The organism is Amycolatopsis sp. NPDC052450 (genome assembly GCF_044547565.1).
GTDB lineage: Bacteria > Actinomycetota > Actinomycetes > Mycobacteriales > Pseudonocardiaceae > Amycolatopsis.
Genome location: NZ_JBIUAQ010000049.1, coordinates 1 through 57,258 on the forward strand (window position 1 = coordinate 1; position 57,258 = coordinate 57,258).

General features: G+C 69.4%; 46 protein-coding genes. 23 read left to right on the forward strand and 23 right to left on the reverse strand.

Translation table 11 applies throughout. From position 1 onward, the window contains the following. Positions 1-228: 228 nt before the first annotated feature. Positions 229-627 carry a DUF4233 domain-containing protein gene (locus ACIHAO_RS40935; RefSeq protein ID WP_276368303.1) on the reverse strand — a complete coding sequence of 133 codons (399 nt, stop codon included), beginning with the start codon at positions 625-627 and terminating at the stop codon, positions 229-231. After that, entirely contained in the window at positions 624-2,300 is a 1,677-nt protein-coding gene (locus tag ACIHAO_RS40940; RefSeq protein ID WP_396567385.1) for a bifunctional folylpolyglutamate synthase/dihydrofolate synthase, read from the reverse strand. Before ACIHAO_RS40940 ends, ACIHAO_RS40935 begins: the two co-directional genes overlap by 4 nt. Positions 2,301-2,370: 70 nt before the next feature. On the opposite strand from ACIHAO_RS40940, the gene ACIHAO_RS40945 reads away from it, so the two are divergent. Then, positions 2,371-3,000: a class I SAM-dependent methyltransferase gene (locus tag ACIHAO_RS40945; protein WP_396567387.1), complete on the forward strand. Its 630-nt coding sequence runs from the start codon at positions 2,371-2,373 to the stop codon at positions 2,998-3,000. Positions 3,001-3,107: 107 nt separating this feature from the next. Further along, positions 3,108-3,983: an SGNH/GDSL hydrolase family protein gene (locus ACIHAO_RS40950; RefSeq protein ID WP_396567389.1), complete on the forward strand. Its 876-nt coding sequence runs from the start codon at positions 3,108-3,110 to the stop codon at positions 3,981-3,983. A 360-nt stretch (positions 3,984-4,343) separates the two neighbouring features. On the opposite strand, the gene ACIHAO_RS40955 is transcribed toward ACIHAO_RS40950, so the two are convergent. After that, positions 4,344-6,977 carry a valine--tRNA ligase gene (locus ACIHAO_RS40955; protein ID WP_396567391.1) on the reverse strand — a complete coding sequence of 878 codons (2,634 nt, stop codon included), beginning with the start codon at positions 6,975-6,977 and terminating at the stop codon, positions 4,344-4,346. A 107-nt stretch (positions 6,978-7,084) separates the two neighbouring features. Between ACIHAO_RS40955 and ACIHAO_RS40960 the strand changes: the two genes are divergently transcribed. Genes ACIHAO_RS40960 through ACIHAO_RS40975 form a run of 4 tightly spaced genes read left to right on the forward strand, consistent with a single transcriptional unit; the run spans position 7,085 to position 12,377 of the window. After that, the gene (locus ACIHAO_RS40960; RefSeq protein ID WP_396567393.1) at positions 7,085-8,059 is read left to right on the forward strand and encodes a hypothetical protein; all 975 of its coding nucleotides are present in this window, start codon (positions 7,085-7,087) and stop codon (positions 8,057-8,059) included. 29 nt (positions 8,060-8,088) lie between these two features. Beyond that, positions 8,089-8,421 carry a hypothetical protein gene (locus ACIHAO_RS40965; RefSeq protein ID WP_396567395.1) on the forward strand — a complete coding sequence of 111 codons (333 nt, stop codon included), beginning with the start codon at positions 8,089-8,091 and terminating at the stop codon, positions 8,419-8,421. Positions 8,422-8,465: 44 nt separating this feature from the next. Then, positions 8,466-10,772 (forward strand): FdhF/YdeP family oxidoreductase, encoded by a 2,307-nt coding sequence (locus ACIHAO_RS40970; protein WP_396567397.1) that lies wholly within the window; start codon positions 8,466-8,468, stop codon positions 10,770-10,772. A gap of 36 nt (positions 10,773-10,808) precedes the next feature. Next, a complete protein-coding gene (locus ACIHAO_RS40975; RefSeq protein WP_396567399.1) occupies positions 10,809-12,377 on the forward strand; it encodes an SMI1/KNR4 family protein in 1,569 nt (522 codons plus the stop codon). A gap of 3 nt (positions 12,378-12,380) precedes the next feature. Here the strand turns inward: ACIHAO_RS40975 and ACIHAO_RS40980 are convergent, their stop codons facing one another. The 4 genes from ACIHAO_RS40980 to ACIHAO_RS40995 are packed head-to-tail and all read right to left on the reverse strand — an operon-like array spanning position 12,381 to position 16,076. After that, a complete protein-coding gene (locus ACIHAO_RS40980) occupies positions 12,381-13,784 on the reverse strand; it encodes an LCP family protein (protein ID WP_396567401.1) in 1,404 nt (467 codons plus the stop codon). Between the two features lie 48 nt (positions 13,785-13,832). Then, positions 13,833-14,576: an SDR family NAD(P)-dependent oxidoreductase gene (locus tag ACIHAO_RS40985; RefSeq protein WP_396567403.1), complete on the reverse strand. Its 744-nt coding sequence runs from the start codon at positions 14,574-14,576 to the stop codon at positions 13,833-13,835. 13 nt (positions 14,577-14,589) lie between these two features. Beyond that, positions 14,590-14,718, reverse strand: a complete 129-nt coding sequence (locus ACIHAO_RS40990) for a hypothetical protein (RefSeq protein ID WP_255355414.1) — start codon at positions 14,716-14,718, stop codon at positions 14,590-14,592. Further along, entirely contained in the window at positions 14,715-16,076 is a 1,362-nt protein-coding gene (locus ACIHAO_RS40995) for an OFA family MFS transporter (protein ID WP_396567405.1), read from the reverse strand. Before ACIHAO_RS40995 ends, ACIHAO_RS40990 begins: the two co-directional genes overlap by 4 nt. A gap of 101 nt (positions 16,077-16,177) precedes the next feature. Between ACIHAO_RS40995 and fdhD the strand changes: the two genes are divergently transcribed. Then, the gene (gene fdhD / locus ACIHAO_RS41000; RefSeq protein ID WP_396567407.1) at positions 16,178-17,008 is read left to right on the forward strand and encodes a formate dehydrogenase accessory sulfurtransferase FdhD; all 831 of its coding nucleotides are present in this window, start codon (positions 16,178-16,180) and stop codon (positions 17,006-17,008) included. 41 nt (positions 17,009-17,049) lie between these two features. Here fdhD and ACIHAO_RS41005 read toward each other — a convergent pair whose 3' ends face one another. After that, positions 17,050-18,486, reverse strand: coding sequence for a carotenoid oxygenase family protein (locus tag ACIHAO_RS41005; RefSeq protein ID WP_396567409.1), 1,437 nt, complete (start codon positions 18,484-18,486; stop codon positions 17,050-17,052). A gap of 72 nt (positions 18,487-18,558) precedes the next feature. Between ACIHAO_RS41005 and ACIHAO_RS41010 the strand changes: the two genes are divergently transcribed. Together ACIHAO_RS41010 and ACIHAO_RS41015 are read left to right on the forward strand one after the other, a co-directional pair. Next, on the forward strand, positions 18,559-19,257 hold the full coding sequence (locus ACIHAO_RS41010; protein ID WP_396567411.1) for a TetR/AcrR family transcriptional regulator: 699 nt from the start codon (positions 18,559-18,561) through the stop codon (positions 19,255-19,257). A gap of 97 nt (positions 19,258-19,354) precedes the next feature. Next, a complete protein-coding gene (locus ACIHAO_RS41015; RefSeq protein ID WP_125785951.1) occupies positions 19,355-20,296 on the forward strand; it encodes an alpha/beta hydrolase-fold protein in 942 nt (313 codons plus the stop codon). A gap of 4 nt (positions 20,297-20,300) precedes the next feature. On the opposite strand, the gene ACIHAO_RS41020 is transcribed toward ACIHAO_RS41015, so the two are convergent. The 6 genes from ACIHAO_RS41020 to tig all read right to left on the reverse strand — a co-directional run bounded on the left by ACIHAO_RS41020 (position 20,301) and on the right by tig (position 26,142). Continuing rightward, a complete protein-coding gene (locus ACIHAO_RS41020) occupies positions 20,301-21,221 on the reverse strand; it encodes an anti-sigma factor RsbA family regulatory protein (protein ID WP_396567413.1) in 921 nt (306 codons plus the stop codon). 75 nt (positions 21,222-21,296) lie between these two features. Beyond that, positions 21,297-21,680, reverse strand: a complete 384-nt coding sequence (locus ACIHAO_RS41025) for a hypothetical protein (RefSeq protein WP_396567415.1) — start codon at positions 21,678-21,680, stop codon at positions 21,297-21,299. Between the two features lie 103 nt (positions 21,681-21,783). Next, complete coding sequence (clpX, locus tag ACIHAO_RS41030; protein WP_396567417.1) at positions 21,784-23,079, reverse strand: ATP-dependent Clp protease ATP-binding subunit ClpX; 1,296 nt, start codon at positions 23,077-23,079, stop codon at positions 21,784-21,786. Between the two features lie 217 nt (positions 23,080-23,296). Continuing rightward, entirely contained in the window at positions 23,297-23,968 is a 672-nt protein-coding gene (locus ACIHAO_RS41035) for an ATP-dependent Clp protease proteolytic subunit (protein WP_125793091.1), read from the reverse strand. A gap of 28 nt (positions 23,969-23,996) precedes the next feature. Further along, positions 23,997-24,599 carry a ClpP family protease gene (locus ACIHAO_RS41040; RefSeq protein WP_125676314.1) on the reverse strand — a complete coding sequence of 201 codons (603 nt, stop codon included), beginning with the start codon at positions 24,597-24,599 and terminating at the stop codon, positions 23,997-23,999. 172 nt (positions 24,600-24,771) lie between these two features. Beyond that, positions 24,772-26,142 (reverse strand): trigger factor, encoded by a 1,371-nt coding sequence (tig, locus tag ACIHAO_RS41045; protein ID WP_396567420.1) that lies wholly within the window; start codon positions 26,140-26,142, stop codon positions 24,772-24,774. A 452-nt stretch (positions 26,143-26,594) separates the two neighbouring features. On the opposite strand from tig, the gene ACIHAO_RS41050 reads away from it, so the two are divergent. The 7 genes from ACIHAO_RS41050 to ACIHAO_RS41080 all read left to right on the forward strand — a co-directional run bounded on the left by ACIHAO_RS41050 (position 26,595) and on the right by ACIHAO_RS41080 (position 37,355). Continuing rightward, a complete protein-coding gene (locus tag ACIHAO_RS41050; protein ID WP_396567461.1) occupies positions 26,595-28,607 on the forward strand; it encodes a fatty acid desaturase in 2,013 nt (670 codons plus the stop codon). A 429-nt stretch (positions 28,608-29,036) separates the two neighbouring features. After that, a complete protein-coding gene (locus tag ACIHAO_RS41055) occupies positions 29,037-30,569 on the forward strand; it encodes a sensor histidine kinase (protein WP_396567422.1) in 1,533 nt (510 codons plus the stop codon). A gap of 4 nt (positions 30,570-30,573) precedes the next feature. Further along, a complete protein-coding gene (locus tag ACIHAO_RS41060; protein ID WP_396567424.1) occupies positions 30,574-32,415 on the forward strand; it encodes an ArnT family glycosyltransferase in 1,842 nt (613 codons plus the stop codon). 74 nt (positions 32,416-32,489) lie between these two features. Beyond that, positions 32,490-33,743 carry a glycosyltransferase gene (locus tag ACIHAO_RS41065; RefSeq protein ID WP_396567426.1) on the forward strand — a complete coding sequence of 418 codons (1,254 nt, stop codon included), beginning with the start codon at positions 32,490-32,492 and terminating at the stop codon, positions 33,741-33,743. A 4-nt stretch (positions 33,744-33,747) separates the two neighbouring features. After that, a complete protein-coding gene (locus ACIHAO_RS41070; RefSeq protein ID WP_396567428.1) occupies positions 33,748-35,607 on the forward strand; it encodes a glycosyltransferase family 39 protein in 1,860 nt (619 codons plus the stop codon). A gap of 44 nt (positions 35,608-35,651) precedes the next feature. After that, the gene (locus ACIHAO_RS41075) at positions 35,652-36,473 is read left to right on the forward strand and encodes a hypothetical protein (RefSeq protein ID WP_396567430.1); all 822 of its coding nucleotides are present in this window, start codon (positions 35,652-35,654) and stop codon (positions 36,471-36,473) included. Positions 36,474-36,656: 183 nt separating this feature from the next. Then, positions 36,657-37,355, forward strand: a complete 699-nt coding sequence (locus ACIHAO_RS41080) for a PP2C family protein-serine/threonine phosphatase (RefSeq protein WP_396567432.1) — start codon at positions 36,657-36,659, stop codon at positions 37,353-37,355. Between the two features lie 9 nt (positions 37,356-37,364). Here the strand turns inward: ACIHAO_RS41080 and ACIHAO_RS41085 are convergent, their stop codons facing one another. The 4 genes from ACIHAO_RS41085 to ACIHAO_RS41100 all read right to left on the reverse strand — a co-directional run bounded on the left by ACIHAO_RS41085 (position 37,365) and on the right by ACIHAO_RS41100 (position 40,336). Continuing rightward, the gene (locus tag ACIHAO_RS41085; protein ID WP_396567434.1) at positions 37,365-37,829 is read right to left on the reverse strand and encodes a DUF2127 domain-containing protein; all 465 of its coding nucleotides are present in this window, start codon (positions 37,827-37,829) and stop codon (positions 37,365-37,367) included. A 59-nt stretch (positions 37,830-37,888) separates the two neighbouring features. Next, a complete protein-coding gene (locus ACIHAO_RS41090; RefSeq protein WP_396567436.1) occupies positions 37,889-38,293 on the reverse strand; it encodes a hypothetical protein in 405 nt (134 codons plus the stop codon). 39 nt (positions 38,294-38,332) lie between these two features. Then, on the reverse strand, positions 38,333-39,790 hold the full coding sequence (locus ACIHAO_RS41095; RefSeq protein ID WP_396567438.1) for an amidohydrolase: 1,458 nt from the start codon (positions 39,788-39,790) through the stop codon (positions 38,333-38,335). Between the two features lie 93 nt (positions 39,791-39,883). Further along, entirely contained in the window at positions 39,884-40,336 is a 453-nt protein-coding gene (locus ACIHAO_RS41100) for a MarR family winged helix-turn-helix transcriptional regulator (RefSeq protein ID WP_396567440.1), read from the reverse strand. A 143-nt stretch (positions 40,337-40,479) separates the two neighbouring features. Between ACIHAO_RS41100 and ACIHAO_RS41105 the strand changes: the two genes are divergently transcribed. From ACIHAO_RS41105 to ACIHAO_RS41115, 3 genes are all read left to right on the forward strand, one after another. Then, positions 40,480-41,661 carry an MFS transporter gene (locus ACIHAO_RS41105; protein WP_396567442.1) on the forward strand — a complete coding sequence of 394 codons (1,182 nt, stop codon included), beginning with the start codon at positions 40,480-40,482 and terminating at the stop codon, positions 41,659-41,661. A gap of 28 nt (positions 41,662-41,689) precedes the next feature. Next, on the forward strand, positions 41,690-42,523 hold the full coding sequence (locus tag ACIHAO_RS41110; RefSeq protein ID WP_396567444.1) for an aldo/keto reductase: 834 nt from the start codon (positions 41,690-41,692) through the stop codon (positions 42,521-42,523). 209 nt (positions 42,524-42,732) lie between these two features. Beyond that, on the forward strand, positions 42,733-44,574 hold the full coding sequence (locus tag ACIHAO_RS41115) for a M48 family metalloprotease (protein ID WP_396567446.1): 1,842 nt from the start codon (positions 42,733-42,735) through the stop codon (positions 44,572-44,574). A 353-nt stretch (positions 44,575-44,927) separates the two neighbouring features. On the opposite strand, the gene ACIHAO_RS41120 is transcribed toward ACIHAO_RS41115, so the two are convergent. Both ACIHAO_RS41120 and ACIHAO_RS41125 read right to left on the reverse strand, forming a co-directional pair. Further along, positions 44,928-45,758 carry an SAM-dependent methyltransferase gene (locus ACIHAO_RS41120; RefSeq protein WP_396567463.1) on the reverse strand — a complete coding sequence of 277 codons (831 nt, stop codon included), beginning with the start codon at positions 45,756-45,758 and terminating at the stop codon, positions 44,928-44,930. A gap of 139 nt (positions 45,759-45,897) precedes the next feature. Then, complete coding sequence (locus ACIHAO_RS41125; RefSeq protein ID WP_396567448.1) at positions 45,898-46,995, reverse strand: WD40/YVTN/BNR-like repeat-containing protein; 1,098 nt, start codon at positions 46,993-46,995, stop codon at positions 45,898-45,900. Between the two features lie 144 nt (positions 46,996-47,139). Here ACIHAO_RS41125 and ACIHAO_RS41130 point away from each other — a divergent pair, with 144 nt between their 5' ends. Together ACIHAO_RS41130 and ACIHAO_RS41135 are read left to right on the forward strand one after the other, a co-directional pair. Beyond that, positions 47,140-48,465 carry a protein kinase gene (locus ACIHAO_RS41130; RefSeq protein ID WP_396567449.1) on the forward strand — a complete coding sequence of 442 codons (1,326 nt, stop codon included), beginning with the start codon at positions 47,140-47,142 and terminating at the stop codon, positions 48,463-48,465. Positions 48,466-48,492: 27 nt separating this feature from the next. Then, positions 48,493-48,876, forward strand: coding sequence for a hypothetical protein (locus tag ACIHAO_RS41135; RefSeq protein WP_396567451.1), 384 nt, complete (start codon positions 48,493-48,495; stop codon positions 48,874-48,876). On the opposite strand, the gene ACIHAO_RS41140 is transcribed toward ACIHAO_RS41135, so the two are convergent. Beyond that, entirely contained in the window at positions 48,873-49,049 is a 177-nt protein-coding gene (locus tag ACIHAO_RS41140) for a hypothetical protein (RefSeq protein WP_199754019.1), read from the reverse strand. The two genes, ACIHAO_RS41135 and ACIHAO_RS41140, sit on opposite strands and share 4 nt — an antisense overlap. A 59-nt stretch (positions 49,050-49,108) precedes the next feature. Beyond that, entirely contained in the window at positions 49,109-49,651 is a 543-nt protein-coding gene (locus tag ACIHAO_RS41145; protein ID WP_396567453.1) for a type 1 glutamine amidotransferase domain-containing protein, read from the reverse strand. Positions 49,652-49,749: 98 nt separating this feature from the next. On the opposite strand from ACIHAO_RS41145, the gene ACIHAO_RS41150 reads away from it, so the two are divergent. Further along, complete coding sequence (locus tag ACIHAO_RS41150) at positions 49,750-50,757, forward strand: DNA topoisomerase IB (RefSeq protein ID WP_396567455.1); 1,008 nt, start codon at positions 49,750-49,752, stop codon at positions 50,755-50,757. Here ACIHAO_RS41150 and ACIHAO_RS41155 read toward each other — a convergent pair. Further along, entirely contained in the window at positions 50,740-52,317 is a 1,578-nt protein-coding gene (locus ACIHAO_RS41155) for a SpoIIE family protein phosphatase (protein ID WP_396567457.1), read from the reverse strand. The genes ACIHAO_RS41150 and ACIHAO_RS41155 overlap by 18 nt on opposite strands. Positions 52,318-52,447: 130 nt before the next feature. Here ACIHAO_RS41155 and ACIHAO_RS41160 point away from each other — a divergent pair, with 130 nt between their 5' ends. Beyond that, positions 52,448-57,139 carry a HAMP domain-containing protein gene (locus ACIHAO_RS41160; protein WP_396567459.1) on the forward strand — a complete coding sequence of 1,564 codons (4,692 nt, stop codon included), beginning with the start codon at positions 52,448-52,450 and terminating at the stop codon, positions 57,137-57,139. Positions 57,140-57,258: the final 119 nt, after the last annotated feature.

The window sequence follows — 57,258 nt, forward strand, 5'->3', positions numbered from 1 at the left end:
ACGGACAATCCGGCTGGAAAGTCCACATAGCACCAGATGGGCGACCCGAGTTCATCCCACCGCAATACCTCGACCCGCTACAAACCCCACGCCGCAACACAACCCACCGCTGAACCCGAGGAGCCCGCCGACCACCACCGGCGACGGGCCCCTCGGCATGCCCAAGTGCCAAACCCGACGGCACCGCTACAGCGCTCTCGCCGCGCCTCCGGCCCCCAGAGCGAAACGCTACTGCGGTTGCTGCTGCTGACTCGGGAGCGTCCCGGCCGCCATCCGCCGCGCCACGTCCTTCCGCAGCCACAACAGCCACAGCCAGATTCCGAGGAAGACCACCCCGAGGATCGCCACGGCGGGCAGCGCGACGAAGAACGCGATGAGCGCGACCTGCAGCACCAGCACCGCGGGCACCGCCCACGGCTTCTTCAGGAAGCCGCACAGCGCGATCAGCGCGACCGCGATCACGATCACCGACCAGCCGGTCAGCGAGCCGACACCGCCGCCGAGTTTCGCCACCACCGGCAGCGCCAGCGCGACGGTGATGCCCTCCATGATCAGGGAACCGGCCATCACCCCGCGGAAGGACTTCATCGGGTCCTTGGCGGGCGGTTTCGGGGTCTCGTCGGTCACGCCGGCTCCTTACCGAACAGGGTCCTGGCCTCGCCCGCGGTGACGACCGAGCCGGTGACCAGCACGCCGCCGCCCGCCAGGGGCTCTTCGGGGTCGTCGCTCTGCTCGACGAGGCCGATGGCGGTCTCGATCGCGGCGTCCAGGCTCGACTCGGCGACGACGCGGTCTTCGCCGAAGATCGAGATGGCGATGTCGTTGAGTTCGTCGAGCGGCATCGCGCGCGGGGACGAGTTCTTGGTGACGACGATCTCGGAGACGACCGGTTCGAGGGCGTCCAGGATGCCGCGGGCGTCCTTCTCGGCCATCACGCCGACCACGGCGACGAGGCGGCGGAAGGCGAACTCCTCGGCGACGGTGGTGGCGAGTGCCTTGGCGCCGTGCGGGTTGTGGGCGGCGTCGAGCAGCACGGTCGGCGCGGCGCGGACGCGCTCCAGCCTGCCGGGGGTCTCGACCTCGGCGAAGGCCTCGCGGACGGCTTCGACGACCAGCTGCCTGTCCTTGCCCGCGCCGAAGAACGCTTCGACGGCGGCCAGCGCGAGCGCGGCGTTGGCCGCCTGGTGCGCGCCGTGCAGGGGCAGGAAGATCTCGTCGTAGACCCCGCCGAGCCCCTGCAGCTTCAGCATCTGACCGCCGACGGCGATCTCACGCTCCATCACGCCGAACTCGCTGCCCGCGCGGGCGACGCTCGCGTCGACCTCGATGGCGCGTTCCAGCAGGATCTTCTGCACTTCGGGGTCTTGATCGGCGATGACCGCGACGCTGCCGGGCTTGATGATCCCGGCCTTCTCCACCGCGGCCTTGGCCGGAGTGCCGCCGAAGTACTCGACGTGGTCGACGCCGATCGGTGTGATGACGGCGACGTCACCGTCGGCCACGTTCGTGGCGTCCCAGGAGCCACCGAGGCCGGTTTCGACGACCGCGGCTTCGACGGGCGCGTCGGCGAAGGCCGCGAACGCCATCCCGGTGAGCACCTCGAACTTGCTCATCGGCACCGCGTCGGGTCCGCCCGCGTTGTCCACCATGGTCACGTACGGCGCGACGTCGCGGTACAGGTCGACGTACGCGGCGGCGGAGATGGGGGCGCCGTCGAGCGCGATCCGCTCGGTGACCAGCTGCAGGTGGGGGCTCGTGTACCGGCCGACGCGCAGGCCCATGCGGGTCAGCAGCGCGTCGATCATCCGGGTGGTCGAGCCCTTGCCGTTGGTCCCGGCGACGTGTACCACCGGGTAGCCGCGGTGCGGTTCACCCATGAGGTTGACCAGGGCCGCGATCCGGGCGAGGGACGGCTCGATCTTGGTCTCGGGCCACCGCTGGTTCAGTTCGGCTTCGACGGCGAGCAGTTCGCGGCGCGCCTGCTGTCCGTTGGGGTCGGCCGGGGCGAACTCGTCGCCCTGGTCGTCCAGTTCGTGCAGTTCCACGTCCTCCGGGGCGACGAGGTCCGGCACGGGGCCGAGCGCGAGGTTGTCCCCCAGCTGCCCGATCCCGCCGATGCCGCCCCGCGAACCGCCGCCCGCCTGGTACGCGGCGTCGGGTGCGTCCAGATCCGGGTCGGTGTCGTCGGACGGATCGTGGGCGCGGGCCCCCAATTCGTCGACACCGGCGAAACTGTCCAGATCTGCCAGGTCCGGGGATTCCTTGAAGTCTTCGGAATCCCGGCCGTCACCTCGCGGCACGAACTCTCCTCTTACCCTTGCTGCCTGTCGGACCGAGTCTACGTGCGGCTTTTCCTGGCACTCTCGACGCATGGGGTTCAACCACAACGACCACTACCATCCGCTGCTGCTCGACCAGCTGCCTCCCGGTCCCGGCGTGGCGCTGGACGTGGGCTGCGGCGGCGGACGGTTCGCGCGGCGGCTCGCGGCGACCGGGATGCACGTCGAGGCGATCGACCGGTCCGCTTCGATGATCGACCTGGCCCGCGCCGCCGGCTCGCCGGGCCCCGGCACGATCTCGTACCGGCAGGCCGACGTCGTCACCGAGAAGCTGCCGGAGGGCGCGTACGACTTCATCTCCTGCCTCGCGTCACTCCACCATGTGCCGTTCGACACGGTCACGAGGCTGCGGGACGCGCTGGTCCCCGGCGGTGTCCTCGCCGTGCTCGGCCTCGGCAGACCCAGCACTTTCGCCGACTACGCGCGCGCCGTCGTGGCGTCGCCGGTCAACGCGCTGGCCAGGGTGATCGTGTACGCGGGCGACCGGCTCAACGGCGGGATCGACCCGCTGCCGACCGCGCCGATCGTCGAGACGTTCCCGCCGATGAGCCGCGTCCGGCGCGACGCGGCCCGGCTGCTGCCGGGCAGCAAGGTGAGGAATCTTCTCTTCTACCGCTACCTCCTGGTCTACCGCAGGCCGGAAGACGATCACCCGGTCTGACAGCCCAAGCGGGTGAAACCGGCGCTCGTCCACCCGATCGGCGGCGCCGGGCGGGCCGGATCCGGTTCATTTTTGAGAGGCCATCCAGTCCGGAGATCGGGGTCCTCATGCGCTTAAGACGTGTCCTGTTCGCGGCCGTCTCGACCGTCGTCCTGCTGATCGGCTCGGCCACGGCGGCCACCGCCGCCGAGCGGTCCTACCGGAATTACGTCGCGCTGGGTGATTCCTACACCTCCGGGCCGCTCATCCCGCTTCCGCGCCTCGACCCGCTCTTCTGCGGCAAGTCGACGCAGAACTACCCGTCGATCCTCGCCTCGGCGCTGCGGGTGCGCTCGTTCACCGACATCAGCTGCGGTGGCGCCGACACCACGAACATGACGCAGCGGCAGCGGGTGACCCTCGGCAGCAACCCGCCGCAGTTCAGCGCGCTGCGCGCGAACACCGACCTGGTCACCGTCGGTATCGGCGGCAACGACTACGGCGTCTTCGGCACGCTGGTCGGCACCTGCCCGTCACTGCGCGCGAGCGATCCCACCGGGAACCCGTGCCAGGACAGGTACACCGTCGACGGCGTCGACACCATCAAGGCCAAGATCGCCGACACCGGCAAGAACGTCGAGAGGGTGCTGGCCGGGATCCACGCCCACTCGCCGCGCGCCGACGTGCTCGTCGTCGGCTACCCGCGGATCGCGCCGGAATCCGGCTACTGCCCGAAGATCCTGCCGTTCGCCGAGGGCGACTACGCCTGGCTCAACGACGTCGAGAAGGCGTTGAACTCGGCGATCGAGAAGGCCGTCGCCGCCGACGGCAAGGCGACCTTCGTGGACACGTTCGGCCCGTCCGCCGGACATGACGCCTGCGCGCCGAACGGTGCCGCGTGGATCAACGGGCAGCACACGAAACTGCTCGCCGCGGCGGCGTACCACCCGTACCGCACCGGGATGGTGGGGGTGGCCGGAGTCGTCCTCCGACACCTCCGCTGAGCCACCGCACGTGCAATGAAGGGGCCTTTCATAGCAAATTTTGCTATGAAAGGCCCCTTCATTGCATAAGAGGTTCGACGCCGGGCCATCGGAAGCGCTGAAGGAGCCCGCCCCGCTCACTTGACCGGCGATGTCACGTGATCAGGCGGACGACACGCGTGATCCGGCGGACGACACACGTGACTGGATGGACGACACGACCGCGGCCCGGGGTCAACCACGAGCCGTCCGGCCAATCACGCGTGTCGTCCGGCCAATCACGCGTGCCGTCCCACCCAACACGCGTGTCGTCCGTTCAATCACGCGTGTCGTCTGTCCGCACACCGGCAGTAGATACGCCGCCCTTACCACTCACATTGGTCAGGAGGCGGGCAGCGTCGCCAACCGGGCGTTGATGCGCTCGATATCGGCCACCGCGGTCTCCTTGCGGGCCCGGATCTTGCCGATCACCGGCTCCGGCGCCTTGTCGATGAAGGCCTGGTTGCCGAGTTTGGCCTCGGCCTGCGCCAGTTCCTTCTCCGCCACGCCGAGGTCCTTCTGCAGGCGCTTGCGCTCGGCGGCGACGTCGATCGTGCCGGACAGGTCCAGTTCGACGGTGACGACACCGGCCGACAGCCCGACCTCGAGCGACGCGCTCGGCGCGAAGCCGTCTTCGGGCTGGGTGAGCCGGACCAGCGCGCGGATCGGCTCGTCGTGTCCGGTGATCTCGGCGAACCCGTCGCCGGACAGCCGCGCGGCCACCTTCTGGCTGGGCTTGAGGCCCTGGTCCGCGCGGAACCGGCGGACCTCGGTGACCAGTTTCCGCACGTCCGCGATCCGCTTGTCCGCCACGGCGTCGGCGTACGAGGAGTCCGCCACCGGCCACGGGGCGATCACCAGCGACTCGCCGCCGGTCAGCGCCGTCCACAGCTTCTCGGTGATGAACGGGATGAACGGGTGCAGCAGCTTCAGCACGGTGTCGAACACGTGCCCCAGCACCGCGCGCGTCGCCGTCACGCGGGCTTCGTCGCCTTGGAAGACCTGGACCTTCGACAGCTCCAGGTACCAGTCGCACAGCTCGGTCCAGGTGAACTGGTAGAGCGTGTCGGTGGCCTTCGCGAACTGGTAGTCCGCCAGGTAGCCGGTGACCTCGTCGACGACGGTGCCGAGCCTGCCGAGGATCCAGCGGTCCGCCTCGGTGAGTTCGGCCGGGGCGGGCAGCGGGGCGTTCGCGTCCGCGCCGTTCATCATCGCGAACTTGGTGGCGTTCCAGAGCTTCGTGGTGAAGTTCCGGGAACCCGCGACCCACTCCTCGCCGATCGGCACGTCGGTGCCCGGGTTGGCGCCACGCGTGAGGGTGAACCGCAGCGCGTCGGTCCCGTAGCTGTCCATCCACTCGATGGGGTCGACACCGTTGCCCGCGGTCTTCGACATCTTCTTGCCGAACTGGTCGCGGACCATGCCGTGCAGCGCGATGGTCTTGAACGGCGCCTCGCCGGTGGCGTAGAGGCCGAACATCATCATCCGCACGACCCAGAAGAACAGGATGTCGTAGCCGGTGACCAGCACCGACGTCGGATAGAACTTGTTCAGGTCCGGGGTCTTCTCCGGCCAGCCGAGGGTGGAGAACGGCCACAGGCCCGACGAGAACCAGGTGTCGAGCACGTCCGGGTCCTGGGTCCAGCCTTCGCCGGAGGGCGGCTCCTCGTCCGGTCCGACGCAGACGACCTCGTCGTTCGGGCCGTACCAGACCGGGATGCGGTGGCCCCACCACAGCTGACGCGAGATGCACCAGTCGTGCAGGTTGTCGACCCAGTCGAAGTAGCGCTTCTCCATCTCCGGCGGGTGGACGTTCACCCGGCCGTCGCGCACCGCGTCGCCGGCGGCCTTCGCGAGCGGGCCGACCTTGACGAACCACTGCAGCGAAAGCCGCGGCTCGATCGGCTCCTTCGAGCGCTCCGAGTGTCCGACGCTGTGCAGGTACGGACGCTTCTCCGCGACGATGCGGCCCTGCTCGCGCAGCTTCTCCCGCACCGCGACACGGGCCTCGAAGCGGTCCATGCCGTCGAATTCGGTGCCGGTGCCGTCGATGCGGCCCTGCTCGTCCATGATCGTGATCATCGGCAGGTCGTGGCGCTGGCCGATCTCGAAGTCGTTCGGGTCGTGCGCGGGCGTCACCTTGACGGCGCCGGTGCCGAACTCCGGGTCGACGTGCTTGTCCGCGACGATCGGGATCTTCCGCCCGGTCAGCGGAAGCTCGACCTCGGTGCCGATGAGGTGCGTGTAGCGCTCGTCGTCCGGGTGGACCGCGACGGCGGTGTCGCCGAGCATCGTCTCCATGCGGGTGGTGGCCACGACGATCGCGTTCTCGCCGTCGCCGTAGCGCATGGAGACGAGTTCGCCCTCGACCTCTTCGTGCTTCACCTCGGCGTCGGACAGCACCGACCGCAGCTCCGGCGACCAGTTGACCAGCCGCTCGGCGCGGTAGATCAGGCCGTCGTCGAAGAGCTTCTTGAAGATCGTGTTGACGGCCTTGGACAGGCCGTCGTCCATGGTGAACCGCTCGCGCGACCAGTCGACACCCTCGCCGAGGCGCTTCATCTGGGCGAGGATCTTGCCGCCGTGCTCGTTCTTCCACTGCCAGACGCGCTCCACGAAGGCCTCACGGCCGAGCTCGCGGCGGCTGGTGCCCTCGGCGCGGAGCTGCTTCTCGACCAGCGCGTGGACCGCGATGCTCGCGTGGTCCATCCCCGGCAGGTACAGCGTCTCGTCGCCGAGCATGCGGTGGTAGCGGGTGATGGCGTCGATCAGGGTGTGCTCGAACGCGTGCCCGATGTGCAGCGAACCGGTCACGTTCGGGGGCGGGATGACTACCGTGAACGGCGGCTTGTCCGACGTGGGGTCGGCCGTGAAGTAGCCGGCGTCTACCCAACGCTGGTAGAGCGAGGCTTCTTCGTCGGCCGGGTTCCAGGCACCCGGAAGGTCGGTCTGCTGCGGCTGGGCGTTCTCGGTCACAGTTGACAAGTCTACGAACCCTCTCCAGCGAGTTCCTCACCGGCCGTAACGCCCGCCGTTCCCAGCCGATGAGGGGATGTCGTCACGCACTGGGGGAAGGCGGGCTCTTGGAAGACCGGCAGCTGGAGACGCATCCGGATCTGTTGGATCCGGAATGGCGCAAGCGGGCCGAACGCGACGCCCGGCTCGGCGCGAAGCAGGACCTCAAACGGCGGCGGAAACAGCGGCCGCGCCGCCGGTTCCGGATGTCCCGGTGGCACGTCGTGGTCCTGTTCCTGGTCATGACCGCGGCCGTGCTCGCGGCCGCGGTGGTGGTCGTGAACCAGATGCGGGGAAGCTCCAGCGCCGGACAACCTCCGAGGGTGGCTCCGGTGCTCAGCGGCGTCGACCTCGCCCGCCCTTTCGACCGCACCCCCGCGGCGAACTGGCGCGAAGGCGTCGCCGGGATCACCGTGCCGCCGGGGCAGGCCGTCGGCGGCTTCACCGCGCAGGAGGTCGACGCGGCGTATCAGACGGTGACGAAGGCCATCGCGGCCGCACGGCTCGGCTCACGCGCGTTGCAGGACCACGACGGTTCGGAACTGCTCGCCCTGCTGGCCCCGAACGAGCGCACCCGGCTCGAACAGACGCTCACGAGCGGTCCCACCCTCGAAAAGGATCGGTACTTCACCCTCATCGGAGCGAAAGGGCTGTCGCAGGTGCCGCCGCGCATGACCGGGTCACTCACGGCGAAGCCCGGCGGCAAGGGCGAGTTGATCGTCCACGCGAGTTACGCGGTCGCCTACGCCTTCGACGCGCGCCCGGACGAGGCCCGGTCGCCGATGGACATCGTCCCGTTCGTCCGCGAGGAGCAGGACTACGTGATCCGCAAGGCTCCGCCGTTCGCGAAGGCCGACGCCGGGCTCAGCATCGGGGAAGGTTCGGGCTACAACTCACGCATGGCCTGCGACGCGATCAAGACGGGCATCCTCGCGCCCCAGTACGCTGACAAGGACAGACCGGTCGTCGGCGTACCCGTCGGTGACGATGCCGCTGCCTACGACCCGACGAAACCCCTGCCGTCGCTGGACACCTGCGGGTAGCGGGCCGAAACACTGGGGAAGAGGACGAGATGGACGAAGAGGACCGGCGGATCGAGACCCATCCGGACCTGGTCGACCCGAACTGGCAGAAACACGCCGAGCTGGACGCCTGGCTGGGTGCGAAGAAGGAACTCAAGAAGAAGCGCCGTAAGCAGCGCAAGGCGGCGGCCTCCGGTGGCGGCTACCGCGAGCCGGGTTCGAGCCGGTGGCCGGGCATCGCCGCGATCGCCGTCCTGATCGTGCTGGTCGTGCTGGTCGTGGCCGCGGTGACGGTGAACGCGGTGCAGGAACGCGGGGTCAACGAGACGCCATGGTTCCCGCTGGACGAATCGCAGATCACCCGGCTCGTCACTGACGCCTGACCCCCTCGGTCGCGCGCGGAAGCGGCAAGGCGCACGATGGGGTCATGACCCGCGAAGCACCCGCGAACGACGTTGACGAGACACAGCTCGAGGTCGGGAAACCGAAGAGCTGGGCGGCCGGGATCCCCGGGGTCGCCGTCTCCCTGATGCGCGGCATGGAGCAGATGGGCGCCGCGCGCACGGTGAAGACGCTGCGCCTGCTGAACCAGCGCGACGGTTTCGACTGCCCCGGTTGCGCCTGGCCGGAGCCGCGCGAGGTCGACGGCGAGCACCGGAAGCTCGCGGAGTTCTGCGAGAACGGTGCGAAGGCCGTCGCCGAGGAGGCGACGAAACGCCGGGTCGGCCGCGAGTTCTTCGCCGAGCACTCCATCCACGATCTCGCGGACAAGACGGACTTCTGGCTCGGGCAGCAGGGGCGCATCACCGAGCCGTTCGTCCTGCGCGAAGGGGCCTCGCACTACGAGTCGATCTCCTGGGACGACGCCTTCACCCTGGTCGCGGATGAGCTCCGCGCGCTGCGGAACCCGGACGAGGCGATCTTCTACACCTCCGGCCGCACCAGCAACGAGGCCGCGTTCCTCTACCAGTTGCTCGTGCGTTCCTACGGCACGAACAACCTCCCGGACTGCTCCAACATGTGCCACGAGTCGTCCGGCGCGGCCCTCGCGGCCACGACCGGGATCGGCAAGGGCTCGGTGTCGCTCGCCGACATCCACAAGGCCGACCTGATCGTGGTCGTCGGCCAGAACCCCGGCACCAACCACCCGCGCATGCTGTCCGCGCTGGAGGAGGCCAAGGGCAACGGCGCCAAGATCATGGCGGTCAACCCGCTGCCCGAAGCCGGCCTGATGCGGTTCAAGAACCCGCAGAACGTCCGTGGCGTGATCGGCAAGGGAACCCCGCTCGCCGACGAGTTCGCGCAGATCCGCCTCGGCGGCGACCTCGCGTTGTTCCAGGCGATCGGTCATCTGCTGTTGAAGTGGGAACAGGAGACCCCCGGCACGATCGTCGATCGCGCGTTCGTCGAGTCGTCCACCGAGGGCTTCGAGGACTACGCGAAGCATCTGCGGGAGATCGACTGGGCCGAGGTCGGCGCCGCGACCGGGTTGCCGCGTGAGCAGATCGAGCGGCTGGCGCGGATGATCGCGACTTCGGAGCGGACCATCTACTGCTGGGCGATGGGTCTGACCCAGCACAAGCACGCGGTGCAGACGATCTCCGAGATCGCGAACCTGGCGCTGGTGCGCGGCATGATCGGCGAGCCGGGCGCGGGCCTGTGCCCGGTGCGCGGGCACTCCAACGTCCAGGGCGACCGGACGATGGGCATCTGGGAGAAGATGCCGGAGTCCTTTATGGACAGTCTTGACGCCGAGTTCGGCATCAAGGTCCCCCGGGAGCACGGCTACGACACGGTCGCCGCGATCCGCGCGATGCGGGACGGCAAGGGCAAGGTCTTCTTCGCCGTCGGCGGCAACTTCGCCTCCGCCACCCCGGACACCGAGCTGACCGAGAAGGCGCTCAAGTCGTGCTCGCTGACCGCGCACGTGTCGACGAAGCTCAACCGCTCGCACGTCGTCCCCGGCAGGACCGCGCTGATCCTGCCCACCCTCGGCCGCACCGAACGCGACGTCCAGGCCGGTGGCGAGCAGTTCGTCACCGTCGAAGACTCGATGTCGCAGGTGCACACTTCACGCGGCAGGCTGGCCCCGGCCAGTGACAAGCTGCTCTCCGAGGTCGCGATCGTCTGCCATCTCGCGGAAGCGCTGTTCGGCCCCGGACATGCCGTGCCGTGGCGGGACTTCCACACCGACTACGACCTCATCCGCGACCGGATCGCCCGTGTCGTCCCCGGTTGCCACGACTACAACGCCCGGGTGCGCGAGCCCGACGGCTTCGTCCTGCCGCACGCGCCGCGCGATTCCCGGCAGTTCAACGGAACCGCCAACGGCAAGGCGAACTTCACCACCTCCGAGCTCGAGTACCCGCGGGTGCCCGAAGGCAGGCTGCTGTTGCAGACGATGCGCAGCCACGACCAGTACAACACCACGATCTACGGTCTTTCCGACCGCTACCGCGGCATCGAGGACGCCCGCCGCGTGGTGCTGGTCAACCCCGAAGACCTGGTGTCGCTCGGGCTGACCGACGGCGCGATGGTCGACCTCGTCTCGGAATGGCGGGACGGCGACCGCCGGGCCCCGCGATTCCGGGTGGTCTCCTATCCGACGGCGAAGGGCTGCGCGGCGGCGTACTTCCCCGAGGCGAACGCGTTGGTGCCGCTGGATTCGGTGGCGGACAAGTCGAACACCCCGGTGTCGAAGGCGATCGTGGTGCGGCTGGAACCGGTGGACTGAGTCAGTTCTGTCGGACCCTCCCGCTAGGTTCGCGTCATGGAAGCTGGGGAGATCGCCCGCGAGATGGCACGCCTTCTGCGGGAGAGCACGCGTTCGGCCGAGTTCACGGGCGCGGTACTGCGGATCCACAACACCGGCGGCGGGCTCTCCATCCAAGCGGAGACGACGAGCGGCCGGTACCTGGATCCCGACATGACGGCGCTGGGGGACTTGTTCCGCCCCTTGCCACCGTCGATCTACGAGGTCCGGCTGACCCGCACCGGCGAGTACTCCTTTGTCGCGACGCCCGATGTCGGTACCACGTCTCCGGCGTGGCTCGTCTTCGATGAGGACTTCCGCTATCCGGCGCACCCGCTGCCGGGTATGCCGCTGCCCGAACGGTCCCTGCCGACCGGTGCCCCCACCGATCCGGCGGTGCTCGCGCGGATCACCGCCCTCATCGCGGAGTTCTCCGGGCTGTACCAGGGAATCAAAGGCCGGGCACCGGATTGGGAACCCGGGTGCACGGAAGCCGAACTCGCCGAGGCCGAAGCGCGGATCGGCGCACGGCTGCCCGAAGACCTTCGCGCGCTGTACCGCGTGACGGCCTGGGACAAGGACGAGACCGGGCTGCTGGGCAGGTACGCTCACGACCCGCTTCACCGTCTGATCGAGTACTACCTTGACGGCGCCCCCGGTTCCCACGGCTGGCAGGACCGGGTCCACGACGAGGGCGTCGTCTTCGAGACCTCGCCCGCCGGCCGGGTGAAACGGTTGTCCCGCAACGACTGGTGGATCACCTTCGGCAGTGATCACGCCGGTGATTTCCTCGCGGTCGACCTCGATCCGGCCGCGCACGGTACGAGCGGCCAGGTGCTCGAATACGGGCGCAACGTCTGGGGTCCCATCCGGTTCGTCGCGGGATCGATCACCGGCATGCTGGAAGAAGTGGTCCGCGCGCTGCGAGCCGGCGAGTACGAGGACGACCCTGACGAGGCGGAGGAACCAGGTGTCTTCGTGGACGCGAACTTCCACGACGAAGGGGGTCGCACCCACGACCAAGTCCTGAACGAGACGACCGATCTCGGCGGGGTGGAAAGCCCGGAACTGGTCCAAGAGCTGTATCTCAACGATCCCGGCTCGGTGGATCTCGCGATCCTGAACCCGCTGTCGTCACTGCGTCATCTGCGGGTCAATCGTGCCGAGTCCGTCGTCGCGAACCTCTCGGTGTTCCCGGTACTCGAAGCAGCGAGCATCGAATCCTCGAAGGTGGATCTCACCGGGCTCGCCGGGCACGCCACCCTGTGGAGCCTTTCGCTCGCAGGGGTGACGCATCCGATCGACTTCGGCCCGTTGACGAAGCTCCCGGGGCTGATCAGGCTCGGGCTGGCCGGACTCGACGTCCCCGAACTGCACCGCCTCGGCGAACTGACCTCGGTGCGGGTGCTGACCCTCGACGCCGGGCAGGTCCACGAACTGCTGGGATCCGCGGTCACGCTGCCGCCGCTGGCCGCGATCCAGATCACCGGCGGTGCCCCGCTTCGGGAGGTCGTCGACCTGCGCCGGAAACTGCGGCCGGACCTCCCCGCGCCGAAGATCCTCGAAGCCTCCGGCACCTTGGACTGAGGCTCAGTCGATGCATCCCGCGGTGTCCGGGGTGATCGGCTGGTCGCCCTGCGCGGGCGCTCCCCCGCCCGCCGACACGCCCGGTCCTTTGTAGACCTGCCCGAGGACGACCTCGATGGTTCCCGCCGCGACCGAATCGGCTTTCTGGACGTCCAGTCCACCGAGCAGTTTCGCGACCTCCGCCGCGGGCCCGGCCGCGTCGCTGTACCGGACCACGGAGGTACGCCGCCCGGCTTCGGCCTTCGTGTCGCCCTTGCCGAAACCCTTCTCCGCCAACAGGTCCGAGATGCGGGCGGCGAGACCGTCCTTGCCGCTCGCGTTGACGACGTCGACCTTGGGGCCGGCGGGTGCCTGCGACGACGCCGCGGGTTGCGCGCCGATCAGCGAGGCGGCGAACGCGCGCACCTGGGCGGGGTCCACCTGCACGGCGGTCCAGGTCGGGTGCCGGGGGTCGTAGCGGTAGTCGGGGTTGACCACCGGGATCGTCTCGAAGGCGATGCCACCGCCGGAGACCCCGCGCATCTGCCGGACGAAGTCGAGCAGATTCCACGAACCGTCGAGCACCACCGAACGCTTCACCGCGTCGATCAGATCGGACACCCGCGCCGGGTTGGCCAGGGTCCCGCCGGACAGCACCTTTTGCGCCAGTCCGGCGAGGAAAACCTGCTGACGGCGGACGCGGTCGAGGTCGCTGCGGGGCAGGTTCTTGCGCTGGCGGACGAAGGCGAGCGCGTCGGCGCCCTGGATCGTCTGCCGTCCGGCCGGGAAGTCCGCGCCCGAATCCCGGTCCTTGGTGGCCTTGTTCAGGCACACCTCGACCCCGCCGACGGCCTTGCTGATCTCGTAGAAGCTCAGCAGGTTGACCTCGGCGAAGTGATCGATCTTGACGCCGCTGAGCTCCTCGACCGCTTTCAGGGTCGCCTTCCGTGCGGCGGTGATCGCCTGCTTGTTGATCTCGGCCTTGTCGGTCTTGCCCGCCGCGCGCTGCTCGTTCGCCGAGGCGAACTTGGTCCGGCCGAAGATCTCGTTGATCTTGCTCTTGTCCTTCGTGCCCGGCTGCGCGACCCACGAGTCACGCGGGATCGAGAACGCCTTCACGGCCTGCTGCCCGTTGGGGATGCGGAGCACGATGAGCGTGTCGGTCAGGTCGTCGCCGTTCGCCCCGGCCCGCAGTTCGCGCAGGATCTCCGGCGGGAGCGGCCGGTCCTGGTTGTCGGTCCGCGCGTCGCGCCCGACCAGCAGGATGTCCAGCGAACCGTCGGCGGGCTGTTCTCCCGGGTCCGGCGCTTCGATCACGTCTTCGCGGGTGACGCCGTCGAGCGACTCCAGCGTCGTGTATCCGTACGCGGTCCCGCCGAACACCGCCACCGCCATCGCGGCGACCAGGACCTTCCCCAGCTTGTGCACGTCCCTAAGACGCACGGGAGGCCGTCATTGCTGCAAGGGTGATCCACTTCACATCCGCAGATGCGACGCGCCGTTCAGGTCGAGGATCGTGCCGGACGCCCATGCGGCGTCGGCGGAGGCGAGGTAGAGCACCGCCGCCGCGACCTCCTCCGGCGTCCCGACCCGGCCGAACGGGCTCTCGCCGCTGGCGCCTTCGACCTTCGCCGCGACCCGGTCGGTGGCGGTGAAACCGGGGGCGACCGAGGTCACCGCGATCCCGTGCGGGGCGAGGGCGACCGCGAGCGACTGCCCGAGCGAGTGCAGCGCGGCCTTGCTCGCGCCATAGGCCGGGAACTCGGGCTCTCCCTTGAAGGCGCCCCGCGAACCGATGTTGACCACCCGGCCCGCCGCGCCGCGTTCGATCATGTGCCGGGCCACGCAGTAGGTCACGTTCGCGGTGCCGAGCACGTTGACGTCGACCATCCGCCGCCAGATCCGCTGCCAGTCCGCATAGGACACCTCGGCGATGGGATGGGCCGCCGCGGCGGACGGCGCGTAGGCGGCGTTGTTCACCAGGACGTCGACACCGCCGGCCAGCTCCTCGGCTTCGTCGGCGACCCGTTGGGCCACTTCGGGATCCGAGAGGTCGCCCTGGACGAGCCCGTGGCCGGAACCCGGCAGTCCGGCGAGCGTCCGCTCGGCGTCCTCCCGGTTCGAGGCGTAATGGACGGCGACTCGGTCGCCCTTTTCCGCGAAAGCCCGCGCGATCGCACGGCCGATGCCGCGCGACGCCCCGGTGACCAGAATTCCCACGGGCCGACCCTACTCAGCCGCCGAAGAGCTGGACCACCTTGCGGAACAGTTCGTAGACGCCGTAAGCGAACGGGAGCGCGACCCACAGCCAGGCGAAGACCATCAGCCCGGTGCGGCGGCGTTCGGGAGCCTGTTCGGTCATCGGGCCTCACTCCTCGCGGGCTCGCCGGACGACGCCGGCTCGTGGAACTTCGGGTTGACCGGGCGTACCAGTTCGTTGGCGACGAAACCGGCCACCAGCAGGCCGATCATGATGAACAGCGACGTCGTGTAGAGATCGGGGCCGACCTTGCCGGCCGCCTTCTGGCTGTCGGAGATGGCGTTGACGATGAGTGGCCCGAGCACGCCCGCCATCGACCAGGCGGTCAGCAGCCTGCCGTGGATGGCACCGACCTGGTAGGTGCCGAAGAGGTCCTTCAAGTACGCCGGCACGGTCGCGAAGCCGCCGCCGTAGAACGACAGGATCAGCATGGCGCACAGGACGAACACGAGCTTCGAAGCGTTGGTGGTCAGCGCGATCACCAGGTACAGCAGTGCGCCGACCCCGAGGTAGAGGCGGTAGATGTTCTTGCGCCCCACCAGGTCCGAAGTGGACGACCAGACGAACCGGCCGAGCATGTTGGTCAGCGAGAGCAGCGCGACGAACCCGGCCGCGGCGGCGGTGCCGACCGGCGTCGACGTCTCGCGGAAGAAGTCCGCGATCATCGGCGCCGCCTTCTCCAGGATGCCGATCCCCGCGGTCACGTTGAAGCACAGGACCACCCAGAGGAGCCAGAACTGGGGCGTCTTGATGGCGTTGCGCGCCGACACGTTCGCGGTGGTGATCATCGCGTTGCCGTGGTCGGTCTTCGGCGTCCAGCCCTTCGGCTTCCAGTCGTCGGCGGGGACCCGCACCAGCAGGATGCCCAGGCTCATGAAGACCGCGTAGACCAGGCCGTGCACGAGGAAGGCCGTCGCGACCGTCCCGATCGACCACGGCGAGCCGCCCAGCATCTGCGTCGACCACGGGGAGGCGATCAGCGCGCCGCCACCGAAGCCCATGATCGCGATACCGGTGGCCATCCCCGGCCGGTCGGGGAACCATTTGATCAGCGTCGACACCGGCGAGATGTAGCCGATCCCGAGCCCGATGCCGCCGATCCCGCCCCAGCCGAGGACGACGAGCCAGTACTGCGACGTCGCGACACCCAGCGCCGAGATCAGGAAGCCCGAGCTGAAGCAGACCATCGAGACGAACATCGCCCAGCGCGGCCCGTTGCGCTCGACCAGCGTCCCGCCGAAGGCCGCCGAGAGCCCGAGCATCACGATCCCGAGCTGGAACGGGAGCGCGCTCTGCGTGCCGGTGAGCCCGAGGGTCTTCTCCAGCGGCGCTTTGAAGACGCTCCACGCGTACGCCTGCCCGATCGACAGGTGGACGGCCAGCGCGGCGGGAGGGATCAGCCAGCGGCTCCACCCCGGTGGTGCGACGATGCGGGAACGGTCCAGGAAGCCGACAGCCATCCGGCGCCTCCGTACTCTGGGGATGTGCACTGGGAATGTATTACTTAATTCCCGACGTTGCAGTACTCAAGTGTCGAATAATCGGTCGGAAAGGTGGACAAGTGGGCAGGGTGACGGTGCGGCGTCCGGTGCGGATGATCTCCGCGACGAAGGACGTGCGACGACCCGACTCGCTCGCGGCCGAAGAACCGCTGGAGATCCGCGTCGGCGGCAAGGCACTCGCGGTCACCATGCGGACACCCGGCAACGACGTCGAACTGGCGCACGGCTTCCTGCTGTCCGAGGGCGTGCTCGCCTCCCGCGAGGACGTCGCGGTCGCCCGGTACTGCGACGGCGTCGACGACCAGGGGCGGAACACCTACAACGTCCTGGACGTCGCGCTGGCCGAAGGTGTCGCGCCACCGGAGACGGGCGTCGAGCGGAACTTCTACACCACGTCCTCGTGCGGCGTCTGCGGCAAGGCCGCGCTCGACGCGGTGAAACTCAAAAGCCGGTTTTCACCGGAGAAGTCCGGATTCACCGTGCACAAGGACGTGCTGGCGAAGCTCCCGGACACGCTGCGCACGCATCAGAAGGTCTTCTCCAGCACCGGCGGGCTGCACGCGGCCGCCCTGTTCGACGGCGACGGGAACCTCGCCGTCGTCCGCGAGGACGTCGGCAGGCACAACGCCGTCGACAAGGTGCTCGGCTGGGCACTTCAGGAAGGCCGGATCCCCGCGTCGGACGCCGGCCTGCTGGTGTCCGGGCGCGCCTCGTTCGAACTGGTGCAGAAGGCCGCCATGGCGGGCATCGGCCTGCTGGCGGCCGTTTCCGCGCCGTCCTCGCTGGCCGCGGAACTGGCCGGCGAGAACGGCATGACCCTCATCGGCTTCCTGCGCGGCGAGAGCATGAACCTCTACACCGGTGAACAGCGGGTGCTCGGGCTCGGCTGACTCAGGCTCCGCCGGGCCCCGTGTCATACCGGGAAGTCCCTTCAGCTCACCCAGTTGCCGTGGAAACCGTTGGGCACCCGGTCCGGCAGGTGCACGGCGCCGACCGTCTCCAGCGTTCCGGCGTCCAGGATCGTCAGGTCGCTCTTCTGCGTCGCGGGATCGTAGACGAAACCCATCAGCACGCCCTCGTCCTCGCCGGCGTCCACTGAGGACGGGACGAACACGAACTCCCCGACCTGGCTTCCCTCGCCGAACTCCCTCGAAGCGACCGACCGGTTCCACAGATCGTGCTTCAGCAAGGCACCCGAGGACGCCGATCCGTCCCTTGTGGACACCGAGTAGCCGAAGCGGTGCCGTCGCCCGACCAGCCGCTCGTCGACGCGCGGGAATTCCTGGCCCTGGTCGTCGAGGCGCTCCTCGACGACCTTGCCGACGGTCAGGTCGATGGTCCAGCGGTCCAGGGTCGGCGGCCCTTCGGCGGGGCCGAGCAGCTCGGTGTCGAACATCTTCGGGTGGCGGACGACGTCCAGCACGATGTCGTCGCCGTCGTCGTAGGCGTTCATCGGGTGGAACACGTAGCACGGCTCGATCTCGAACCAGCGGACGTCGCCGTTGCCGCCCTCTCGCGGCATGACCCCGATCCGCGCCGGATACTTCGGGTTCCAGCGATACGGCAGGCCCGCGTTGCCCGAGATCCGCTGACGCAGCCTCGCGCTGAGGGGGTCCGGCACCTTCACCTTGCCCACGAGCGCGGACAGCACCAGCCGGGCGGGCATGCGCAGGAACGGCGGGAAGGACGCGGCGACGGCCTGTTCGGTGTCGAAGGTGACCGGGAGGTCGTAGAAGACGACGTGCTTTTCGGTCAGGGAGAAGTCGTGCATCATCGGCGAACCGGTGACCTCGATGTCCACCTTGCGCCGCGCGCGGCCTTGGGCGTCGATCACCGAATACTGCACTTTGTTTCCCTGACCGAAGAAGTACGACACGGCGTGCAGTTCGCCGGTCTCCGGATCACGCTTCGGATGCGCGGTGTAGCCGCCGGGAAGGGTGCCGTCGAAGTCGCAGGCGCCGACGGTGTCGAGTTCGTCGGTGAGCTCGAAGCTGGTGGACCCGCCTTCGATCAACGCGAGGGTCTTGCCGGCGTGGCCGATCACGTTCGTGTTGGCCCCGAGGGAGGCGACCCCGGAGACCGGTCCGCCTTCCCAGTTTTCGCCGATCTGCCGCGACAGCCGGGGGTTGCGCACCCAGCGGTTGCGGTACCACTCGGCGCGGCCGTCCCGCAGCCGGACGCCGTGCACCATGCCGTCGCCCATGAACCAGTGGTAGGCCTCCGGGTCCACTTCGGACAGCGGGTTCGGCCCGTTCCGCAGGTATCGCCCGTCCAGGTACTCCGGGATGTGCCCGGTGACGCTCAGTTCGGTGATCGTGTGCTCACGGCTGACCGGGGCGAAGTTGCCCTGGAGGAACTTGTTGCCCATCGAAGCCCCCTAGCGACGGATATAACACAGTTATGGATATGTTTATAACAGGGTTATGGAATACTGGCAAGCATGTCACCGAAACCCTCCGCCACCGAGGTCAAGGCGAAACTGGTCGAAGCGGCGATCCGGCTGCTCTCGGACGGCGGCCCGGAGGCATTGCAGGCCCGCAAGCTGGCGGCGGAGATCGGCGCGTCGACCATGGCCGTGTACACCCACTTCGGCGGGATGGGCGCACTGGTGGACGAGGTCGCGCGCGAGGGATTCCGGCGGCTGTCGGCGAATCTGGGCGAGGTCGAGGAAACCGCCGACCCGGCGGCCGACGTCCTCACCCTGGCGCTGGCGTACCGGCGGACCGTGGTGGACAACCCACAGCTCTACGCGGTGACCTTCGGCCAGAGCCAGCCCAACGGGCAGAAGGCGGCGCTGGTCGACATGACCAGCAAGGAGACCCGCGAGAGCCTCAGTGACGAGGGCATCGAGGCCTTCGGTTACCTCGTCCGTGCCGCGAAACGTGCGATCGACGCCGGCCGGTTCCGGCCCGCCCCGGAGTTCGACGTCGCCGCCCAGCTCTGGAGCGCCGTGCACGGCTACATCACACTGGAGGTCGCCGGCCATTTCGGCGACAGCGGGAATGGTGTGGACCACATCCTGATTCCCCTGGCCACCGCCCTCGGCGTGGGTCTCGGCGACACTTACGAGGCCGCGACGCGGTCCGCGCGGATCTCGATCGAGGCATGGCGCGCGAAAGAGGGAAACATCGGCACCTGATCCGGCGATACCCCGGTCACAGGTCGGTGACACGTGCAACCTTCGAACGGAAACGCACGTCTGACCTGGTGGAAGCCAAACGGGGGAACGGGGATCGGTGAACGAGGACGATCAGGGGCACACGACGCTGCCGGGGGTGGACGGCGCCCGTCGCTGGCTGAGCCGCCGGTCCGTGCTGATCGCCGGCGCCTCGGGTCTCGGCGTCGCCGGGCTCGCCGCCGGAACGGCCACCGGGGCCCTGCCGTTCAGTGAGGCGCTCCAGCGGGCACTCGGCGTCGCTTCGCCGACCCCGGCGACCCAGCTGGGCAGCCCCCGCGTCGAGCGGGTCTATTCCGAAGCCCGCGGGCGCGAGGTCGACCTCGTGCTGATGCTGCCGACCAAGGCGCCGCCCAAGGGCCTGCCGATGTCGCTGATGCTCCACGGCCTCCACGGCACCGCGCGGCACGCGGCCCCCACCGGGCTGCTCAAGCAACTCAGCAGCGAGGTCGCCCGCAAGGCGGTGCCCCCGTACGGGTTCGTCGCGGTCGACGGCGGCGACCACTACTGGCACGAGAACCAGCCCGGCGACAACCCGATGGCGATGCTGCTCGAAGAGGTCCCCCGCTGGCTCGCCGCCCGCGGCCTCGGCGGGCGGGACGGGCTGCCGTTCGCCGCCACCGGGCTTTCGATGGGCGGTTTCGGCGCGCTGCTCTACACGCGGCGCCGTCTCGAACGCCGTCGCCCGCCCGCCGCGGTCGCGGCGCTCGCGCCCGCGCTGATGACGTCGTGGGCCGAGATGAGCAAACGACGCGCGTTCCGCGACGCCACCGACTGGGGTTCGCTGGACCCGTTGCGCCACATCGACGTCACCAAGAAGGTGCCGACCGGAATCTGGTGCGGCACCGAAGATCCGTTCATCGGCGGGGTACGGAAGTTCATCTCCGAAGCGCGGCCCATGGTCGCGCACACGGCGCGCGGCAAACACGGCGACACGTTCAACCGCACCGTCGTGCCGAGCCTGGTCGCGTTCCTCGGCAAGCACGTCCCCAAGAACGCCTGAGCGCTCAGACGCGGAAGAAGATCCTGGTCACGGTCGAGCCCGGTCTTAGGTACTGCCGGACGAGATCGGCGACCTGGTTCACCAGCACCAGACCGCGTCCACCGATCTGTCCCGCGGTGGCGGGCCGCCTGCCGGCCAGCGGATCGCTCAGGGTGCCTTCGTCGATGACCTCGCAGAGCACGTGGGCCTCGTCGCGCCAGACGCGGACGACACCCTGACCCGAACCGTGCAGCACGCTGTTGGCGGACAGTTCCGCCACGGCGAGCACGAGATCCTCCACCCGGCCCGGAGCGAGTCCGCTCTCCTCGGCGCGAACCTGCGCGAAGTGCCGCACCGCGCTGAGCCTCGCGAGATCGAACCGGAACGCGTCGGCCACGACCGGTTCGGGCAGCGGCAGGTTGTACTGCTCGACGACCGCGTCGGGGGCGTAACCCTCGCTGCGGCGGTCGCCGTCGGCGCCGGAGAGGATCGGATGGGTCCGCTCCGCGTCGGCGAGGACGCCGTCTTCGAGCCTGGTCCGGTCGTACGGGCACAAGATGCTGAGGTCACGATCGCCGAACGCGAAGTTGATCAGCGCCTCGTGCTGAGCACACGCCGGGTACTCGAGGGGCGACCGGCCCGCCCAGATCGGTTCGCCGATGATCCGGACCGGCCCCGGCCGGTTGTCGGCGAACGCGAGCAGCACGCCGGGAAGGATGCGGCCCGGGTTACGGCCCGCTTCGGTCATGTCGATGAGCTCGACCTCGGCGGCGTAATCGCCCAGCGCGTCTTCGATCAGCGTGAGATTCCGGCCCGGGACGGCGACCGCGACCGGCTCGTCGAGCTTCAAGCCCTCGAGGATGTACGGAATCGTTCCGTCCAGGTACTCCGCGTCACCGGAGTAGAGCAGGCCCACGTGGGTGAAGGGACCCGCGGTGACTGTCACGGTCTCGTCTTACCCCGTTGGGGCGGTTCTGAAACCCCGCTAACGGAGGGAAATCCGAAAATGATGCCGGGCCGATCAGCCGAGCCAGCGTCCCGCCATCGAGATCAACCAGAATCCGGCGAGCGTCGCACCCGTGAACAGTCCAGTCCAGGCGACGAGTGAGGAGTTCGCCTCCGCGCTTCGCGCCGTCTTGATCCGGACGAGCGAGTACGCCGAGACGGCGAAGAACGGCAACGGGATCAGCGGCAGCGGCGACAACCGGACGACACCGGCCACCAGGCAGGTCGCCACCAGCACGCCCAGCGCGATCGTCAGCGCGCGCGGGATCCACGGATGCCCTCGATACGCCCCGACGACGATGCGTTCGGTGAGTTCGACGAGTCCCCTGACCTCGCGTGGACTCGCGGCTTCCAGCTCGGGAGCCTCGTTCTCGTCCTTCGTGGGAGTCAGCGGCACCATCGCATCCTATCTCGGTCCGGTCACCGGCCGGACCTGGCCGGAGAAAACCGATGCCCCGGCCGGAAGGTTCCGGCCGGGGCATCGTCGACGCTGACGTGCTTTGTCAGGCGGACTTCTCGCCGCGCTCGCTGCCACGACGGCGTGACGGCTGCCGCGCCACGATCGTCGGGTTCACGTTCTCGCGGACGGTCTGCTCGGTGATGACGACCTTCGCGACGTCGTCGCGGCTGGGGATGTCGTACATGACCGGCTGCAGGACCTCTTCCATGATCGCGCGCAGGCCACGGGCGCCGGTGCCGCGGAGCACGGCCTGGTCGGCGATGGCCTCGAGCGCGGTCTTGGTGAACTCCAGCTCGACGTTGTCCATCTCGAAGAGCTTCTTGTACTGCTTCACCAGCGCGTTGCGCGGCCTGGTCAGGATGCTGACCAGCGACTCCTTGTCCAGGTGGGTCACCGTCGCCACGACCGGGAGGCGGCCGATGAACTCCGGGATCAGCCCGAACTTGATCAGGTCCTCCGGCATGGTGTCGGAGAAGATGTCGCTCTCGTCGATCTCGGCCTTGGTGCGGATCTCCGCGCCGAAACCGAGGCCGCGCTTGCCGACCCGCTCGTTGATGATCTTCTCCAGCCCGGCGAACGCGCCGGCCACGATGAACAGCACGTTCGTCGTGTCGATCTGGATGAACTCCTGGTGCGGGTGCTTGCGGCCGCCCTGCGGCGGCACCGACGCGGTGGTGCCCTCGAGGATCTTCAGCAGCGCCTGCTGAACGCCCTCGCCGGACACGTCACGCGTGATCGACGGGTTCTCCGACTTCCGGGCGATCTTGTCGACCTCGTCGATGTAGATGATGCCCGTCTCGGCGCGCTTGACGTCGTAATCCGCCGCCTGGATCAGCTTGAGCAGGATGTTCTCGACGTCCTCGCCCACGTAGCCGGCTTCGGTGAGCGCCGTGGCGTCCGCGATCGCGAACGGGACGTTCAGCATCTTCGCCAGCGTCTGGGCCAGATAGGTCTTGCCGCACCCCGTCGGCCCGAGCATCAGGATGTTGGACTTCGCCAGTTCGACGGTCTCGTCCTTGGAATCCTTCGGCCCGGCCTTGTCGTCGGACTGCACACGCTTGTAGTGGTTGTACACCGCCACGGCCAGCGAACGCTTCGCGTCGTCCTGGCCGATGATGTACTGCTCGAGGAACTCGTGGATTTCGGCGGGTTTGGGCAGCTCGTCGAGCTTGACCTCACCGGCTTCGGCCAGTTCCTCTTCGATGATCTCGTTGCAGAGATCGATGCACTCATCGCAGATGTAGACCCCGGGGCCGGCAATGAGCTTCTTCACCTGCTTTTGGCTCTTGCCGCAGAAAGAACATTTCAGCAGGTCGCCGCCGTCACCGATCCGTGCCATGGCCGTTGACCTCGTCCCCTCCGGCGCGATACGCGCCTGACTGTCTTACCGCCCCGGTCACGGATGACCGCTCGGAGCCTCACACACTGCCACTGACGGTACCCGCCCGATGCCGTCGGCGGGAGAACCAACGTCACATCTGAGCACGCCAGAAGCTGACCTTAGACCAGGGATCCGGTGCGTGTCGTCTCCCGACACGCACCGGCCCCTCCCGCGATCAGCTGCTCGAGGCCTTGCGGTACTCGAGCACCTCGTCGACGATCCCGTACGCCTTGGCCTCGTCGGCCGTCAGGATCTTGTCGCGCTCGATGTCCTTCTTGATGTCGTCGGCTTCCTTGTTCGTGTGCTTCGCCAGGATGACCTCCATCTGGCGCCGCACCCGCTGGATCTCGTTGGCCTGGATCTCCAGATCCGAAACCTGGCCGTAGGTGCCCTCGGTGGCGGGCTGGTGGATCAGCACCCGCGAGTTCGGCAGCGTGAACCGCTTGCCGGGGGTCCCGGCCGCCAGCAGCACCGCGGCGGCCGAAGCGGCCTGGCCGATGCACATGGTGACGATGTCGGGGCGGACGTACTGCATCGTGTCGTAGATCGCCATCAGCGCGGTGAACGAGCCACCGGGCGAGTTGATCAGGATCATGATGTCGCGGTCCGGGTCCTCGTGCTCGAGGTGCAGCAGCTGGACCATGACGTCGTTCGCCGACGCGTCGTCGATCTGCACGCCGAGCATGATCTGGCGCTCTTCGTACAGCTTGTTGTACGGGTTCGATTCCTTGATGCCGTAGCTGGTGCGCTCGACGTACGAGGGCAGGACGTACCGCGACTGCGGCAGCTGGAGCCGCGACTGCATCCCAGGCGCCTGCGACCCGATCGGAAGCTGGAAGTTGCTCATTGAAAATTCTCCTGTGTGCCGGCGCGGATCAGCTGTTGGGAAGCGGGTTCTCGCGCGTGAGGACCTGGTCCACGAAGCCGTAGTCCTTGGCCTCCTGCGCGGTGAACCAGCGGTCGCGGTCACCGTCCTTGACGATCTGCTCGACGGTCTGGCCGGTCTGCTCGGCCGTGATCTTGGCCAGCTCCTGCTTCCACTTGCCGAACACCTCGGCCTGGATGGCGATGTCGGAGGCCGTGCCGCCGACACCCGCCGAGGGCTGGTGCATGAGGATGCGCGCGTGCTGCAGCGCGTACCGCTTGCCGGGCGTGCCGGAGGAGAGCAGGAACTGCCCCATCGACGCGGCCAGGCCCATCGCGTAGGTCGCGACGTCCGGGCGGATCAGCTGCATGGTGTCGTAGATCGCGAAACCCGCGGTGACCGAGCCACCGGGCGAGTTGATGTAGAAGCGGATGTCCGACTCGGAGTCGTCTGCGTCGAGCAGCAACAACTGGGCGGTGATCCGGTTGGCGACCTCGTCGTTGACCTCGGAGCCGAGGACGACGATGCGCTCCTGGAGCAACCGCTCGAAGACCGAGTCGGTGAGGTTGAGCCCTGCGGTACCGGTCCGCGCCTGGGGCGTGTGCTGCGTCACGTCATGCCTGCCTTTTCGCCGACGGCGGCGGGTGGAACGTTCGCCGCCGCGTATGTCCAGATGCTTGAGGATCTTGCAACCGACCCTAACGAACTTGGGCGGTGCAGAATGCCTGACACCGCCCAAGTTCGCTTACAGCTTTACGGTCCGTTTCGACCGGACCGGGTATTCCCTACTCGGCCGCAGTCTTCGCGGTCTCTTCGGTGACCTGCGTCTCCTCGGCTGCGGGGCCGAAGAGCTCTTCGAGGTCGACCGTGGCACCGGAGGCGTCGGTCACGGTGGTCTTGCGGACCACCGAGGCCAGCGCCTTGCCGCGGCGCACGTCGGCGTAGATCGCGGTCAGCTGACCGGACTGCTGCGCCCGCTGGACGTACTCGTCCGGGCTGACGCCGAAGCGCTGCGCCTGGTAGATGATGCGTTCGGTGAGCTCGCCGTCGTTGACCGACGTCTGCTCGGCGTCGGCGATGCTGTCCAGCAGCAGCTGCGTGCGGACCGCCTTCTCCGACTCCTCGCGAACCTCGGTGTCGAACTCTTCGAGGGTGCGCCCTTCGGCCTCGAGCGCCTGCGCGAACTGCGCCTCGTCGTGGTCGAACGGGTGGATCGCGTCGTGCTTGCGGTTCTCGATCTCGGCCTCGAGGACCTTCTCCGGGATCGCGACCTCGGTGCGCTCGAGGAGCTCCTCGAGGACCTTGTCGCGGGCCTGGACGCCCTGCTGCATCTTCTTGACGCGGCCAAGACGCTCGCGAAGGTCGGCCTTCAGCTCGTCGATCGTGTCGAACTCGCTCGCCATCTGGGCGAACTCGTCGTCCGCCTCGGGCAGCTCGCGCTGCTTGATGGTCTGCACGGTGACGGTGACGTCCGCGTCCTTGCCCGTGTGCTCGCCGGCGACCAGCTTCGTGGTGAAGGTCTTGGTCTCGCCCGCCTTCGCACCGATGATCGCCTCGTCGATCCCGTCGACGAGCTGGCCGGAGCCGATCTCGTAGGACAGGCCGGTGGTCGAGGCCTCCTCGACCTCCTGACCGTCGACGGTGGCCGCGAGGTCGATCGAGACGAAGTCGCCGTTCTCGGCCGGGCGGTCGACGCCGGTCAGCGTGCCGAAGCGGGCGCGCAGCTCGTCGAGCTGCTCGTCGACCTCGGCGTCGGTCAGTTCGACGTCGTCGACGCTGACCGCGAAGCCCTCGAGGTCGGGCAGCGAGATCTCCGGGCGGATGTCGACTTCGGCGGTGAACTCGAGGACCTCACGGTCCTCCAGCTTGGTCACCTCGAACTCGGGCTGGCCCAGCGTGCGGACCTCGCCCGCGCGCACGGCTTCCATGTACTTGGCCGGAATGACCTCGTTGACGACCTCGTCGAGCACCGGGGCTCGCCCGATCCGGCTTTCCAGCACGCGAGCCGGCGCCTTGCCCGGGCGGAAGCCGGGGATGCGCACCTGCTGGGCGATCTTGCGGTAGGCGCGGTCGAAGTTCGGCTTGAGCTCGTCGAACGGCACCTCGACATTGATCTTGACTCGCGTCGGGCTGAGCTGCTCGACGGTGCTCTTCAACGTATTCTCCTCGAGCGGTAAACGATGTGATGGGCATCCGCATGCGGTCGACAGCGGATGTGCCCTGGCCAGCTTGTGGACAGGGCCGTCCGAGTCTAGGCCGTGGGTCTGATAGGCCCGGGCCCGGGGCCATCAGGCCGCCCTCCCCCGCCGAGCACAGCCATCGCGCCCGATCCGGCGAACAGGGCACGGACCACCCGATCGGACGAGTTTTCGGTTCTTCTCTGTTACGAAGCCGCCTGTTCCTGGACACGGATGCGCGCCACGCCTCACCATCGGGCGCTGTGACGTGGCGTTTCGGCACTCACATGAAGTTTACAAACCAGTACTAATTGTCTACGGTGTGACAGCTTGTCCCGGTAGTTATCGACCGAGGGGAACGATCGATGACCGTCGCCGTAACCCGGTCCGAGGACACGGGGGAGATACCCGAGAGAACGCCGAGACGCGGTGTGCCCAACCCGCGGATCCCGCTGCCGGTCGTCTCGGTGCCGACGGTGTTGCTGTTCACCGGCGGCCTCATGGTCTGGAGCGGCGCCACCTGGCTGGTCGTCAACGAGGCCGCGCCGCTGTGGGTGACCATCCCCCTGCACGCGCTCGTCACCTTCACCATGTTCACCGTGCTGCACGAGTCGACGCACCACGCGGCCGGACAGCTCACCTGGGTCAACGAACTGCTCGGCAGGCTCGCGATGCCGTTCGTGGCGGCCTACGGCTCCTTCCCCCTGGTGCGCTACATCCATCTGGAGCACCACCGCAACACCAACGAGGACGCCCACACCGATCCCGACGCCTGGACCGCGCACGGTCCCTGGTGGCAGTTGCCGTTCCGCTGGCTGACCATCGACTTCTGGTACGCCCGCTTCTACGTCGCCCGGCAGCGCACGCGCCCGCCGTCGGAGCGGATCGAGACCGCGGCCGTCGTCGCGCTGAGCCTCGCCGCGTTCGCCTGGCTGGCCGTGACCGGCCACGGCTGGGAACTGCTGATGGTCTACCTGGTCCCGCAGCGCCTCGGGCTGGCCGTGCTGGCCTGGTGGTTCGACTGGCTCCCCCATCACGACCTCGGCGCGCAGCGGCAGAACCGGTTCGGCGCCACCCGCGTCCGCGTCGGGCTCGAATGGCTGATGACGCCGATCATGCTGTGCCAGAACTACCACCTGGTGCACCATCTCCACCCGGCGATCCCGTTCTACCGGTACCTGCGCACGTGGAAGGACAACCGCGACGCCTACCTCGCCAGGGACGTCCCGATCGCGACCCCGTGGGGCCGCGAACTGACGTCGACGGAGTACCGCGAATGGCGTCAGCTCACCGGTTCGTTCGACGAGGAACCGCCCGCTCCCCAGCCCCGGGGGCCGAGCCGGTTCCACTCGCTGCGGGTCGCCGAGGTCCGGCCGCTGTGCGAGGGCGCCGTCACCGTGACGTTCGACGTGCCGGAGCGGCTACGGGAGACCTTCCGGTTCACCCCCGGCCAGCACCTCGTCATCCGCGCCGAGGTCGACGGGGAAGAGGTGCGGCGCGCCTACTCGATCTGCTCGACGCCGGACTCCGGGATCCTGCGGATCGCGATCAAGCACCAGCTCGGCGGCGCGTTCTCGACATTCGCCACCACCGAGCTCGCGGCCGGCGACGAACTGGACGTCCTGCCCCCCGACGGTGTTTTCACCCTGACCCCGGAGCCAGGCCGCGCCGGCCGGTACGTCGCGCTCGCCGCGGGCAGCGGGATCACGCCGATCCTGTCGATTCTCACCGCGGCGCTGGAGAACGAGCCGAACAGCAAGGCGACCCTGCTGTACATCAACACCTCCGGCGCCAGCACGATGTTCGCCGACGAACTCGGCGGCCTCGCCGCGCGGCTGGGCGGACGGCTGCACGTCGTGCACTACCGCACCGACGAACGCGACCCGGACCTCCGCACGCATCGGCTGGAGAAGCCGTTCGACATCGTCGGTGAGGCGCTGGCCATCTCGCACGAGCGCTACCAGCGCGGCCGTCTCGACAGCACGCGCCTCCGCGCGCTGCTGCAAGCGCGGCTGCACCCGGCGAAGGTGGACGACTGGTTCCTGTGCGGCCCGCGCGACCTCGTCGACATGGCCCGCCGGACACTGGCCGATCGTGACGTCCCCGAGGAACACGTCCACTTCGAACTGTTCCAAGGCGCGCTCCCCGTCCGCCCCTCGCGGCAACCTGGCCCGACGCTGACCGTGACGGCGGCCGGGAAGACCGTCGAAATCCCCGCGACGGTGGGCGAAACCGTGCTCAGCGCCGCACTGCGGCACGGCGTCGACGCGCCGTACGCGTGCGTCGGCGGCGCTTGCGGCACCTGCCGGGCGACGGTGGTGCGAGGCAGCGCGCGGATGGACGTGCACTACGCGCTCGGGGACGAGGAGGTCGCGGCCGGGCAGATCCTGACCTGCCGGGCGGTGGCGACTTCGGCCGAACTGGGCGTGGACTACGACCGCTGAGGGCGACCTTCGCGTCGCGTGAAGGCCCCTAGAGTGCGACTGGGCTGAAAGGCGTGTCGCGAAAGCCACTTTCGGGACGCCAGGCGTCGCGAAAGTGGCTTTCGCGACATAGGTTGCACGCCGGCCGGTAGCGAGGGCCTCCTTACTACCCTCAGGGTAGGTAAGGAACCCTTCACGGACCGGTGTGGCAGGGGCTTGCCGCGTGGAGTGCAGCGGTCCGCCCGGCGCCAAGAGAGCGCTATGAACGGTCACCAGCGCCTTGCGCTCGGCTCCCCAGTCCGAAGTGGACGGAGTGTTTCGTTCATGATCGGATCTCCTGGGGTCTCGTCGTCTCCCCCACCGTCCGCATCGGCGCTGTGACCGCCGCGCACAGCGGGCTCACAGGCGGGGCACAACGCGCGCATACGACCGCGGCGCACCCTCGAGGTCATGGCACCCGGTTCGGTCCCGACCACCGGCCCGCGCCGGTCGTTCCGGCCCGGGCGGCTTTCCCTGCGCGCCAAGCTGACCGGCTCGATGGTGCTGTTGCTCGCCTTCGTCTGCCTGGTGATCGGCGTCGCGAGCGAGGTCGCCTTGCGGTCGTTCCTCACCCGCCAGATCGACGACCAGCTTTCGGCCGCGTCTGCCCGTGCCCACGACTTCGCGAACCGGCCGCCGGAGGACGGTCTCGGTCCCGATCCGCTCGACGCGCCGGGCCAGGCCTCCGGGACGCTCAGCGTGCGTTTCTCCGGTGACCGGGTGCTGTACGCGGGAATCCTTACCGTGCAAGGGCTTCCGCAGGGATTGTCGGCCGAACAGGAGTCCGGCCTGTTCGCCGTCCCGGCGGACCGGCCGCCGATGACGATGACGCTCGGCGGCCTGGGCGAATACCGCGTGCAGGCCGTCTCGATCCCCGGCGGCGCGGTCGTCACGGGGCTCCCACTCGGGCCGATGCGGGACACCCTGGCCACGGTCCGGTGGATCCTGTTCGGGGTCGCGGTGGCGGGGGTCGCCGGCGCGGGGTTTCTCGGCGCGTTCGCGGTGCGGCGCACGCTTCGGCCACTCGACCGGGTCGCGGCGACCGCGGGCCGGGTGTCGGCGATGCGGCTCGACCGCGGTCACGTCGCGCTTTCGGTGCGGGTGTCCGAGATCGACACCGATCCGCGGACCGAGGTCGGCCAGGTCGGTTCGGCGCTGAACCTCATGCTCGGGCATATCTCGCGGGCGTTGGAAGCCCGGCACGCCAGTGAGACGCGGGTCCGCCGGTTCGTGGCGGACGCGAGCCACGAACTCCGCACCCCGCTCGCGGCGATCCGGGGGTACGCCGAACTCGCCGGCCGCGGCAGCGCGCTGGTGCCGCCGGACGTCGCGCGTTCGATGTCCCGCATCCAGTCCGAGGCCGCCCGGATGACGACGCTGGTCGAGGATCTCCTGCTCCTGGCGCGGCTCGACGCCGGACGGCCGCTCGAAGCGGCCGAAGTCGATCTCACCCGGCTGACCGCGGACGCCGTCGGCGACGCGCACGTCGCCGGCCCGGACCATCGCTGGCAACTGCGGCTCCCGCCGGCTTCCGTGTTCGTGCGCGGCGACGTCCAGCGCCTGCACCAGGTCCTGGCGAATCTGCTGTCCAACGCGCGCACGCACACCCCGCCGGGCACCACGGTGATCACCGCGCTGAGCCGCTCCCGCAGCGGATCCGCGGTGCTCACCGTCACCGACGACGGTCCCGGTATCGCCCCCGAACTTCTGCCGAGTGTGTTCGAACGCTTCGCCCGCGGCGACACTTCCCGGTCACGGACCGCGGGCAGCACCGGGCTCGGGATGGCGATCGCGTCGGCCATCGTCGTGGCCCATCACGGCACGATCGAGGTGCACAGCCGTCCGGGGCACACCGAGTTCGCCGTCCACCTGCCGGTGATCGGATCCTCACAGCGGGTGCACAGCTTCGGCACAACCACGCCCCAGGTCGGCCCCCGACGCTGAGGCCATGACCCTCCTCGCCTCCCGCGACGAAGCCGATCGAACCGTTCCCCCCGCCCGAGGCACACCGGCCGATCCGCGCTGGGTCCGGCCGTCCGTGGCCGCGCTGCTGCTCGCGACCGCGGTCCTGTACCTGTGGAACCTCGGGGAATCCGGCTGGGCCAACGCGTTCTACTCGGCGGCCGCGCAGGCCGGGTCGCTGAGCTGGAAGGCGTTGTTCTTCGGTTCCAGCGACGCCGCGAACGCGATCACGGTGGACAAGACACCGGCCGCGTTGTGGGTGATGAGCCTTTCCGCGCGCCTGTTCGGCGTCAACGCCTGGAGCGTTCTGGTGCCACAGGCGCTGATGGGGGTCGGCTCGGTGGCGTTGCTGTTCGCCGCGGTGCGGCGGACGTCCGGCCCGGCCGCGGGTCTGCTGGCGGGAGCCGTCCTCGCGCTCACCCCGGCCGCCGCGCTGATGTTCCGGTTCAACAACCCCGACGCGCTGCTGGTCCTGCTCCTCACCGCGGGCGCCTACTGCGTCGTCCGCGCGCTGGAGAAGGCGAGCCCGCGGTGGCTGGCGCTGGCCGGGGTCGCCGTCGGATTCGGCTTCCTCGCGAAGATGCTGCAGGCGTTCCTGGTGCTGCCCGCGTTCGGGCTCGCGTATCTGATCGCCGCGCCGACCTCACTGGGCCGCCGCCTGCTGCATCTGCTCGGGGCCTTGATCTGCACCATCCTCTCCACCGGCTGGTATCTCGCCGTCGTCGCGTTGTGGCCCGCCGCGGACAGGCCGTACATCGGCGGCTCGCAAGAGAACAGCTTGTGGGAACTCTCCTTCGGCTACAACGGTTTCGGCCGCATCACCGGCGACGAGGTCGGCAGTGTCGGCGGAGGCGGCAGGGGCGGCACGGGCTGGGATCGGTTGTTCGGCAGCGAGATGGCGGGCGGGATCGCCTGGCTGCTCCCGGCCGCCGTCCTCGCGCTGGCCACCGGGCTGTGGTTCACCCGCCGGGCACCGCGCACCGACCGCGGCCGCGCGGCACTGATGGTCTGGGGCGGCTGGTTCCTGGTGACCGCCGTGGTGTTCAGCTCCATGAGCGGCATCATCCACGCCTACTACACGATCGCGCTCGCCCCGGCGATCGCGGCGCTCGTCGGCATCGCGGGCACGCAGTTGTGGCGCGCAAGGGGGAATCCGGCCGCCGCGGGCGCCTTGAGCGCCGGGATCGGGCTGACCGCGTTGACGACGTATCTCCTGCTGTCGCGGCAATCCGACTGGCTTCCCGGACTGTCGATCGCGATCCTCGTCGCCGGTCTCCTGTGTGCTTTCCTGGTCTTCGTCGCAGCGCGCTTACCTGACGTGGCAAGGCGTCTGGTCGCCGTCGGCGCGCTGATCACCGTTCTGGCGGGCACCGGCGCGTACACCGTCGCGACGGCCGCCACCCCGCATTCGGGCGCACTTCCTTCCGCCGGACCGGAAACGGGCCGTGGCATGAGAATGGGCGCTCCCGGCGGTCTGCTCGGCACGAGCCTGCCCGGCGAAAACCTGGCCGGCCTGCTACGGCAGGGAAGCGAGAACTACACGTGGACGGCGGCGACCGTCGGCTCCAACAACGCTGCGGGCTACCAGCTCGGCGGCGGGGCACCGGTGATGGCCGTCGGCGGATTCAACGGCACGGATCCGGCACCCACCCTGGAACAGTTCCAAGAACTTGTCCGAAGTGGACGGATCCACTACTTCCTCGGCGACGGCATGATGATGCGCGGGGAGACCGGCAGCGACGCCGCCGAACGGATCGCCGCCTGGGTCGCGGAAACCTACCGGCCGACCACTGTGGACGGCGTCACCGTCTACGACCTGAGCCGGTGAAACCCGTGCCGGAACACAGCGACGGCACAGCCGGGACACAAGCCGGCCTCAGCGCGATGGCCGAGATTGACGATATGACAGCCGCGATCATCTCCGGCGCCGAAACCGGCCGCCGCCCCGCCATCGCCCCGGACGGCTCGCCCGTCCTCGACGTCGTCATCCCGGTCTACAACGAGGAAACCGACCTGGAGCCGTGCATCCGCGGGCTGCACGCGCATCTCGTGGAGCAGTTCCCGTACCCGTTCCGGATCACCGTCGCGGACAACGCCAGCACCGACGGCACCCTCCGGGTCGCCGAACGGCTGAGCCGCGAGTTCGACGACGTCGAAGTCCGGCACCTCGAAGAGAAAGGCCGCGGCCGCGCGCTGCGCGCCGTCTGGTCCACTTCGGACGCTCCGGTGCTGGCCTACATGGACGTGGACCTCTCGACCGATCTGGCCGCGCTCGGGCCGCTCGTCGCACCACTGCTGTCCGGGCACTCCGACCTCGCCATCGGCAGCAGGCTCGCCCGCGGCGCGCGGGTGGTGCGCGGGCCGAAACGGGAGTTCATCTCCCGCTGCTACAACCTGATCCTGCGCGGCACGCTGGCGGCGAGGTTCAGCGACGCGCAATGCGGGTTCAAGGCGATCCGCGCCGACGTCGCCGAGCGCCTGCTCCCCCACATCCAGGACACCGGCTGGTTCTTCGACACCGAATTGCTCGTGCTGGCGCAGAAAGCGGGGCTGCGGATCCACGAGGTCCCGGTCGACTGGGTGGACGACCCGGACTCGTCGGTGCACATCGTCGCCACCGCGACCGCCGATCTCAAAGGCATCGCGCGTTTGACCAAGGCGACGCTGACCGGCGAGATCCCGATCAGCGGCCTGCGTGAACAGCTCGGCCGCGCGCCGATCCAGGTGCGGGCACCGGGAGTGGCGCCGAGCCTGGTGCGGCAACTGGTGCGGTTCGCCGCGATCGGCGTCGCCAGCACCATCGCCTACCTCGTGCTCTTCCTGCTGCTGCGGACGTTCACCGGCGCACAGGCGGCCAACCTCGTCGCACTGCTGGTGACGGCGATCGGCAACACCGCCCTCAACCGGCGCCTGACCTTCGGCATCCGCGGCCGGGAAGGCGCCGGGCTGCACCAGTTCCAGGGCCTCGTCGTGTTCGGCCTCGGGCTCGCGCTCACCAGTGGCGCACTGGCGCTGCTGCACACGATGACGGCGCCGGGGCTGCCGCTCGAGATCACCGCGCTCGTGCTCGCGAACCTCGCGGCCACCGTCCTGCGCTTCCTGTTGCTGCGCGGCTGGGTGTTCCGCCGCCGCACCGCCACCGAGATGGAGAGCTGACCCCATGACCACCGCACTCGCTTCCCGGGCGGAGCCTGGACGCGTCGAGGAAAACATCGCGAAACCAGCAGGCCGATGGGTCCGGCCCGCCGTCTTCGGGCTGCTCGCCGCCACCGCGCTGCTGTACTTCTGGAACCTGACCGCCTCCGGCTACGGCAACTCGTTCTACGCGGCGGCGGTGCAGTCCGGCACCCAGGACTGGAAGGCGTGGCTGTTCGGCTCCCTCGACGCCGGGAACGTGCTGACCGTCGACAAACCCCCGGCCGCGCTCTGGGTCACGACGGCGTTCGCCCGGCTCTTCGGCTTCTCCGGCTTCACCGTGCTGGCACCCCAGGCGTTGATGGGAGTCGCCTCCGTCGGCCTGCTGTACCTGACCGTGAAGCGGACCTCCGGACCGGTCGCCGGCCTGTTCGCCGGGGCGGCGCTCGCCGTCACCCCGGTCGCCGCGCTCATGTTCAGGTTCAACAACCCCGACGCGTTGCTGACGCTGCTGCTGATCGCCGGCGGGTACTGCACGATCCGCGCGATCGAAAAGGCGAGCCCGCGCTGGCTGGCCTTCGCCGGTGTCGCCGTCGGATTCGGCTTCCTGACCAAGATGATGCAGGCGTTCCTGGTGCTGCCCGCCTTCGGTCTCGCCTATCTGATCGCCGCGCCGACCTCGCTGGGCAAACGCTTGCTGCACCTGCTCGGGGCCTTGAGCGCGACCGTCCTGTCCGCCGGCTGGTTCATCGCGCTGGTCGATCTGTGGCCGACCGAGTCCCGGCCGTACATCGGAGGTTCGGACGGCGACAGCCTGCTCGAACTGGCGCTGGGCTACAACGGCCTCGGCCGGATCTTCGGCATGGGCGGCGGCGTGATGGTCGGCGGTCCGAGCGGGACCGTGAGCGGCTCGGCCGGCGGGAACGTCGGCTTCGGCGGCGAGAGCGGCCTGACCCGGATGTTCGGCGCCAGCTTCGGCGGCGAGGTGTCGTGGCTGCTGCCCGCCGCACTGATCGGGCTGGTCGCGGGGCTGTGGTTCACTAGGCGGGCCGCCGGGACCGACCGGACGAGGGCCGCGCTGATCATGTGGGGCGGCTGGATGCTCGTGAGCGCGCTGGTGTTCAGCTTCATGAGCGGCATCGTGCACCCGTACTACGCCGTCGCGCTGGCGCCGTCGATCGCCGCCGTGGTCGCGATCTCCGGGACCTCGCTCTGGCGCGGCCGGGCGCATCTCGCGCCGCGGGTGTTCCTGTCGCTGATGATCGCGGCCAGCGCCGTCTGGGCGTACATCCTCTTGGACCGCAACGCCGACTGGCTGCCCGTCCTGCGCTGGACCATCGCCGGGCTCGGCCTGGTGACCGCGACCGTCGTCCTGGTGGGTGTCCCGCCGATGCGGAAACTCGTCGCCGTCGTCGCGACGGCCGCGGTGCTGACCGTCGGCCTGGGCACCACCGCGTTCGGCGTCGAAACCGCTTCGCAGGCGCACTCCGGCTCGATCCCGCTCTCCGGTCCGGCCGTGAACGACCCCCGCGGGATGGGCAGCATGGGCATGGGAATGGACGAGGGTTCGTCGGCGGAGATCGGGGCACTGCTCGCCGCGACCACGACGAAATGGGCGGCCGCGGCGCCGAGTTCGCAATCGGCGGCGAGCCTGGAACTCGCGAGCGGGAAGTCGGTGATCGGCATCGGCGGCTGGAGCGGTTCGGATCCGGCGCCGACACTCGCGGAATTCCAGCAGTACGTGGCGAACGGCGACATCACCTACTACGTCGAAGGCGGCCGCGGCGGTCCCGGCGGCGGCTCGGACGAGATCGCCGAATGGGTCGCGGAGAACTTCGCCGCCACCACCGTCGGCGAGCAGACGGTGTACCGCCTGCTCTCCTGAAAATGCTTCGACAAGTGTTGGGGCGCACGGGAATCCTGGACGGTGTGAATCGGCCGTACCGCTGGGACCTCGTGCGCCCCGACCAGCTCGGGACGCTGCTGGAACGCGCCGGAAAACCGTCGCTGTGGTTCCTCGACGAGCTGATCGCGTGCGCCGCGAAGGTGATCGCCCGCGCGGGTGACGCGGACCTGTACTTCGTCGGGCGTTCCGCGGACAGCGTGCACGACCTGCTGAGCGGAACCCCGTGGCGGGAACGGATCCACCAGCTGCCACTGTCGTTCGCGGGAGCCCGTGACGGCCTGACGGCCGCCGATGTGGCGCGGCTGCGCGCGAATCTCACGGCGGCGGGGCTCAGCCCGTACGACCTCGCGCGCGGGCGGCCGAAGGTGTTCGTCGACCTGGTCTACACAGGACAGACGTTCACCGGGCTGTACCGGCTGCTGCGCGACTGGATCGACGACGAACGCGAGGCCTGGAGCATCATCCGCGGCCGGCTGCGGTTCCTGGGGATCACCATCCGGGAGGACACGACGCCGTCGGCGTTCCGGTGGCAGCAGCACTTCGACTGGCCCGCCGAACTGCCCGCGAACGGGGTCCGGAACATCTCGCTCGACTGGCCGGTCTGGCACTACTTCGGCGACGTGCAGGCGAAACTCACCGCGTCCTTCCCACGGCCGCGCTGGTCGGACGAGAACGGCCGCGCGCCGGAGCATTCGGAAAAGCGGCTGCGGGGGCTGGCCGAAGCGGTCGCCATCGTCGAGGCAGGGCGCTCGAAGGCGGCGCGGGACCTGCTGGTGCGGCATCTCCAGAGTGAACCGGCGATGGCGGAGAGCTGGCTGCGGACGCTGATCACGCGGCTGCGCTGATGCTTGGAGGCGTAACTCGCGAGTTACGCCTCCAAGCACGCGAGTTACGTGTGTGATCACGCGAGTTACGCCTCTGATCACGAGACGGGACCGACAGCCGGCTATCACCCCACCCTCAGCTCGCCCACAGGAAAGAGGCGGACGCTGGAAGCAGGCGGATCACCCAGGGGTGAGGAGAAGACCATGCGGGAGCTTCCACACTGGCACACGGCGAGCGCGCAGGGGCCGCGCGAGCACAACGCGGACGCCGTCGCGGCGTACTCGGCCGCGGGCGGACGGGGAATCGTGTTCGCGCTGGCGGATGGAGTCGGAGATCACCCGAACGCGGCACGAGCGGCGCGGACGGCAGCTTCGGCGGCGGCACGGACACCGGTCGAGCAGGGCGCCACCGCGGCTGTTCTCGCTGCTCAGCGCGCTGTGCTCGGGCTCGGCGGGACAGGTGACTGCGTCCTCGTCGTGGCCGTCCGCACCGACGAGGGGTATGGCATCGCGTGGGTCGGGGACGCGCGGGCGTACGCTTGGGATGGTCACAACGTGCGGCAAGTGACCAAGGACCATACGCTCGCGCAGTACTTCCGCGACCACGAACAGCCCGTGACACCGCGGATGGAACACGTCGTCACCACCAGCGTCCGCACGGCCGCCGCGCACGAGATCGGCACGGCCACCGTCACGACCGGCGGGCTCGTGCTCACCAGCGACGGTGTGCACAAGACGCTCAGCGGTCCGACCATGCTCGACATCCTCGGGATGCCGGACAGGGCGGCCACCGAACTGGTGCGGACGGCGATCTCGCTCGGTGGCTCGGACAACGCCACCGTGATCGTGGTGGATCCGCCCAGTGCGGACGTCACCACGGAAAAGTTTCGCGTCGCGGCCTGAACCGGGCGGTCAGGCCGCGACGCGATCCCGTTTCAGCTGCCGGTATTCGCGCAGCACCAGCACGACGATCACGACGTCGAGGGCGGCGAAGAACGGCAGCGCCAGCGAGTGCGTGTGGATCGCGCGGAAGATCTCGTAGACCACGAACGCCGAGAGCACGACGGCGGCGACGGGGTAGGCCCGCACCACCTTCTTCGCCAGTGCCCAGACCAGGCCGAGTTTGATCAGTCCGTGCACGACGAGGTACACGACGGCGAACGTCCGGCCTTCGACGAAGTGACCCGCCGCGAGTTCGAGGTGCCGGGCCAGCGTCCCCTCGGGGTCGCCGAGCAGGTCGCGGGTGACCACGGCGTGCGCGAAACCGGAGACGGCCGACGACGGCACGAGCATCAGGACGAGCCCGCCCACCAGCTGCAACGCGCCGTCGAGCCCCTTCAGGGTGATGGCGATCCGGAACAGCTTCTCGGTGTTCATGGGCGCTCCCTCCGCGATCACCTCACCCTGCCCCACCTGGCGGCCGTCCGCAGCCGCCGTCACCGGAACAGGCGGTCCCGGCAGGCCGGGCACCGCTCGTGCCGTGCGGTGCGGCCGGAGGGGTCCCTGCCGTAGAAGGGAAAGCACGGCGCTCCGCAGAGGGCGAGATAGATCCGCCCGCAGCGCAGCGGCCGTCCGCCGACGTTGTGGGCCACGCTCAGCGAGTGGTGACGCTCGCCCGCGCCGGGCAGCCAGCCGTCGTCCGGCAGCTTCGCCAGCACGTCGGCGTTGACGGCGTCCGAGCGGCGGAGCAGCGCGCCGCCGAGATCGGTGAGCCGTTCCCCGAGATCACGGAGGACGTCGGCACGCGGCACGTCGTCCTCCACCATCCGGGTGACGAAGGTGATGTCGGTGCTCAGGGAGCCGTGGAGGTCCCGGAGCCGGTCGAGCAGGCGGTGATCCATGCCCTTCCATTAAGGCGTTGCGCCCTGGCAAGGAAAGAGTCAAGCCGCGTAGGTGACCCGGCCGTTCATGACGGTGGCCGTGACGGGGGTGTCGCGCAGCCCGGCCGGGGACAGTCGCGACGGGTCCACCGCGGTGACGACCAGGTCCGCGACGTCTCCGACGACCACTCCGGTCCGGCCGCCGGACGACGCCGCGAGCGCGGCCTCCAGCGGCATGGCCTGCTCGGGATGCCACGGCGGCCGGTCGTCGTCGGTGCGGCTGACCGCCGACGCGATCGCGTCCCACGGGTCCAGCGGCGCGACCGGCGCGTCGGAGCCGAACTCCAGCCGCACCCCGGCGCGATGCAAAGCGCCGTAAGGGAAGGCCCGATCGGTCCAGCCGTGCCAGTGCCGGTCGGCGACGTCGCGGTCGTCCGGCTGATGGGCGGGCTGGACGCTCGCCACGACGCCCAGTTCGGCGAAGCGCGCGACGTCCTCGGCGCACAGCAGCTGCGCGTGTTCGATACGGCCCGAGCACCCGACACCGGCGAAGGCGTCGAGCGCGATCTTGTTGGCGTGATCGCCGATCGCGTGCACCGCGGGGGAAAGGCCATGCTCGGAAGCCTTGCGCATCAACGGTTCCAGCTCCTCGGGCGGCAGTTCGAGCAGCCCGTGGGACTCCGTTCCCGCGTAGTGGCCCACGCAGTACGCGGTGCGGGTGTTCAGCGAACCGTCGACGAACAGCTTGTACGGGCCGACCGTGAGCAGGCCGCCGGTGTCTTCGAGGACGTCGCCGGTGCGGTGGCCGCGTTCGACGGCGGTGTCGAGCAGGTACTTCGCGATCACGCAGGAGATCCGGACCGGCAGGGGTTTCCGCGCCAGCCGTCGCCGCCAGTCGGTGACGGTGTCGGTGTACTCGTAGTCGACGATCTTGGTGACACCGCGGGCGGCCGCCGCGTCGAGCGCGTCGGCGACCCAGCCGTCGATGACGTCGTCGGGGGCGACCGGGAGTTCGGCCGTCGCGCTCATGCAGTCGTTCTCCAGCAGCACGCCGGTCGGATGCTCGCGGCCGATGAGCTTCAGCGCGGCCGGGCTGAGCCACAGCGTGTGGAGGTCGGCGCTGAACAGGGCGACCGGATGCCCGGGCAGCGCCTTCTGCAGCAGGTCCTTGTGCGGGGCGTCGGGCCAGAGGCCGTCGCGGAACCCGGCGCCGAGAACGAGATCGCCGGGCGGCACGGGATTCGCCAGGAGATGGGCGAGCACGAGTTCGACCGTGTGCGCGGCCGACGTCGCCTCCCCGAGCGGGATCCGGCGGCGCGCGGCCGACCACTGCGCGGTGTGCACGTGCGCGTCGACGAGGCCGGGCAGCAGCGTGCCGCCGTGCCCGTCCAGGATCTCCGACGCCTCACCCGCCTGCCCCGGTCCCGCGATGGCCGCGATCCGGCCGTCCTTGATCAGCACGTCCGACAGGGAACCCGCCAAGCCGACCCGGACCCGGCGCAACAGAAGATCTTCCACGCCCTCACCTTGCCAGCCAGTGTCGCAATTCGGCACCTGCTTGCGGTGGTTCGCGATGCCAACCACCGCAAGCAGGTGCCGAATTGCGGGACGTCAGGAGCGGGCGAAGGTGAGCTTTCCGAGCGCGGCGACCAAGGGCGCGAGTTCGGGGAGTTCCTCGGCGGCGGCGAGTGCCTCGGTGAGGACGGTGTCGTGCGTCGGCCGCGCGGCCGCGAGCAGTTCCTGCCCGGCAGGCGTGACCTCGGTGTAGATCCCCCGCCGGTCGTCCGGGCACAGGTACCGCTGCAGCAGTCCCCGGTCCTCCAGGCGCGACACCAGCCGGGTCGTCGCCGACTGGCTGAGCACGACGGCGTTCGACAGCTGGTTCATCCGCAGGTGGAACCCGTCCTGGCGGGCGAGCACGTCCAGCACGGTGTACTCGGTGACGGACAGCTCATGCTTCCGCGCCAGCGCGCGCTCGAGCGCGTCCTCGATCCGCGCGTGCAGTGCGGCCAGGGTCCGCCAGCCCTGCGCGCGTGCCTCCACGGCGTCGTCGGCCAGTGACACGGTTCACCTCTTCCCCGGTTGCCCGAGTTTCGTTGCGTCATGCATCATCAAGCGTGTGCAATATGCGGCGTGTGCAACTATTTCGGACGCTCGTAGTTGCTCACGCCAGTAACCCCACTCTACGGGAAGAAGTGAGAACCCCCATGCCTGCCGCTCTGCTCGCACTGGCGATCAGCGCCTTCGGGATCGGCACCACCGAGTTCGTGATCATCGGCCTGTTGCCCGAGGTCGCGGCCGACTTCGGCGTTTCGATCCCCTCCGCCGGGCTGCTGATCTCCGGATACGCGCTCGGCGTCGTGGTCGGCGCCCCGGTACTCACCGCGCTCGCGTCGCGGGTGCCGCGCAAGACGGTCCTCGTCGGCCTGATGGTCCTGTTCATCGCCGGCAACGTCGTTTCCGCGCTGGCCCCTGCCTACGGCCTGCTGATGACCGGCCGCGTGGTCGCCGCGCTCTCGCACGGCGCGTTCTTCGGCGTCGGCGCGGTCGTCGCGGCCTCACTCGTCGCGCCGAACAAACAGGCCGGCGCCATCGCGATGATGTTCACCGGCCTCACCGTCGCCAACGTCCTCGGCGTCCCCGCCGGAACCGCGCTCGGACAGGCGCTGGGCTGGCGCTCGACGTTCTGGGCGGTCAGCGCGCTCGGGGTGATCGGCCTGATCGGGATCCTCGCGCTCGTTCCCGTCCAGTCGACGACGAAGAGCGCGGGACTGCGCAGCGAACTGGCCGTGTTCCGGCGTCCGCAGGTGTGGCTCGCGCTGGCGATGACGGCGCTCGGCTTCGCCGGGGTGTTCGCGTCCTTCACCTACATCGCCCCGATGATGACCGAGGTCGCCGGCTTCACCCCCGGCGCGGTGACCTGGCTGCTGGTGCTGTTCGGCGCCGGGCTGTTCGCGGGCAACCTGCTCGGCGGCAAGGCGGCCGACCGGGCGCTGATGCCCAGCCTGTACGTCATCCTCGCCGTGCTCGCGGCCGTGCTGGTGGTGTTCGTCTTCACCGCGCACGCCCAGCTCCCCGCCGCGATCACCATCGCGGTCTTCGGCGCCGCCGGTTTCGCGACCGTCGCGCCGCTTCAGGCCCGCGTCATGAACAAGGCCGAAGGCGCGCCCGCGATGGCTTCGGCCGCCAACATCGCCGCGTTCAACCTCGGCAACGCCGCGGGCGCGTGGCTCGGCGGCAAGGCCATCGACGCGGGTCTCGGCTACACCGCGCCCAACTGGATCGGCGCCGGGCTCGCCCTCGCCGGGCTGCTGGTCGCGGTCATCTCCGGCATGCTCGACAGCGGGCGGCGAAAGGCTCGTCGCGCCGAACTGGCCCCCGCCGCCTGACCCGCGAGTACCCACGAAAGGAACGCAAGTGACCGACATTCCCACCGTCAAGCTCAACAACGGGGTGGAGATGCCGCAGCTCGGGTTCGGCGTCTTCCAGGTGCCGGACGAGGAGACCACCGCCGCCGTCAAGGCCGCGCTGGACGCGGGCTACCGCAGCATCGACACCGCCGCCATCTACGGCAACGAAGCGGGCGTCGGCAAGGCGCTCGCCGAGTCCGGGATCGCCCGCGACGAACTGTTCATCACCACCAAACTGTGGAACAGCGAACAGGGCTACGACGCCACACTGAAGGCGTTCGACGCCAGCATGGCCAAACTCGGCCTGGAGAAACTGGACCTGTATCTCATCCACTGGCCGACGCCGGAGCGCGATCTCTACCGCGACACGTGGAAGGCCTTCGAGAAGCTCTACGCCGACGGCCGGGTGCGCGCGATCGGCGTGTCCAACTTCCAGCCGGCGCACCTCGAACGGCTTCTCGACGCCGGTTCCGTGACCCCGGCGGTCAACCAGGTCGAGGTGCACCCGTACCTGCAGCAGGCCGAGGTGCGCGCGTTCGACGCGAAGCACGGCATCGCGACCGAAGCGTGGAGCCCGCTGGCCAAGGGCGGCGACCTGCTCGGTGAGGACGCGATCAAGGCGCTCGCTTCGAAGCACGGCCGCACCCCGGCGCAGATCGTGCTGCGATGGCATCTGCAGCTCGGCAACGTCGTGATCCCGAAGTCCGTGACGCCTTCGCGGATCAAGGAGAACCTCGACGTCTTCGGGTTCACGCTGTCGGAAGAGGACATCGCGTCGCTGTCCGTGCTGGACCGGGGCGAGCGGACCGGTCCTGACCCCGACACCTTCAACGTCGCCTAGCCTTCTCCCGCAATCAGTCACCTACTTGCGTCGCGGAAGCAAGTAGGTGACTGATTGCGTGTTCGCAGGTCGTGGGTGTAGCTCTTCGTTCTCGCACGAGCCCGCTGGGTAGCCGGTTACTATTCGGCCGCACAGACGGCACTTGTGCGAAAAGAGGTAACCGGACGATGCAGGCCCGAGGACGCGCCGTCCTCGCGACACTTCTGCTCGTGGCGTTCCCAGTGGTGGTCGTCGCGGTGGGTGTCGCCAGTGTGCTGGCGGGCCTGCGGATCCAGGGCAAGATCGGCATGTACGTCATGCTCGCCGGGCTCGCGATCATGATCGCGCTGGGCTTCGGGCTGGTGAGCGCGTTGCGGGCACGGCGTCCCCCGATCGAGGGGCCGCGGCTCGACCGCGACGCCCATCCCGCGTTGTGGGAGATGATCGACGACCTCGCCGCCCAGGTGAAGACGCGGCCGCCGGACGAGATCGTGCTGATCGGCGAGATCAACGCGGCGGTCAGCGAGGACGCCCGGTTCCTCGGCCTGCGGCCGGGGCGCCGCACGATGCTGATCGGGCTGCCGTTGCTGGCCGCGATGAGCGTGAGCGAGCTGCGTTCGGTGCTGGCGCACGAACTCGGGCACTACAGCGGCGGCCACACCCGTCTGCTCGCGCTGACCTACCGGGGCACGCAGACGCTCGCCTTCACCGTCGACAGGCTGGACGGCGGCCCCGCCAGGGCGCTGCTCTCCGCCTACTCGAAGCTGTACCTGCTGGTCGCCCGGTCGGCGAACCGGCGGCAGGAACTGCAGGCCGACGAGGCGTCGGTGCTCGCGGCGGGCAGCCGGACGGCGGCAGCGGCGCTGCGGAAGGTCGCGACGCTGAGCCCGCTCTGGAAGGACTACGCCGAGCGCTACCTCTCACTCGGCGCGACGGCGCGGCGCACGCCCCCGGTGCTGCTGGGGTTCCGGTCGTACCTCAATCACCCCGTCCAGCGAGACTGGGTGGCCGAGTACGCCGAAGACATCATCGACGGCGAGGAGCTGTCGAAGTACGACAGTCATCCGCCCACGAAGCGCCGGATCGCCGCGCTCGCCGGTGTGCCGGACAACCCGGTGAAGCCGGACGCGCGGCCTGGCTGGTCGCTGCTGGGGGCGCCGAAGGTCGACGTGCCCGAGGCGGAGCTGGACGTGCTGATCCGCGACGTCGGGCCGCGCGCGGACTGGGACGAGGTCGTCAAACGCGCGGGCCGGGCGTCGGTGGCGGAGGGCGCGAGGCTGCTGACCTCGGCCGGGCTCGAAAGCAGGCTGGCGCCACGCGGCACGATCGGCGAGGTCGTGCGGGTGCTGCGCGACGGCGACGCCGAAGCGCTCGCCAGGCCCCTGCGGGCCCCGTCCCGCGAAGAGGGCCTCGAACTGCTGACAGAGCTGTTCGCCGACACCGTCACCGCCGCGATGATCGACAACGGCGTCGCCGCGCACCGCCTGAACTGGGGCGGCGGCTGGGAACTGTGCCTCGGCGACGGCGAGCCGTTCGACGTCACCGAGCTGGTCGCCCCGGCGGTGCGGAGCCCGCGCGCGGTCGACGAACTGGTCCACAACCTGCAACTGCTGAACGTGCCCGCCGCGTACTTCTGCAAGCAGGAGCCCCAGCCCGAGCCCGATCCCGCCGAAGCGCGGATGCTCGGCCTGTTCACCGCGCTGAAGGCCAAGCGGAGGCTGTACGACCTGATCGTCTGCGACACCGAAGTGATCTTGCTGCCGATGGCGCGCTCGGTGCTAGTCCGCCGCGGACTCGCCGGCCTGATCGGGGCACGCGGGGTCTCGGACCGCAAACGGATCCGGAAGCTGCGGGAGCGCGGCCTCGACGATCTGCGCGCCGAACCGGGCGCCCGGCGGATCCCGTTCGCGGACATCGTCGCGGGCGGTTTCCCCCGCCGGAAACTCACCGTGTACCTGACGCTGGAACTCTCCGACGGCGAAACGCTGGAACTCGCGATGACCGGCAACACCGAAGACTTCGGCACCGCGCACGACGACCTGAAGGCGTTCTTCAGCTCGCTGAAGGCCTGAGGCCGGGTGGGTGGCGCGGGGCCAGTGTCGCTCCTGCGTACGCGTTCTCCTGGTAGTGAGGGCCTCCTTTCCTATTCTGACGGTAGTGAAGGAGGCTTTCGCTACCGTCGAATGTGACCCCTGGTGATAGTGGGACGGTTGTGATCTCGGCGGCCGGTCGTGAAGTACATGAAGGCCCCCTTCATGTACTTCGACAAAGGCGTGACTCGCGTGCTTGGGGACGTAACTCGCGTGCTTGGAGGCGTAACTCGCGTGTTTGGGGACGTGACTCGCGTCATCCCAGCCCACCGTCTTGAGCCGAGGGAAGGGGTCCTTCACGCGCCGCCGCCGTGACTGGCGGGCCCCAGGGTCTCCTAGAGCTTGAACCCCACGCCGCCGAGGCTCAGGTGGTTCAGCTCGGTCAGCGGCGCGAGGCGCGGGCCTTCCGGCCACCATTCGTGCAGGTGGACCAGCCCGGGCTCGAGGATCTCCAGCCCGTCGAACAGGGACTCGATCTCCTCGCGGTTCCGGTGCACCGTGCGGTGCCCGGTGCTGCCCATGAGGTCGTCGAGTTTCCGCGCGAGCGCGCCGCGCGCGCCCTCGCCGGGGGTGAAGTCGTGGGTGATCAGTACGTAGGACCCCGGCGCGATCGCGTCGACGTAGGCACGGACGACGGCCCGCGCCTTCCCGAAGTCTTCGATGTGGTGAAGCACGGAGTTCAGGATCACCGCGACCGGGCGGTCGAGTTCGATGTGTTCGGTGACCACCGGATCGGCGAGGGTCTGCTCGGGGTCGGTCAGATCCGCGCCGCTGACGTGGACGAGGTGGTCCTCCAGCAGTGCCAGCCCGTGTGCCTGGACGACCGGGTCGTGGTCGACGTAGACGACCACCGCGTCGGGGTTGTACCGCTGCGCCGCCTGATGGGTGTTCTCCGCGGTGGGCAGGCCGGAGCCGAGGTCGAGGAACTGATCGATGCCGCGGGCGCCGGCGAGGAACCGGACCACCCGGTTCGCCCAGGAGCGGAACTCCTTGGCCATCGCGGCGGCGTCGGGGGCGAGGGCGAGCAGGTCGTCGACCGCTCGCTTGTCGACCTCGTAGTAGTCGTGCCCGCCGAGAAGGACGTCCTTCATCCTGGCGAGGTTGGGCTTGCTGTAGTCGAGGGGAAGCGGGCGCCTCGGCACAGACCGGACCTCGTCCGAAGTCATGGACACGTTCCACCCTTCAGCCGCGCACTGGCCACGTGAACGTGCCCACGGCTCCCTCGACATCGACGGACCGTACACAGATTACGACATGGCGTGCATCCCCGTGAACCTCCCCAAGGGCCTTGCCCACCTGCGACGATCACCCGAAGGCGAGCTCACGCCACGTGCCACCGCCGTCGGTGGTGCGGTACACGGCCGATCCGCCGTCGGCGTCGGGCAGCCCGTCCACGACCACGCCCACCCGTTCGTCCGGGAAGTCCAGGTCGTTGAGGCAGAGGCCGCGGCCGCTGAGTTCCGTCGTCGTCCAGGTCGCCCCGCCGTCGGCGGTGCTGTGCAGGAATCCGGTGCCGCCGCCTTCCGCCGCGACGGTCGCCGACGTGGGCGACGCCGCGCTGAAGCTCTGGTTGATCCCGAGGGTGGGCGCCTGCGCCGTTCCGGTGAAGTGGCCGCCGAGCTTCGGCGCGCGCCACAGCCGCCGGACGGTCGACCCCGGCTGCGGTGTCCCCGGTCCCCCGCTGCACAACGCCAGCACGTGCCCCTGCCGGACTCCGCTCAGTGAAGCCGCGCTGTCCGCCGGGCAGGGCGGCGGAGCGGGCGCGAAGGTCAGGCCGTCGGACGAAGTCCAGTACTTCTGGACGCGGTAGTCGGCTCCCATCGACACCTGGATCCCGCCGCTGGTGGCGACATCCCCATAGGTGGACGAGCCGGTGACGGTGAACCCCGGGACGGGGTGAAGGAGCCGCGTTCCGGAGATCCCCGCGTACAGCGTCGTCGTCGACGGGCTGCCGAAACCGGCGACCATCGCGAACACCCGAGGTCCTGCTTCGGTGATTTTCGAAATATAGAAGGGTTCCCGGACCCCGGCGAGCCGGACCTCGGACCATTTGCCGCCACCGTTGTGGCTGGCGAGCAGCCGGGTGCCGTCGGAGAGGAATACGTCGCGTTCGCCGACCACCGTGAGCTTGACCTGATTGTGGTTGTCCGGCAACGAGATCGGCGGTTCGCCGACGCGCCGCCACCGCTTCCCGCCGTCGGCCGTAGACAGCAGGGACGCGCACCATCCTGGTCTGCCACAAGGAAAGAAGCCGAGGACGAAGCCGCGCAGCGGCCCGGTCCAGCTCGTTGACGCGGGGGCGAAACCCTTGGGCACAGCCGAATCGGCGGCGGCGGGCGGAGTGAAGACGGCCAGGGCGGTCAGTGCGGTGGCGGCGAGCGCGGCCCACCGGTTCGGCTTCATGACCACGAGACGTCCGGCCCCCGCCGGGGTTGCCCGCCGTTCGGGGTGAACCCGCAGATCATCTCGGGTACGCTGTCGAACCTTGTTTCACCCGGGGCCGGACCGGGTATACGGCGTTCGGCCGGTGAGACGGAGGTAGCACCGATGGACGACGCGGGGCCGCGCGCTGACGGTGAGGTCGAGGAGCCCGGGGAACCCGACGCCGCGACCACTGAGCGCCGGTTCAGCCTGAACGTCCACGACCCGGACCATCTGCCGCGCAGGCTCGCCGGCCGGTACGAAGTCGGCGAGCTGCTCGGCCGCGGCGCGACCTCACGCGTTTTCCGAGCCCACGACCTGCACGAAGGGCGCGAAGTCGCGCTGAAGCTGTTCCACGCCGACACGATGCTCCGGGACGAGCGCCGCCGGGAGCAGGAGATCGAGACCCTCAGCGCGGTCCGCCATCCCGGGCTCGTCCCGCTGTACGACGCGGGCTCCGACGACGGCTATACCTATCTGACGATGCGGCTGGTCGACGGGCCGAATCTGGCCCAGCGCCTGCGCTCGGGCCCGCTCCCCCAGGACGCGGTCGTCGAACTGGCCGCCCGGCTGGCCGACGCGCTCGCGCACGTCCACGCGCACGGCATCACCCACCGCGACCTGAAACCGGCGAACATCCTGATCGCCGACGACGGCCCGCTGATCGGCGATTTCGGGGTCGCCCACGCCTTCGACGCGACCAGGGTGACCGAGACCGGCGGCGTCGTCGGCACGGCGGCGTACATGGCACCCGAACAGGTCCGCGGTGAGAACGTCGGCCCGCCCGCCGACATCTACTCCCTGGGCCTGGTCCTGCTCGAATGCCTGTCCGGGGAACGGGAGTACACCGGGACGCCGGTCGAGGCCGCGGTCGGACGGCTGCACCGGCCGCCCCGGATCCCCGACGGGCTGTCGGTGACCATGACGACGCTGCTGCGCGGGATGACCGCGCGGAAGCCGTCGCAACGCCCGACGGCCGCGGCGATCTCGCGGATCCTGCTGGAGGACTCGACCGGGACGAAGGTCGTCCATCTCGCGCCCGCCACCCGCAGACGGGCGGCGGTGGTCGCCGCCATCAGCGCGCCGGCCGCCGCGATCACCATCGGGGTCCTGCTGGCGGCCAACCAGACCGGGGCGAACCCGCCGGCTTCGCCGGGCGAAATCCTTCCCCCGGCGGCGACCGGTTCGTCCGCTCCGGTGGCAGGCCAAGGAGCGCGATCCTCGGAGGCCGTCGAAGTGCCCACAGGCGGCGTGAACGCGCCCCAGGGCACGGTCGCGGTGACCGAGGCCGTCCCGGTCTCCGCGAATCCACCGGCCACCACCGAAAGCACCGGTGCCACCTCGACGCCGAAAAGCACGACCGCTTCCAGCGACCGGCCGGAAACCTCGGTCAAACCGAGCAAAACGAAACCGAACCCGCCGACCAAGAGCAGGCCAGGGCCACCCGGCTGAGGTGTCCACAGTGGATGGGAGACGGCGATGACCTACATCAACGACCCGCGCGAGCCGCAGGAAGAGATCGTCGAACGGACACCCGCCAGGATCCGCGCCGTGCGGATCATCAACGCCGTCGTCCACGCGGCGTGCTGGATCTTCGCGCTGGTGCTGATCGTGCACATCCTGCTCGTGTTCGGCGAGGCCAATCCGGGGAACGGGTTCGCGCAACTGATCGACCAATGGTCGCGCGGCGTCTCGCTCGGGCTCCGCAACCTGTTCACCCCGGACGGCCTCAAACTGCGCACCCTGTTCAACGACGGTCTCGCCGCGCTGCTGTGGCTGATCATCGGCGGCGTGGTGACCGACCTCGTCTCGCGGATCGGCCTCCCCGGGCCGAAACGGGTCTGGTACCGGCGCACGCTCTAGTTGAGCGAACCCGGCTTCGCCTCGGGGGCGTCACCGGCCTGGGCCTGCTCGGCCCTGGCATCGGTGACGTCCGGGGTGGCGGCGGCCTCCGCGGGCTGTTTCGGATCCGGTTCGGGCTCGGTGTCGAAATGCTCACGGCACCACCGGCCGTAGCGTCTGGCATGCACGGTCATCGCGGCACCTCCTTTTCTGCCCACCACGATCCCCCATCCCTGTGACGCGCGCCACTCGTTTACCCCGCGAAGGCGGTCACGATCGCGGAGCAGAACGCGGGCAGGTCGCCGGGGTTCCGGCTGGAGATCAGGCCTTTGTCGACGACGACCTCCTCGTCGACGACGGTGCCGCCGGCGTTGCGGATGTCGGTGCGCACGCTGGGGTACGAGGTGAGCGTGCGGCCGCGGACGACGTCGGCCTCGACCAGCGTCCACGGGCCGTGGCAGATCACCCCGACCGGTTTGCCGCTGTTCACGAAGTCGCGGACGAAGCGGACCGCGTTCTCGTCCGCGCGTAGATTGTCCGGATTCATCGTGCCGCCGGGCAGTACGAGCGCGTCGAAGTCGTCGACAGTGACGTCCTTGACGACCCGGTCGACGGTGAACTTGTCCGCCTTGTCGATGTCGCCGTTCATGGCCTGGATCTCGCCGGCCTCCAGCGAGACGACCTCGGCCGTCGCCCCGGCGTCGGTGACCGCCTTGCGGGGTTCGACCAGTTCGACCTGTTCCACGCCGTCCGCGGCGAGGATGGCCACGCGGCGTCCGTTCAGCGATGTCGCCATCGGGTTTCCCTCCTGTGTCATGGTCGCTCTCCGACTACCCCGGACCGGGCAGGCCGAACCATGGGCATGAACTCCCGCCGCGGCGGGTATCAGCCCGCATGCGACTTCGGCGAGCGGACCTGGGGTCCCCCGGAATCCGGAGGCGGCGCAGAGGTCGTGGCTTCGGCTATCTGACCCCGGACGGCGAGCCGCTGAAGGACCGGCAGACGATCGAGCGGATCGACGCGCTGGCGATCCCGCCCGCCTGGCGGCGCGTGTGGATCTCCCCGCACGAGAACGCCCACATCCAGGCCGTCGGGGTGGACGACGCCGGGCGGAAGCAGTACCTCTACCACCCGGAATGGCGGCGGGCCAGGGATGAGGAGAAGCACGAACGCGTCCTCGCGCTGGCACGAAAGCTGCCCAAGCTGCGCGAAACGGTTCGAGAGGATCTCGGCGCACGCGGCCTGAAACGGGAGCGCGTGCTCGCCGGTGCCCTGCGCATGATCGATCTGGGCGTCTTCCGGACCGGCGGTGAAAGCTATGCCGACGAGCACGGCACGCACGGGGTGGCGACGTTGCTGTGCGAACACGTCGAACTCCGCGACGAATGTCTCGTCTGCGATTACCCAGCGAAGCACGGCATCCAGCGGAAGGTCCGGCTGCGGGACGAGGCACTGGTGCGGCTGGTCCGCTCCCTCCGGCGGGTGCGGAGCGGCGACGTGCGCCTGCTCGCTTATCGCAACGGCGACGGCTGGCACGAGGTGAAGGCCGACGACATCAACGACCGGCTCCGGGAAATCGTCGGCGACGGCTTCACCGCCAAGGATCTGCGCACCTGGAACGCCACCGTCCTGGCCGCTTCCGCCTTCGCTGACACGGAAAAACCGTCCAGCGAACGAGGGTTGAAGCGGGTCGAGAAGGCCGTGATGACGGAAGTCGCCGAAGGGCTCGGCAACACGCCTGCCGTGGCACGACGGTCCTATGTGGACCCTCGGGTGGTCGAGGCGTACCGGCGGGACCGGACCGTCGAACGCGCGGTGCGGCGGGCCGGGAAGGTGGCGGATCCGGACGAGGCGCGGCAGATCGTCGAGCGGGCGGTGGTGCGGCTACTGAACGGGTCGTGACGCCTCGATGGCGAGGACGGCGATGTCGTCGTGTGCCCCGCTGCCGAGCCATTCCCGCACCGCGGACCGGATCCGGGCGACCACCTCGCGGCCGGACAGCCCCCGGCAGCCGACCAGCAGTTCACGCAGCCGCTCGTCCCCGAACAGGTCCGACGGCCGTTCGTGATGCCGCGCTTCGGTGATCCCGTCGGTGTAGAGCAGGCAGACGTCGCCCTCGCCCAGCCGGATGGCCGTCTCGGCGAACCGGGCCTGCGGGGAGATGCCGACCAGGGTGCCGGGCAGGGTGATCTCCTCGACCCCGCCGCGGCGGCGCACCACCAGCGGCGCGGGATGCCCGCCGGAAGCCAAGGTGACACCGAGACCGTCTTCGCCGGCCAGCACCGAACCGAGCACCAGGGTGGCGAACCGGCCGCTGCCGCCGGTGATGAGCAGGGAGTTGAGCAGGCTCAGCAATGTCGTGTTGTCGTGCTCGACGAGATCGAGCGCGGCAAGGGTCTGCCGGACCCGGCCGGTGAGCGCCGCCGCTTCGGCACCCTTTCCGCAGACGTCGCCGAGGACGAACATCGCGCTGCCGTCTTCCCGCGGCAGGACGTCGTAGAAGTCGCCGCCGACGTCGAGCAGCCCGCCGGACGGCTCGTACCAGACGTCGAACTTGACGCCGTGCACGTCCGGCGGCGGTGTCGGGCGCAGTGTGGTCTCCAGACCGCGCGTGGCCTCTTCCTGGCGGGCGTAGCGGTGCGCGTTCGCCAGTGCCGTGCCCGCCGCGCGGGCGAACTCGGTCACCGCGCGCGGGTGGTCCTCGCCGAACGCGGCCGCGCCGCGCCTGCCGAGCACGACCGCGCCGGTGACCCCGGCACCGCCGTCGAACCCGAGTGAGACCACGGTCACCGACGGATGGACGGCGAGCCGCTCCGCGACGACCGCGGGCAGCGTCGCGACCTCCTCCTCCGGGACCGCCTTGGCCTCGGGTTCCTCGGTGGAGGCGAAAGTGCCGGCGAGCACCGGTGCCAGCTGGGCCGGGACGCGGCGGATCCGGCCGTGGCCGTGGTTGGTGCGATGGTCGCAGCTCCACCACTCCCAGCGGCCGCGGGTGGTCGGCAGCAGGACGAACACACAGTCGGCGAGTTCGGCCGCGGCGACCTCGGCGATCACCTTCGCCGTCCCGTGCCGTCCGCGTGCGGAGGCGAGCCTGGGCGCCGAAGCGGCGAGGAAACCGTCCACCCGCGGGCCGTCGGCCGCGACCGCGGAGGTCACCGTCCACGCGTGCCAGCCGCCGGGCAGTGTGCGGATCCGCGCGGGGAACCGGCGGCCGGTGTGTTCGACATGCCCGACGTCGGGGCCTTCCGCGGTCAGCACCGGGCGGCCGCCGCCGAACAGCTCACGGGCGGCGGGATTCGACCAGCGCAGCGCGCCGCCGACGTCCTGCACGAGCACCGCGTCACGAACGTCTTCCAGCAGCTCGCGCCAGAACCTCCCGGATTCGGGCAGCGCGCCCTCGCTCGTCGTTGCCGACGACTCCGAGGGGAGCGACGTCGAGGCCGGGGCGGGCCGTGACACCATTCCCGGACCTCCTCCTGCCTTGCGGGTAGCGCAGTGTGAGCGGGCGGACTGGCTCGAAGTGTAGGTCGAATCATGGCACGCTGATGCGACGACCATGGCTTGGCATGCGTGGTGGAGAGGGTCGACACAGATGACACAGCACTCCCAAAGGGACCGGCTCCCCGTGGAAGGTGGTGGCGGCCAGGTGGACGAAGCGGCCCTGGAACGCCTGCTCGCGGCGGCTCGTGACCTCGGGGACGGCAACTTCCGGCGGCGGCTCGTGGCGCACGGAGACGGGCTCGCGGCCCAGCTCGCGGGCGCCTTCAACGACATCGCCGAACGGAACCAGCGACTGGTGACCGAACTCCTGCGCGTCCGCGAGGCGGTCGGCAAGGAAGGCAGGCTGACCGAGCGCGTCGCCGCCGAGATCGGTCCCGGCGGCTGGGCGACCGCGGTCGACGTCGTCAACGGGCTGATCGAGGACGTGAGCAGGCCCACGGCCGAGCTCAACCGGGTCCTCGGGGCGGTCGCGGAGGGCGATCTGTCCGAGCCGATGCCCCTAGAGGTCGGCGGGCGGCCGCTGCAGGGCCAGTTCGCCGAAGTCGCGAAGACGGTCAACGGCCTGATCAAGCAGCTTTCGCGGTTCGCGACCGAGGTCACCAGAGTGGCCCGCGAGATCGCCACCGAAGGACGGCTCGGCGGTCAAGCCGAGGTCCCCGGGGTGGCGGGCACCTGGCGTGATCTCACCGACAACGTCAACGTGATGGCGAGCAACCTGACCGACCAGGTCCGCAACATCGCCCAGGTCACCACCGCGGTGGCGCGGGGCGACCTGACGCAGAAGATCAACGTCGACGCGCGCGGCGAGATCCTCGAGCTCAAGAACACCGTCAACATCATGGTCGACCAGCTCTCGGCCTTCGCCGACGAAGTGACCCGGGTGTCGCGCGAGGTGGGTAGCGAAGGCCGTCTCGGCGGCCAGGCGCAGGTCCCCGGCGCGGCGGGCACGTGGCGCGACCTCACCGACTCGGTGAACCTGATGGCGGACAACCTGACCGACCAGGTCCGCAACATCGCCCAGGTGGCCACCGCGGTGGCGCAGGGCGATCTCTCGCAGAAGATCAACGTCGACGCCAAGGGCGAGATCCTCGAACTCAAGAACACGCTGAACACCATGGTCGACCAGCTGTCGTCGTTCGCGGACGAGGTCACGCGGGTGGCGCGCGAGGTCGGCAGCGAAGGCCGTCTCGGCGGTCAGGCGACCGTGCCGGGCGTGGCGGGCACGTGGCGCGGGCTCACCGACTCGGTGAACCAGATGGCGGACAACCTGACCGACCAGGTCCGCAACATCGCCCAGGTCACAACGGCGGTGGCGAAGGGCGACCTGACGCAGAAGATCACGGTCGACGCGCGCGGCGAGATCCTCGAACTGAAGACGACCGTCAACACGATGGTCGACCAGCTCTCGTCGTTCGCCGACGAGGTCACCCGGGTGGCGCGCGAGGTCGGCACGGAAGGTCAGCTCGGCGGGCAGGCGCAGGTGCCCGGGGTCGCCGGTACTTGGCGCGACCTCACCGGGTCGGTCAACTTCATGGCGAACAACCTCACCGCGCAGGTCCGGAACATCGCCCAGGTGGCGACGGCGGTGGCGAAGGGCGACCTGTCCCAGAAGATCGCCGTCGACGCCAAGGGCGAGATCCTCGAACTCAAGAACACGCTGAACACCATGGTGGATCAGCTGTCGGCGTTCGCCGACGAGGTCACCCGCGTCGCCCGCGAGGTCGGCAGCGACGGGCGGCTCGGCGGCCAGGCGCAGGTGCCCGGCGTGGCCGGGACCTGGAAGGACCTCACCGACAACGTCAACTTCATGGCGAAGAACCTGACCGACCAGGTCCGCAACATCGCCCAGGTCACCACCGCCGTCGCGAAGGGCGACCTGACGCAGAAGATCATCGTCGACGCGCGCGGCGAGATCCTGGAGCTCAAGAACACCGTCAACATCATGGTCGACCAGCTCTCGGCCTTCGCCGACGAAGTCACGCGGGTGTCCCGCGAGGTCGGCACCGAAGGCAAGCTCGGCGGACAGGCGCAGGTGCGCGGCGTCGCCGGGACCTGGAAGGACCTCACCGACAACGTCAACGTCATGGCCACCAACCTCACCGACCAGGTGCGGAGCATCGCGACGGTGACGACGGCGGTGGCGAACGGCGACCTGTCGAAGAAGATCTCGATCGACGCGCAGGGCGAGGTCGCCGTGCTCGCCGAGACGATCAACAGCATGGTCGAGACGCTGCGCGCGTTCGCCGACGAGGTCACCCGCGTCGCCCGCGAGGTGGGTACGGAAGGCATCCTCGGCGGCCAGGCCCGCGTGCCGAACGTGGCGGGCACGTGGAAGGCGTTGACGGACAACGTGAACGTCATGGCCGACAACCTGACCGGCCAGGTCCGCAGCATCGCGACGGTGACCACCGCGGTGGCACAGGGCGATCTGTCGAAGAAGATCGACATCGACGCGCGCGGCGAGATCCTCGAACTCAAGACCACCATCAACACGATGGTCGACCAGCTGTCGGCCTTCGCCTCCGAAGTCACCCGTGTCGCCCGCGAGGTCGGCACGGACGGCACGCTCGGCGGCCAGGCGGAGGTGCCAGGGGTCGCGGGCACGTGGTCGCGGCTGACCGAAAGCGTGAACCAGCTGGCCGGGAACCTGACCACCCAGGTGCGGGCGATCGCCCAGGTGGCCACCGCGGTGACCGCCGGCGACCTGACCCGGCACATCACCGTCGACGCGTCCGGGGAGGTGGCCGAACTCAAGGACAACATCAACCAGATGATCGCGAACCTGAAGGAGACCACCCGGGCGAACCGCGAACAGGACTGGCTCAAGACCAACCTGGCCAGGCTTTCCGCGCTCATGCAGGGGCACCGCGATCTCGCGTCGGTGGCGTCGCTGATCCTGTCCGAGCTGACCCCGCTGGTGTCCGCGCAGCAGGGCGCGTTCTTCCTCGCCCGCGAAGACGAGCAGGAAGAGGTGGTCCTGGAGAGCATCGCCACCTACGGGCTGGCGAAATCCCAGACGGGCCTGCGGTTCTCCCCCGGCGAGTCGCTCATCGGGCAGGCCGCCGTCGACCGCCGCACGATCCTGGTCCACGAGGCCCCGCCGGAGTACGCGCTCATCTCGTCGGGGCTGGGTTCGGCCGCGCCGGTCAACGTGATCGTGCTGCCGGTGCTGTTCCAGGGCGAGGTGCTCGGCGTGCTGGAACTGGCGACCATCAACGCCTTCAGCACCGTCCACATCGACCTGCTGGAGCAGCTGAAGGAGACCATCGCGGTCAACGTCAGCACCATCCAGTCCAACTCGCGCACCGAGGCGCTGCTGACCGAATCCCAGCGCCTGGCGCAGGAACTGCGCGCGCGGTCCGAGCAGTTGCAGGCACAGCAACGGGAACTGCGCCGCTCCAACACGGATCTCGCGGAGAAGGCGGCGCTGCTGGCCCAGCAGAACCGCGACATCGAGGTCAAGAACAGCGAGATCGAGCAGGCCCGGCAGGAACTCGAAGAGCGGGCCGGGCAGCTGACCATGGCGTCGCAGTACAAATCCGAGTTCATGGCGAACATGTCGCACGAACTGCGGACCCCGCTCAACAGCGCGCTGATCCTCGCGAAACTGCTCTCGGAGAACCCGGACGGGAACCTGTCGGAGAAACAGATCCAGTTCGCGCGGACGATCTACTCGGCGGGCAGCGACCTGCAACAGCTGATCAACGACATCCTCGACATGGCCAAGGTCGAGGCCGGGCATCTGGACCTGCAGATGTCCGACGTCACGCTGCCCGAACTGGTCGAGTACGTCGAATCGATCTGCCGTCCGCTCACTTCGGACAAGGGCCTGGAGTTCGCCGTCCTGATCGACCCGCCGGTGCCGTCGTCGATCCACACCGACGAACACCGGTTGCAGCAGGTGCTGCGGAACCTGCTGTCCAACGCGGCGAAGTTCACCGACGAGGGCGGCGTGCGCCTGCACATCCGGATGGCCGACCCGGGCGAGGTCGAAGCCGACTCGCTCCGCCAGGCCCCCGGCGTCCTCGCGTTCGCCGTCGAAGACACGGGAATCGGCATCGCCCCGGACAAACTCGCGATCATCTTCGACGCGTTCCGCCAGGCCGACGGCACCACCAGCCGCAAGTACGGCGGCACCGGATTGGGTCTGTCGATCAGCCAGCAGCTGACGGAACTGCTCGGCGGCGAACTGCGCGTCCGCAGCGAACCCGGCAAGGGCAGCACGTTCACCCTGTACCTGCCGGTGAGCGCCTCGAACCTGGTCGTCCCGACCACACAGGCGAGCGGTGTCCCGCTGATCATGGCCGTGCCGCAGGCGATCCCCGTGAGCCCGTCGCTGCGGTTCCACGGCGAGAAGATCCTGATCGTCGACGACGACCTCCGGAACGTCTTCGCGCTGGCGGCCGTGCTGGAGCGCAACGGCCTGGAGGTCATTTACGCCGAGACCGGCGTCGCCGGCATCCGGGCACTGGAACGGCACGAGGACACCGCGCTCGTCCTGATGGACGTGATGATGCCCGAACTGGACGGCAACGCCACCATCACCGCCATCCGCGCCGAGGCCGCGCACGAAGACCTGCCCGTGATCGCCGTCACGGCGAAAGCGACCGCGGAGGACAAGGCGCGCACCCTGGCTTCGGGAGCGGACGACTACGTCACCAAACCCGTCGACACCGACAAGCTGCTGGACCTGATCGCCGCCCACCTCGAAGCGGACGCCGCCTCCAGCGGCCTCTCGCAGGCCGTGGCGCCGTCGGACTCCTCGGACGTCGGCGCGGACTGAGCCTTCGGTCCAGGTGGTGGGGGGGGGGGGGTTGTGTGGGGTTGGAACGGAAAACAAGAAACCCCCCCCCCCCCCCCCAACCCCCCCCCCCCCAGAAAAACCCCCCCACCGCGCGGCCC

What these genes read in the sequence shown, in the direction of transcription:
- ACIHAO_RS41155 (WP_396567457.1), bottom strand. Translation starts at nt 52,317, where the DNA reads ATGGTGTCACGGCCCGCCCCGGCCTCGACGTCGCTCCCCTCGGAGTCG.
- ACIHAO_RS41125 (WP_396567448.1), bottom strand. Translation starts at nt 46,995, where the DNA reads ATGAAGCCGAACCGGTGGGCCGCGCTCGCCGCCACCGCACTGACCGCC.
- ACIHAO_RS41150 (WP_396567455.1), top strand. Translation starts at nt 49,750, where the DNA reads ATGCGACTTCGGCGAGCGGACCTGGGGTCCCCCGGAATCCGGAGGCGG.
- ACIHAO_RS41130 (WP_396567449.1), top strand. Translation starts at nt 47,140, where the DNA reads ATGGACGACGCGGGGCCGCGCGCTGACGGTGAGGTCGAGGAGCCCGGG.
- ACIHAO_RS41135 (WP_396567451.1), top strand. Translation starts at nt 48,493, where the DNA reads ATGACCTACATCAACGACCCGCGCGAGCCGCAGGAAGAGATCGTCGAA.
- ACIHAO_RS41105 (WP_396567442.1), top strand. Translation starts at nt 40,480, where the DNA reads ATGCCTGCCGCTCTGCTCGCACTGGCGATCAGCGCCTTCGGGATCGGC.
- ACIHAO_RS41070 (WP_396567428.1), top strand. Translation starts at nt 33,748, where the DNA reads ATGACCACCGCACTCGCTTCCCGGGCGGAGCCTGGACGCGTCGAGGAA.
- ACIHAO_RS40950 (WP_396567389.1), top strand. Translation starts at nt 3,108, where the DNA reads ATGCGCTTAAGACGTGTCCTGTTCGCGGCCGTCTCGACCGTCGTCCTG.
- ACIHAO_RS40990 (WP_255355414.1), bottom strand. Translation starts at nt 14,718, where the DNA reads ATGACCGAACAGGCTCCCGAACGCCGCCGCACCGGGCTGATGGTCTTC.
- ACIHAO_RS41160 (WP_396567459.1), top strand. Translation starts at nt 52,448, where the DNA reads ATGACACAGCACTCCCAAAGGGACCGGCTCCCCGTGGAAGGTGGTGGC.
- ACIHAO_RS41080 (WP_396567432.1), top strand. Translation starts at nt 36,657, where the DNA reads ATGCGGGAGCTTCCACACTGGCACACGGCGAGCGCGCAGGGGCCGCGC.
- ACIHAO_RS41140 (WP_199754019.1), bottom strand. Translation starts at nt 49,049, where the DNA reads ATGACCGTGCATGCCAGACGCTACGGCCGGTGGTGCCGTGAGCATTTC.
- ACIHAO_RS41060 (WP_396567424.1), top strand. Translation starts at nt 30,574, where the DNA reads ATGACCCTCCTCGCCTCCCGCGACGAAGCCGATCGAACCGTTCCCCCC.
- ACIHAO_RS40970 (WP_396567397.1), top strand. Translation starts at nt 8,466, where the DNA reads ATGACCCGCGAAGCACCCGCGAACGACGTTGACGAGACACAGCTCGAG.
- ACIHAO_RS40945 (WP_396567387.1), top strand. Translation starts at nt 2,371, where the DNA reads ATGGGGTTCAACCACAACGACCACTACCATCCGCTGCTGCTCGACCAG.
- ACIHAO_RS41005 (WP_396567409.1), bottom strand. Translation starts at nt 18,486, where the DNA reads ATGGGCAACAAGTTCCTCCAGGGCAACTTCGCCCCGGTCAGCCGTGAG.
- ACIHAO_RS41120 (WP_396567463.1), bottom strand. Translation starts at nt 45,758, where the DNA reads ATGACTTCGGACGAGGTCCGGTCTGTGCCGAGGCGCCCGCTTCCCCTC.
- ACIHAO_RS40975 (WP_396567399.1), top strand. Translation starts at nt 10,809, where the DNA reads ATGGAAGCTGGGGAGATCGCCCGCGAGATGGCACGCCTTCTGCGGGAG.
- ACIHAO_RS41010 (WP_396567411.1), top strand. Translation starts at nt 18,559, where the DNA reads ATGTCACCGAAACCCTCCGCCACCGAGGTCAAGGCGAAACTGGTCGAA.
- ACIHAO_RS41065 (WP_396567426.1), top strand. Translation starts at nt 32,490, where the DNA reads ATGACAGCCGCGATCATCTCCGGCGCCGAAACCGGCCGCCGCCCCGCC.
- ACIHAO_RS41145 (WP_396567453.1), bottom strand. Translation starts at nt 49,651, where the DNA reads ATGGCGACATCGCTGAACGGACGCCGCGTGGCCATCCTCGCCGCGGAC.
- ACIHAO_RS41025 (WP_396567415.1), bottom strand. Translation starts at nt 21,680, where the DNA reads ATGGTGCCGCTGACTCCCACGAAGGACGAGAACGAGGCTCCCGAGCTG.
- ACIHAO_RS41085 (WP_396567434.1), bottom strand. Translation starts at nt 37,829, where the DNA reads ATGAACACCGAGAAGCTGTTCCGGATCGCCATCACCCTGAAGGGGCTC.
- ACIHAO_RS41055 (WP_396567422.1), top strand. Translation starts at nt 29,037, where the DNA reads ATGGCACCCGGTTCGGTCCCGACCACCGGCCCGCGCCGGTCGTTCCGG.
- ACIHAO_RS40965 (WP_396567395.1), top strand. Translation starts at nt 8,089, where the DNA reads ATGGACGAAGAGGACCGGCGGATCGAGACCCATCCGGACCTGGTCGAC.
- clpX (WP_396567417.1), bottom strand. Translation starts at nt 23,079, where the DNA reads ATGGCACGGATCGGTGACGGCGGCGACCTGCTGAAATGTTCTTTCTGC.
- ACIHAO_RS40995 (WP_396567405.1), bottom strand. Translation starts at nt 16,076, where the DNA reads ATGGCTGTCGGCTTCCTGGACCGTTCCCGCATCGTCGCACCACCGGGG.
- ACIHAO_RS41090 (WP_396567436.1), bottom strand. Translation starts at nt 38,293, where the DNA reads ATGGATCACCGCCTGCTCGACCGGCTCCGGGACCTCCACGGCTCCCTG.
- ACIHAO_RS41035 (WP_125793091.1), bottom strand. Translation starts at nt 23,968, where the DNA reads ATGAGCAACTTCCAGCTTCCGATCGGGTCGCAGGCGCCTGGGATGCAG.